Genomic DNA, 57671 nt, shown 5'->3' with positions numbered 1-57671 from the left:
TAATAACCTTTTATTAGGCGGTTTGATTAGTTTTTTGAATATTAATACAATGTAGATAATAGGAATATTTAAACTTATAGAGTACTTGCCTACAGCAAATACAAGGAGGAAGTAAAATGGGAAGAAAAGAAGAGTTAAGAATGAGACCAGGAAAATTAGAATATGGTTATAACTGCTATACGGAACAAGATGGAAAAAATAGTGATATGTTAATGGATTATGGTATTTTAAAGATGAAAAAAGGTGATGTAGAGGTTAGCAATGAAGATAAGGAGAGAGCTTACTTACTTATTTTCGGAGAAGTAACCTTTGAGTGGGAAGGAAATAAAGTAGAAGCTAAGCGTGGATCATGTTTTGATGAAGACCCATGGTGTTTACATGTACCAGCTGGAGTCGATGTAAAGATTACAGGAGATGGAGAGGCAGAAATATCTGTACAAAAGAAATATAATCCAAAGAAATTCCCATCAGTTTTCTATAAGCCTGGAGATGTTAGGGTAGAAACTAGAGGAACTGGTACTATGAATGAAACGAATACAAGAGTTGTAAAGACTATTATTGATAAATCTATTAATGAAGATTCTAATATTGTATTAGGGGAAATAATTTGCTACCCAGGAAAATGGGGTGGATTTACACCGCATTATCATGCACAACCAGAGATTTATTTTTATAAGTTTTTCCCTGAAAATGGATATGGCTTCTTAGAAGTTGGAGATGACGTAGTAAAAGTAAAACATAATGATGCAGTGAAATTAGCAGGTGGTACAACACATCCACACGTTACAGCTCCTGGATATGCCATGTATTGTATATGGACTATTCCACATCTTGAGGATAATCCTTATATTAAACCTATAACTATTCCAGAACATGAATGGTTATTAGATCCAAATGCAAAAATTTGGCCAGAAAAATAGAAAAAAATCATATGAAAACTACAGGAAAAAGTTAAAATCCTGTAGTTTTTTTATTATAGATTTGTCAGTTTAAACTTAGGTTTACACTGGTTAGCAGTATGCAGTTAGCTGTTAGCAGAAATTTAGTATAAAGGTTTATATGCTTGTTAACTGCTAACCGCTAACTTAAAAAATATGATTATTAATAAAAACATTAGTAGATACATCAAGTACTTAAGTTGATTATCTATAGGAAAGTATAGACAGGAGATGAGAGCATGTTAGATTATAGAAAAATGTTTAGTTTAGAGGGAGAAAGGGCTGTTATCACAGGGGGCGGTACTGGTATTGGTTTTGCAATGGCACAATGTTTTATTGCAGCAGGAGCAGATGTAATCATTGTGGGCCGGGACGAGGAAAAGTTAAAAGAGGCATGTGAAAGGCTTGGAGAAAAGGCACTATATCGACAATTTGATGTGACCTATACGGATAAGGCAAATGATTTTATAGGAGAAATTAGAGAGAACATTGGAGAAATTACAATATTAGTAAATAATGCAGGGGTACATGTGAAAAAGCCTATTGAAAATATAACAGATGAAGATTTTGAAAAGATCCTCAATGTACATGTTTTAGGAGCCTTTGCCCTAACTAGAGCTATAATACCTTCCATGAAAAAGATAGGAAAGGGAAATATTTTATTTACGGCTTCCATGGCATCTATTTTTGGAATACCTTATGTAATATCCTATGCAGCTGCTAAATCAGCATATTTAGGAATGGTACGTTCATTGGCAGCTGAAATTTCATGTGATGGGATTCGAGTAAATGCCATTGCTCCAGGTTGGATTGAAACGCCTATGTTACATAAAGCACTAGATGGAGATGATGGAAGAAAAGATAAGATTTTAGGACGTACACCTATGGGCAAATTTGGAGAGCCTGCAGATATTGGATGGGCAGCAGTATATCTTTGCTCTAAAGCTGGACAATTTGTAAATGGCGTAATACTACCTGTTGATGGTGGTGTAAGTATAGGATTTTAAAAGATAAGTGAATGAATCAGAAATTTGTATAATATGAAATAGAAATATAATGAAAATTTAAAAATAAAAAATAAATCAAAAAAATATAAAAAATATATTGCAAAAGAAAAAGAAAAACTATAAAATTAAAACGAAGAAATAAAAAATAATAATAAAAAAACGAAACTAAACAAAATAATAAATAAAGAATATTTCGTACATGAGAAAGATAAATATAAAAAGCAAAAGCTTATTTAGTAGGCTGAACGAGTTTGGATCATGTAGGGAATGGTAAAGGGAGGAGAACTGAATATGCAAACTGTTAGACTAACAATGGCACAAGCACTGGTTAAGTTTTTAAACAATCAATATGTATCTGTAGATGGAAAAGAAAACAAATTTGTTAAAGGGGTAACTGGAATATTTGGACACGGTAATGTAGTTGGATTAGGCCAAGCCCTTGACCAGTATAAAAATGAGATGGTTTTTTATCAAGGAAAAAATGAACAAGAGATTGCCCATGTAGCTATGGCTTATGCAAAACAAAAAAATAGAAAAGAAATTTTTGCATGTACTGCATCAATAGGACCTGGATCATTAAACATGGTAACTGCTGCAGGAACAGCAACAGTAAACCGTATTCCACTATTACTATTACCATCAGATTCATATGCTTGTAGACAGCCAGACCCAGTTCTACAACAGGTAGAAGATGCTACAGATTATAATGTGACAGCTAGTGATGCTTTCAAACCTGTTAGTAAGTATTGGGATAGAATTTCAAGACCGGAACAATTAATGACAGCAGCTATTAATGCCATGAGAGTCCTTACTGATCCAGCAGAAACAGGAACTGTTACATTATCACTACCACAGGATGTACAAGGAGAAAGCTATGACTATCCAGTAGAATTCTTTAAAAAGAGAGTACATTATATAGAGCGTAGAAGAATTACTGAAAATGCATTAAATAGAGCAGTAGAATTAATTACTAGTAAGAAAAAGCCTATGATGATCTGCGGTGGAGGGGTGCGCTACAGTGGAGCTGGTGAAGAATTAAAGGCTTTTGCAGAAAAGTTTAATATTCCATTTTCTGAAACACAAGCAGGAAAAGGAACAATTTCATGGGAGCATGAAATGAATTTAGGTGGCGGTGGTGTTTGTGGAACACTTGCTGCAAACTTAATTGCAAAGGACGCAGATTTGATTATAGCTGTTGGAACAAGGTTAAATGACTTTGTTACTTCTTCAAAATTTGCATATCAAAATAAAGACGTTCAGATTCTTTCTATAAATGTAAATGCAATGGATGCAACAAAAATGGAGTCCATGAGTGTTGTGGCAGATGCTAAGGATGCTTTAGCTACTATAAAGAAAGCATTAGAAGAAAAAGGATATGAATCTGCTTATACTACTGAAATCCAGGAAGCAAAAGAAGAGTGGAATAAGGAATGGGAAAGATTTGAAAATATTGAATTAGAAGAAGGTCTTTCACAAACAAGAGTATTAGCTGAGCTTAACAAATTATTAGATGAAGATGCAATCATTGTTTCTGCATCAGGAAGTTTACCTTCAGACTTAGAAAGGGTATGGAGACCAACTGTTGCTGATACTTATCATCTTGAATATGGTTTCTCTTGTATGGGTTATGAAGTTTCTGGTGCACTTGGTGCAAAAATTGCAGAACCAGAAAGAGAAGTATACACATTTGTAGGAGACGGTGGATTCATGATGGGTCACTCGGATCTACATACGAGTCTGCAAGAAGGTAAAAAGATCAATATATTATTATTTGATAATAATGGACATCAATGTATTCACAACTTACAAAGATCTCAGGGAATTAATACCTTTGGAACAGAGTTTAGATATAGAGAAGATAATACATTAAATGGGTCTTATATACCTGTAAGCTATGCAACTATTGCAGAGGGTTATGGTGCAAAAGCTTATAGAGTAAGCACGTTAGAAGAATTAAAAGAAGCAATCGAGGCTTCTAAGAAGGACACAATTTCTACATTGATAGAAATAAAAGTATTACCAGGAACTATGACTGGTGCCTATGAAACATTTTGGAGAGTTGGAACAGCACAAGTTGCTGAAGATAAGAGAGTAGAGATGGCTGCAGTAAATATGAAGGAAATGGTTACTAAGTGTAGACCATATTAATAAGGGGGAAAAAGAATATGTTTAATAAAGAAAAATTACATTTTGGATGTGCACCTATAAACTGGACAAATGATGATCTTCCTGAATTAGGTGGAGAATTAACTTATCAACAATGTTTAAGTGAAATGGCATTAGCAGGATTTACAGGAAGTGAGATTGGAAACAAGTATCCAAAGGATTTAGATACATTAAAAAAGGCATTAGATATTAGAGGAATGAGAATTTGTAATGCTTGGTTTAGCTGTGAGTTTACTACAAAACCAATGGAAGAAACAATAGAAAACTTTAAAAAGCATAGAGACTTTTTACATGCATTAGGTGCTAAAGTGATAGGTTTAGCAGAAGTGGGCGTAAGTATTCAAGGATATGAAGATGTACCTCTATTTAAAAAGGCTCCAATTTTAACTGATGAACAATTTGAAAAGATTGCAAGGGGTCTTGAAGAATTAGGAAGACTTGCAAAGGAAAAGGATATGGAAATTGCTTACCATTATCATATGGGTACAGGTATTCAATCTTTAGATGAATTAGATAGACTTATGGATATGACAGATCCACAATTAGTTCCACTTCTATTTGATACAGGTCATGCAACTTTTGCAGGGGAAGATTCAGTAGCACTACTTGAAAAATATGTTAAGAGAGTAAGACACGTACACTTTAAAGATGTTAGAAGTGAAGTATTAGAAAGAGTGAAAAAAGAAGATTTAAGTTTCTTACAAGGTGTAAAAGAAGGTATTTTCACAGTTCCTGGAGATGGAGACATGGTAGATTGGGACGGAGTATTTAAAATATTAGGTGAAAATAACTATGAGGGATGGATTGTTATTGAAGCAGAACAAGATCCAGCAAAGGCAGATCCACTAGAATATGCTATTAAAGCAAGAAAATTCATCCAAGAAAAAACTGGTATATAAAACATCAAGGTAAAAGTGCATAAAGAAATGAGATAAACAATATAAGTAAGGTTCTCAAAAATCCTAACAACTCTATGGTCCGTTATATGGAGATGATAGAAGAGATAATATCTTTTCTAGGGATTTTTCGAGAATCTTTCCATTAAGGGTAAGATTTAAAGGGGAGGCACAAAAAATGAATCATATAAAATTTCAATCAGATAGAGAACTTGACCTTATTGCTGTTGGAAGACTTGGAATTGATTTGAATCCAAATGAAATCAATCGTCCTTTAGAAGAGAGTATAACCTTTACAAGATATGTGGGAGGTTCTCCTGCTAATATAGCAGTTGCCACATCTAGATTAGATCTTAAAACAGGATTCATAGGAAGAGTTGCAGATGATCAATTTGGAACATATATTACAAACTATTTAAAAGAAAATAACATAGACACAAATGGTATTGTAGTAGATAAATCAGGAGCGAAGACTGGCCTTGCGTTTACAGAAGTGAAATCTCCATCTGAGTGTAGTTTAATCATGTATAGAAATAATGCAGTAGATTTAAAAATAGAACCAGAGGATATATCAGAAGAATATATAAAAAAATCAAAAGCCATATTAATTTCAGGAACAGCCCTTGCAGCAAGTCCTTCAAGGGAAGCTGTGTTTGTAGCTTTAGAATATGCAAGAAAGCATGGTGTAGTAGTATTTTTTGATATAGATTATCGTCCATATACATGGAAATCAGAAGCAGAAACTGCTGTCTATTATAGTTTAGCCGCTGAAAAAAGTGACGTCATAATAGGCACAAGGGAAGAGTTTGATACTATAGAACATTTAACAAGTCCTGAAACTAAGGATGATTTTGTGACGGCTAAACATTGGTTTGACTATAATGCAAAGATTGTAATCATCAAGCATGGAAAAGAAGGGTCCTATGCATATACAGATGAGGGCGATAAGGTTAAAGGGGTTGTATTCCCTGTTGTACCACTTAAAACTTTCGGAGCAGGAGATTCTTATGCAGGAGCACTTATTTATGGTTTAATAAATGATTTTAATATAGCTAAAGCCATGGAATTTGGAGCTGCTTCAGCTTCTATTGTTATTACTACAAATAGTTGTTCTGCATCAATGCCTACAGTAGGTCAAATTGAGGATTTTATTGCTACAGCAAAAAAAGAATAGGGGGATTGTCATATGTTAGTGAGTCTAAGAGAAATTACCCAACAAGCAGCTGATAAAAATTGTGCCGTTGCAGGATTTAATGTATTTGGATATGAGGACGCTTCAGCTGTTATTAGAGCGGCTGAAAAATTAAATGCACCAGTTATTCTTATGAGTAATAAGGATGCAGTAGATTATATGCCTTTAGAGTTTTATGCAGACTTATTTTGTAGGTTGGCAAGAAATGCAAAAGTTCCCGTATGCATACATCTTGATCATGCTAAAAGTTATGAATTAATCGCCCGCGCTATTAAAGCAGGATATACTTCTGTTATGTATGATGGTTCTCAGCTTCCCCTTGAAGAAAATATAAGAAATACTAAGGAAGTTGTAAAGTTAGCAAAGGCATTAGATATAAGTGTTGAAGCTGAAATTGGCTCTGTAGGATATAGTGATCCAAATATAAAAATAAAGGGAGTATATACAAAGCCAGAGGAAGCAGAAATATTTGCAAGGGAGACTGGTGTAGATATTTTAGCCGTATCTATTGGAAATGTTCATAGAATGGAAAAACAAGGGGCAACTATTCAGTATGATTTACTAAAAGAGATCCAAGAAGTTGTACCTGCACCAATTGTTGTCCATGGTTCTACAGGAATATTAGATGAAGACATGAAAAAACTCATTACCTATAGAATAGGTAAAGTAAATATTGGAACAGCTCTTAGAATGGCTTTTGGTAGTACTTTAAGAGAAGAAATGGAAAGAAAACCAAATGCCTTTGATCGACTTGAATTATTAAAGAGCACTATTGATGCAGTAGAAGAGGCCGCATATAATAAATTGAAGCTATTGGGATTTTAAAATAAATATTTGTTATAGACAAGGTCAATATAAAAACTTATTTATTAAGAATAAAGTAGAGGGTTGTTGATTATAATCAACAACCCTTTATATTTATATGGTAATAATAGATTTTTCATCTAAAGACTTTTGGCACGCATAAGCAATTTTAGTTGAAAGAACGCCATCGGAAACTTTTACAGATGGTCTTTCTTTATGGATTAAACAATTGATAAAGTAATTTACTTCATTGAAGTAAGCTTGTTCAAATCGCTCTAAAAAGCTAGAACAACATTCTTTAACTACACCATTTTCATTAAAAATAGATGTCATATTTTTATCAGGAGTTGTACCAATTCGTAAACTTCCTTTTGTTCCTATAATTTCTGTTTCTATATGATAACCATGGGCACAGGTTCTACCTGCATAAAACATGCCAATACTCCCATTGTCAAACTCTATAAGAGCTACACCATTATCAATGTCATTATATTGTGCAAACTCATCACGAACATAACATCCACCAAGGGCATAAGCTGTTTTTCCTTCAGATTGGAGATACCAACGAGCTAAATCAATATCGTGAATCATCATATCTAGATATAGACCACCACTTGTTTTTGCAAAGGGAATGGCAACATCTACTAGATCAATAGGATCTAGCCCATAACATCTTATCATAAATGGCTTACCAATAAGACCTTCATCAATCTTTTGTTTTGCATAGGCATAAGATTCATCAAATCTTCTCATGAATCCAAGCATAAAATAAAGATGTGGATATTCTTTAACTAATTTTTCGATTTTTTCACATTCCTCTAAGGTTAATGCTAAGGGCTTTTCGCAAAAAATATGTTTTCCATTCTTTAAAGCTAATTCAATATGCTCGTAATGATATTTTGAAGGAGATATGATTGCAATGGCATCAATTTCAGGGTTTTGAACCATTTTTTCATAATTAGTATATCCATATGTAATACCTAATTCTTTCTTAGCTTTTTCTATTTTTTCTTCTGTTGCACTACAAGCTGCTATTAATTCAGCATGGGGAATTTTATGAGCAATGTTTTCAGCATGCTTCCAACCAAGTTTTCCTAAGCCTACAATACCAATCTTTATTTTTTCCATAAAAAAGCCTCCTCTTTAATAAAATATATTTTTTAAAAGCCCAATGCAGATAACTTTTCCATGACAACTTTCTGAACTGCTTCCATTGGACCTTTGAATAAATCCTTTCGATTATAGAGATGATCCTCATTTAACACCTCTTCTTTTAAAGCATCACCAAAAGCAGTACGAAGAGCTGTACCAATATTGACTTTAGAAATTTTAGTTTTTGATAATTCTGACAAATCTTCATGGGAAATACCAGAAGAACCATGTAGTACTAGGGGTGTATTCGTTACTTTTTCAATTTCACTAAGTCGTTCATATTGTATGTGGGCACTTTGTTGTTGCTGCCTATGGACTGTTCCGATGGCAATGGCCAATGCATCTACTTTGGTTTCGTTCACAAATTGTTCAGCCTCTAAAGGACATGTGTATATGGAAGCATTGTCCTGATAGATATCCTCATAAGCTACAGAACCAATTTCAGCTTCAACACTCACATTAAAAGAATGGGCAAGCTGGATTACTTTTTTTGTATTTCTAATATTCTCTTCTAGTGGAAGTTGAGAACCATCATACATTACTGAGGTATAACCAAGTTCTATGGCCTCTTCTATTATTTGAAAGTCTTTTGCATGTTCTAATTGAAGACATACGGGAATACTAGCTTTCTCGGCCATTGCTTTAAAAAGAGGAGCTGTATATGATATGGGCATATATTTCCTTGCTGCTTTATGGGTTAATAATACAATAGGAGCATTCATCTTTTCTCCTGCTTTAATGACTGCACTAGCATCTTCATATCCAAAAACATTAAAACCAGGAATAATATAGTTGTTATTCATAGCATCCTTTAGGATTTCACGTAAATTTGTTAACATAATAGACCTCCTTAATATTAATAAAACAAAGAAGCCATTATTCTGTAATGACTTCTACACCCTTTTCTAAAAATGCATTTTTATAAATATCATCAATTTGGTTAGTAATAATTCGATCTGGAGTCTCTATAGTGCCTACTTGAAAAAGTGCTATTTTATTAAATTTCATATGATCTGCAAGTAGGGTCCAACATTTTGTAATATTAGGTACTTGCTTATAGACAAAGGTACTTAGGGTATGATCTACAGTAAGACCAGCCATTAGATCAATACCTGATATACTGGTAAATGCTTTATTCACATAAATGTCTTTAAAATAATCATCCACCTTCTCACTACTGGATGAAATCATATTTTCTCTATAAAGTAACTCTCCACCAATTAAAAATACTCTTTTTAAATGAGGGGTTAATTCATATAATGCACTAATATTATTTGTGATTATGGTTACATCTTTATGCTTTAATTTTTGTGCAAGCAAATAGCAGGTAGCACCAGAACCTAAAAAAATAGTATCTCCATCTTCTATGGTATTTGCAGCAATAGTAGCAATATAATCTTTCAAATCATAGTTGAGAATAGAAGAGGAGTGGGTGATTTCTTGAGTAGAAACTTCTGCTAGTGTGGCACCGCCCCTAGTCTTTATTAAAAAGCCTTGCTTTTCCAATTCAGCTAAATCTTTACGGATGGTAACGTCGCTCACATTAAGAATAGAGCGAAGTTTGTGAATATCTACAGTTCTTTCTATTAATAGTATTTCCTTTATTTTTTCCAATCTTTGGGTTGCTATCATTTAGGTACTTCCTTTCGTTAGGTTATACAACAAATAATTATTTCTATTATATCCATTATAAAATATTACTATAAGTTTATCAATTATTTTGAAAAATTAATATTTTTTATTATTTATTTACGAAAAATTGTGTTTCTATTGTATGGCCATCTGAACTATATATCTTTTGTTTCTTATGTACTAAAATATAGGATAAGAGTTATAATTAATATTAAGGGAAGTATTACATATTTCTTTACAAGAAATTACAGAGTTATAAATAGGAGGTCTAAGGCACATGAAAATTATTGTAGATAGAATAGAAGATAATATGGTCATAGGGGAAAGAGAAGATAGGGAAATGGTTAAAATAAATAAAAATCAAATAAATGAGCCCGTTAAAGAGGGGGATGTATTAGTTGTAAAGGACGGAAAATTTATTGTAGATGAAGAAGGAACTAATAGATTGAAAGAGGAAGTAAAAAATATGATGGAAGATTTATTTGAATAGGTATCTTCATGAAAAATTCAAAGAAAGTCATATATTTATCATTAGTTATATGTATTAGTATGTATATAATAGAACAAATTTTAAATGTGAACTATTTTGTGAAAAGTACATGTAAAATAGTATTATTCACACTTATTCCATATTTATATATTAAAATAGTAAAAAAGAAAAACATAAAGAATAGTTTGCACTTAGGTAAATTTCAGCTAAAGAGGTTAAAACTGGGCTTGATTCTAGGTTTCTGTTCATTTACTATTGTAATAATAGGATATATTATATTTGCTAAATATATAGATACACAAAATCTAGTAGACCAATTAAATAAAATAAAAGTAAATAAGAATAATTTCATATACATAGGACTATATATAATATTTGTAAATTCCTTTTTAGAAGAGTTTTTCTTTAGGGGATTTATATTTTTAAATATATATGAAGAAGGAAATAAGTATATGGCCTACATATACTCAAGTGCCTTATTTGCCCTTTATCATATGGGAATGATAAAGAGTTGGTTTAATATATACTTAATAATATTATGTATAATATCCTTAATGGTAATAGGTATAGTATTTAACTATTTAAATACTAAGAGTAAAAATTTCATAAACTCTTGGATAGTTCATATATTGGCAGATATAAGTATCATACTAATTGGATTTAAAATCCTATGGAATTAATAAATATAAACATATTAAAGGATGAGGAGAGATAAGATATGATAAAAGATAAGACTAGAAAAATAATAGCCATCACAGTGGTTTCTGTAATGGCCATGGGAGCATTATCTGGTATTATAGTTTCTTTTTATTAAATCAAGGAATGTATTTGCACTATGGGATAGGGGAATATTTTTATTATGAACTAGGGCAATACTTATTTGAGGAAGAGTTTCTTTTATGTCTAGCATAAAGATCTCTTCTTTTTTTTCCTTTAATATAGAGTCTTCTGACACTAAGCTTATGCCTAAGCCTATTTTACATAAATCTACAAGTAGGCCCATACTCTCTGACTCTAACTCTGGAGTTATATGTAGATTTGATTTTTCTAAATACTTATTAAAAACCTTTCTCGTAGTAGAATTTTTACTCAGCATTAATATGGGATATTTAATCAAATCTTCTAAGGACAAGGATATATCCTTTAAATGCTCAAATTTATGGGAAGCAATAAAAGTAAGTTTAGATTCTTTTATAATATGTATAGTTAGATCAATATAAGTTGATTCAGTTAAATTAACTATACTAAAATCACACTCACCTAACAGGGCCAATTCTATAGTTTTAGGAGAAGGCTTATTTATAATCTTTATTTTTATGTGAGGATATAAATTATTAAATGTTTTTAGACAATCTAGTAAATAATATCTACATAGAGTGTCACTTACTCCAATGGTTATTTGGCCAGATTCTAAGGTTTTAATGCTTTTTACTAAGTTTTCTCCACTTATTATGTTTTCTATGGCTGGCTTTATATACTCAAAGAGTTTTTCGCCTTCTTTTGTCAATGTGATCTTTCGTTTATGTCGAAGAAACAAGCTTATTCCCAATTTGTCTTCTAATGTTTTTATGGACTGACTAACGGCAGATTGAGAAATGTATAATTCATTGGCACTTTTAGAAAAGGATAGATTTTTAGCTACGTGATAGAAAATTTTATAATAATCATAGTTAATGTTCATATTAAACCTCCACTTTAACTTTAGTATTAGTGATACTTATATTACATATTAAAACTATTAATTTTATTTATATCACAAAACCATATAAAATAAAAGCATAAGAAAAGTAAAAATTTATTTTCATATATAACAGTGGGGTGAAGAGATGAAAGTACTTTATGTTGAAAAGAAAAAGGGATTTCAAGTAGCAGCTAAAGGTATATATAGGGATTTAAAAGAAAATTTAAACATGGAAGAAGTAGAGAATGTACGAGTTTTAAATAGATATGTTATAGAAAATATAAGTGAAGAAACCTATGAAAAAGCAAAATATACCATATTTGCAGAAGCACCTGTAGATTGTTTATATGAGGAAAAATTTTCTAAAGCTGAAGAGGATTTTGCATTTGGAATAGAATATTTACCAGGACAATATGATCAAAGAAAAGATTTTTCTATTCAATGTGTAAAACTTATAAAGGAAGAAAATATAAATGTACACACGGGAAGAGTAATAATAATTGAGGGTAAATTAAATGAAGATCAAAAAAATAAAATAAAAAATCATTTAATTAATGAAGTAGATTCCAGAGAGATGGATTTAAACACATATATAATGGAAGAAAATACTGTAAACGAAGATGAAGATATTATAGTAAAAGATTTTATAGATATGAATGAAGAAGAATTAAAATCCTATTATAATCAAATTGGATTTGCCATGAAGTTTCAGGATTTACTATTTTGTCAAAGGTATTTTAAAGATGAAGAAAAAAGAAATCCTACTATAGTAGAATTAAAAGTTATAGATACTTATTGGTCAGATCATTGTAGACATACTACTTTTTTAACAGAAATAAAGAAAATTCAAATAGATGAAGGACACTATAAAGAAGAAATAGAGACTACTTTAAAGGAATACCTTCAATCTAGAGATAGAATAAATAATAAAAAGCCAATAAGTCTTATGGATTTGGCTCAAATAAATATGAAAGAATTAAGATATGATGGAATGCTAAATGACTTAGAGGAAAGTTCTGAAATAAATGCAGCAAGTATAGAAGTAGATGTAAAAGTGGATGACAGGGTAGAAAAGTGGTTAGTAATGTTTAAAAATGAAACTCACAATCATCCAACAGAAATAGAACCCTTTGGTGGTGCATCCACTTGTTTAGGTGGAGCTATAAGAGACCCTCTATCAGGAAGAAGTTATGTGTATGGAGCTATGAGAATTACTGGTAGTGGAGATCCTACAGTAGATATAAAGGATACTTTAGAAGGAAAGTTACCACAAATAAAAATCACTACGGAAGCTGCCAATGGATATAGTTCCTATGGGAATCAAATAGGCGTACCTACAGGCTTTGTTGATGAAGTATATGATGAAGGATACTTAGCAAAGAGAATGGAAGTAGGAGCAGTAATTGCAGCTAATAAAAAGGAAAATGTAGTAAGATTAGAGCCTAAAGAGGGAGATGTGGTCCTTTTAGTAGGAGGAAGAACTGGTCGTGATGGTTGTGGTGGAGCTACAGGTTCATCAAAGGCTCATGACATACAATCCATAGAGTTATGTGGAGCAGAAGTACAAAAGGGAAATGCTCCAATGGAGAGAAAAATACAAAGACTTTTTAGAAATGAAAAGGCTAGTAGATTAATTAAAAAGTGTAATGACTTTGGAGCTGGTGGAGTAAGTGTTGCCATTGGCGAGTTAAGTGATAGTTTAGATATATATTTAGATAGAATACCTAAGAAGTATGAGGGACTAAATTCTCTAGAACTTGCCATATCAGAGTCTCAAGAGAGAATGGCCCTAGTATTAGATAAGGAAAATGTGGATGAATTTATTTCCTATAGTATAGAAGAAAATGTGGAAGCTACTATAGTAGCTCACATAACTGATACTGGTAGAATAAGAATGAAGAATAAGGATAGGGTAGTTCTAGATATGGCCCGTTCATTCTTAGATACTAATGGAGTAAGGGGAAATACTAATATATCAATTGAATCACCGGAAGTTTTTGAAAAGGTGGAAAATCCAGTTACTATAGATGGCATAGTGGATAAGCTTAAGAGTTTAAATGTGTGCTCAAAAAGAGGATTAATAGAAAAGTTTGATTCCACTGTAGGTGGAAATAGTATATTAATGCCACTTGGAGGAAAATATCAATTAACACCTCAAGAAGGTATGGCATTTAAAATTCCAGTATATGATGGAGAATGTGGTACTGCATCTATTATGTCCTATGGATATAATCCTAATATATGTAGACAAAGTCCATATCATGGTGGAATATACTCTGTAATAGAAGCCCTAACTAGAATTGTGGCACTAGGTGGAGATTATAAAAAAGTAAGACTTAGTATGCAAGAGTACTTCATGAAACTAGGTGAAGATCCCAAAAATTGGGGAAAACCATTTAGTTGTTTACTTGGAGCCTATAAAGCTCAAAAGGAATTTGGTATAGGTTCTATTGGTGGAAAGGATAGCATGTCAGGATCTTTTAATGAAATCCATGTACCACCTACTTTAATAACCTTTGCTGTAAATACTATGGACATAGAAAAAGTTGTTTCAGCGGAAATGAAAAAAATGGGTTCTACCCTTGTGGAGTTAAGAACTAATGTTAATGAGAATAATATTCCAGATTTTGACGAGCTAAAGAAAAACTTTGAAAAAATATCTGAATTAAATGAAGAAAAGAAAATATTATCTATGGCTAGTGTTAAAAATGGTGGAAGCATAATAAGTGCCCTTAAGATGTGTTTTGGAAATAAAATAGGTATCCAATTTAATGATGACGTACTGAAAGATGGATTTGAAGTAAGCTATGGAAACATCTTATTAGAAATAGATAAGGATTATAATGTAGGGGAGTTATTTGAGGGATATAATTACAAAATAATAGGAACGACTACAGAAGATGAAATGGTACATGTGAATGGTGAATCTGTAAGTGTAGATTCTCTTATTGAAACTTGGGAAAAACCACTGAGAAAAGTATTTCCTGTAGATGAAAAAGCAAATGGTGAGATGAAGAATATAGAATATGTATCTGATAAAAAGAAAAAATCTAGAATAAAAATTGCAAAGCCTAGGGTTTTAGTACCTGTATTCCCAGGAACAAATTGTGAATATGAGAGTATGAATGCATTTAAAAAGGCTGGAGCTCAAGTAGAATCCTTTGTATTTAATAATTTGAATCCAAATTATATAAAGGAATCTATAGACAAATTAGCTAATGAAATAGAGCAATCACAAATAATCATGATTCCAGGAGGATTTAGTGCAGGGGATGAGCCTGATGGTTCAGGTAAGTTTATAAGTACTGTATTTAGAAATCCTAAAATAAGCAATAGTTTAATGAATATGCTAAAAAATAAAGATGGTCTTATGTTAGGTATATGTAATGGTTTCCAAGCCCTAATAAAATTAGGATTACTTCCATATGGAGAAATTAGAACAATAGAGGAAGATGATGTGACATTAACCTACAATAATATAGGAAGACATATGTCTAAAATAGTAAAAACTAAAGTAGTATCTAATAAATCACCATGGTATAGCTCCTTTAATGTGGGAGATACACACAATATAGCCATATCCCATGGAGAAGGTAGATTCATAGGTAGTGAGAAACTAATAGAGAAATTAATTGAAAATGGCCAAGTTGCAACTCAATATGTGGATTTAGATCATAATCCTACTTATGATATAGAATATAATCCAAATGGATCCATGTATGCCATAGAAGGTATAACTAGTGCAGATGGTCGTATTCTTGGTAAAATGGCCCATAGTGAAAGAATGAGAAATAATACTGCTATAAATGTGGAAGAAGAACAATACGAAGATATATTCAAAAATGGAGTAGAATATTTCCTTTAAATTATAGCCATCCCATAAATTAAGATATAAATAAGCTAAAATAGTCCCCATATTATATGGGGCTATTTTAGTTATTAGAAATTTATAGGGTGAAATTTAGTTTGCATCTCTATATTTAGCATTATTAAACAATGAAATGATTTACGCAAAAAGTCTTTACTTTTTTACAATATTGCTATAATTTAGTATATAAATAAATATTTTACAGGATAAAGAGAAAGATTGTAGAATTATAATGGTGAGTTGATGAAATGAGGGGAATTTAATGTTCAAATGGAAAAAAGATAAAAAGAAATTAGAGAGTAAAGCTATTGAGCAGACAACTGCCAATGAAGTTGCGTGTAGTGGAAAGAAAATGGATGAAATAGGCCTTTTGAAAAACAATCAAAGGAGCATAGTAAATAGGATAAATGAAAAAATTGAAGACACTGCTTTTGCAGGTGAAAACCTAATAGGAATCATACATGATATTTCTAATAATGTAGAAGTACAAATGGAATCAATAGAAAATGTTGTAAGTGAAATTAGTAATTATACAGCATTAGCAGAAGAGGTTTTTTCAAGTACAGAAAATTCAAAGGTTATAGCTGAAGAAACTATGGGGATAGCCAAAGAAGGTAATATGGCGGTAGATAACTCCATAAAAGCTATGAGTGAGATTGAAATATCCGTACAAAATGCAAAAGAAGTCGTAAATGATTTGAGCTTAAAGTCAGCTCATATAAATGATATGCTTGCAATTATAAAGGATATAGCAAATCATACAAATTTATTATCATTAAACGCGTCCATTGAAGCAGCAAGGGCTGGAGAAGCTGGAAGAGGCTTTGCAGTAGTTGCTCAAGAGGTTAAGAAGCTAGCTCAAAGAAGTTCTGAATCAGCAGAGCAGATTTCAAATACTATTAATGAAATAAATGAAAGTATCGATGAGACCATTGATGTTATGAATAAAAGTATGAACAAAGTATTAGAGGGTAATGAAATTGCAAATAATATGAAAGGTGTATTTAATAATATTATAGGCGCTGTGGGAACCACTACAAGTGTGGCAGAAGAAATAAATATAGCCGTGTCAAAACAAACTGAAAGTCTTGAAAGCATTATATCTTCAACAGAAGAAATGAATAAAACATCAGAAAGTGTTATGGCTATGGTAGAATCCGCATCATTAAATACCCAGTATACAAAAACTTCTTTGAACATTCTTTCAGATGTTTCAAAAGATCTTCAAAGTATATCTACAAAGCTTCTAGATAATATTGAAGAAACAGAGAAAAATGAATCAGTCCTTAAAACCTATTTAAGTTCTAAACCACTAACTTATGATCCTCAATTAGCTTTCGATGCGCAAAGTGCTCAAATTTTATATAACGTTCACGGGGGATTATTATTGATTAGTTCTACGGGAGAAATTACTTCAGGTATTGCGAAGAGCTGGTATGTAGAGGAAGATAATTTGACATGGGTATTCAATTTAAGAAAAGGTGCTAAATTTCATAATGGTAGAGAAATAACGTCTAAAGATATAAAGTATTCCTATGAGAGACTCCTAAGTCCATCCTTGAAGTCGGCAAATGGATGGTTTTTAGAGCAAGTTGAAGGTGCAGTGGAATATTGTGGGGGAAAAGCAAAAGAAGTTATAGGAATAAAGATAATTGACACATATAGAATTTCCATTAAGCTAACAAAACCATACAGCGGTTTTTTACTTAATTTAGGTCAATATGTTTGTTCTATATTATGTAAAGAAGATGTTGAAAAAGGAAAGCTTACTGGTTGTGGACCATATATAATAGAAAGTAAAGAAGAAGGAAAGTGTATATTAACTGCATTTAAAGATTACTTTGGTGGTATTCCATATGTAGATAAAATCATTGTAAACTATGATGGCGAAAATTCAGTAAATAGTTTTACAAATAAAGAGTGTGATTTTATTACGATAGATAACAAACACCAAATAGAAGAATTATCTAATGATAAGATTTCAGATATACAATATAAGAGTATAATGGCAACTTATTATGCTGGATTTAACTTGAGGTCAAACTCCATTTTTGTGAAAGATAGTGAAATTAAAGAAGCCTTTAACTTGGCAGTTAATAAAAAGAAAATTATTGATGAAGTATTGGGTGGCCTTGGAGAAGAAGCTAAGGGACCTATGCCACCAAATATGATTGATAATGGGTATTTAGCGGGTCTGGGGTATAATCCTAGATTATCAAGAGAAATTTTAAATAAAAAAGGTGCCTCAATAAAAAATGCAAAGCTTAAAGTTTTAGTTAGAGATGAAAGTAGTGAAACCATCTTTAACAAAATAGCACAATTTATTATAGATGACTTAAAAGAAGTAGGCATTGAATGTATTGTAGAGAAAGTAAGTCCAGATAAGTATTTAAATCCTGAAATAATAAGTAGATGTGACTTATTTTTAAGTAGGTGGATTTCAGACACAGGAGATATGGATAATTTCCTCCAGCCAATGTTTAATCCATCTAATTTTACTGATTTTACTGGATATAATAATCCAGAAGTTACAGAAATGATGAACAAAGCTAAGGAGATTATAAATCCTAAAAAGAGAATTCAAATGTATAAGGATATACAAAAAATAATAGTAAGAGATACTCCATGGATATTTTTATATCACCCACAATATGGATATATTTCAAGGGAAGGTGTAATAGGTGTAAGAATTAGTCCACTTGGAATTGTCAGATATGAAGATATAATCATAGAAAAAATGCATAGCTCTATCAGTGAAATTCTGGACCATATTAAGATATATTCTTAATGTGGTCTTGTAATTATTAACACAAATGAATAATATGAGATCTGTACATATTTAGAGGCTGAATTCCCTTTTAGGCATGATTAAAAACATTTAAACGAATTATATAGCACGAAATAAGTTTGAAAGTTCGCATTAAAGCTAACTATAGAGAAGGAAGTTCATTAAAATATTCGAAAAAACTATTGACTATTGAGGACACCTTTGTTATTATAAGAGTGTATTAAAGATTGAAAAAATTAAATAAAGTCTCATATAAGCCTGGTAATAAGGTCTGGGCGTTTCTACCAAATCACCATAAATGATTTGCCTATGAGTGGAATAAACTTAGAATTATATTTTTTATTCTGAGAAGAATTCATGTTTTAACATGAATAACATACGGGTAGCCCCTATGGAGAATATTTCACTGATAGTGATGGTTTTCTATAGGGGCTTTAATTTTATCTTATTTTACATCTTATTTATTATCTTATTTTATATCTTAGGTTAGTGGGAGGATTATTATGGAACTTAGAAAACAAACATCAGAAAAAGGAATGTTAGATAGCATATTTAAGTTATCTGAAAACAACACAACTGTAAAAACTGAAATTATGGCTGGGATTACTACATTTATGACTATGGCATATATACTTATAGTTAATCCATCAATTTTAAGTGCAACAGGTATGGACACGGGAGCACTATTTACAGCTACAGCATTATCAGCAGCATTTGCAACTATAGTAATGGCATTTTTAGCTAATCTACCTTTTGCATTGGCGCCGGGGATGGGACTTAACGCCTTCTTTGCATTTAGTGTAGTTATAGGAATGGGATATAGTTGGCAGTTTGCTTTAACAGCAGTTTTAATAGAAGGAATTATATTTATTATTTTAACTTTAACTAATGTACGTGAGGCCATAGTAAATGGGATGCCTATGGCAGTGAAAAATGCAGTAAGTGTAGGAATTGGTCTTTTCATAGCATTCATAGGGTTTCAAAACGCAGGTATCATAGTAAATAACGATGCAACATTAGTTAGTCTTGGAAGTTTAAAGGATCCTGGAGTGTTATTAGCACTAGGTGGAATTTTAATTACTGGATATTTATTAATAAAAGGTGTAAAGGGAGCCCTATTAATGGGTATGGTTATAATAACTATAGGAGGAGCATTCATAGGAAAAACTGTTATGCCAGAGGCTATAGTAAGTATGCCTCCAACAATTAAGCCAATTTTATTTAAGTTTGTATCTATGGATCAGGTATTTTCTTTTGAAATGTTTGCAGTAGTATTCACATTCTTATTTGTAGATTTATTCGATACTATAGGAACATTAGTAGGTGTATCTACTAAAGCTAATATGATTGATGAAAATGGAAAATTACCTAAGGCGAAGGAAGCATTATTTGCAGATGCCATAGGAACTACAGTGGGATCAATGCTTGGAACTAGTACAGTTACTACTTTTGTTGAAAGTGCATCAGGAGTAGCTGAAGGAGGAAGAACAGGTCTTACAGCATTAACTACAGGAATACTTTTTCTAGTATCATTAGTGTTATCACCAATTTTATTAGCAGTACCAACACAAGCTACAGCAGCAGTACTAATATTAGTAGGACTTTTCATGATGAGTCCTGTTACTAAAATAAATTTTGATGACTTTACAGAATCTATACCAGCTTTCTTAACAATTATTCTTATGCCACTTACTTATAGTATTTCAGAAGGAGTTGCCTTTGGAATTATCTCTTTCGTAGTACTAAAAGTATTAGCTAAGAAAAGTAAGGAAATACATCCTATGATGTATGTGGTTGCTGTAATGTTCATAGCTAAATATATGTTCCATAGCTAAGTATATGTTCTAAAGAGAAGATATTTTAGGACAGTTAACCAGTGTGATTTAATGAATAATTTTATGCTTAAATTAAGATGATATTTTTAAGAGATAAACTTATTTAAATTGGTTAACTGTCTTTTTGTTACCTAAAATTAAAATGGAGGAGAGGCTAAAATGAAGGTTGCAATTTTAATGGGAAGTAAGTCAGATTATGAAGTAGTAAAGAAGTGTGAAGATTTACTAAAAAATTTTGGTGTGGAGGTTACTACTAGAGTAATGTCAGCCCATAGAACTCCAGATATAGCAGCAGAGTTTGTTAAAGGAGCAAAGGAAAATGGATATGATGTAATAATAGGAGCAGCAGGAAAGGCAGCTCACTTACCGGGAGTAATAGCATCATTCACAACACTACCTGTAATAGGATTACCAATAAAATCATCTACAATGGATGGGTTAGATTCACTTTTATCTATAGTACAAATGCCAAGTGGAATTCCTGTTGCTACAGTGGCAATTAATGGAGCTGAAAATGCAGGTCTTCTAGCTTTAGAAATGATGAGTTTAAAATATAAAAACCTAGGGGATGCCTTAGAAAATTATAGAGAAGAAATGAGAAAGAAAGTAATTGCAGATGATGCAAGCTTAGGGGGATGTTAATATGCAAAAGTTAGAAATGCTTTATGAAGGAAAGGCTAAGCAAGTATTTAAGACAGAAGAACCTGATAAATATATAATTCACTACAAAGATGATGCTACAGCTTTTAATGGTGAAAAAAAAGGGCAAATTGCAGATAAAGGTGTTATAAATAACAAAATATCAGCAGTTTTATTTAACATCTTAAAAGAACAAGGTATCCCAACTCACTTTGAAAAACTATTATCAGATAGAGACTCTTTGGTAAAAGCTGTAGATATAGTACTACTAGAGGTTATAGTTAGAAATACAGCAGCTGGTTCTATTTGTAAGAGATTAGGATTTGTAGAGGGAACAAAACTTGAAACTCCTATTTTAGAATTCTGCTATAAAGCTGATGAATACGGTGATCCTGTTATAAATGAAGATCATATTCAAGCTTTAAAATTAGCTACGAAAGAACAAGTAGAAACTATTAAAAACTATACTAGAAAAATTAATACTATTTTAATAGATTTCTTTAAGGAAAAAGGATTAAACTTAATAGATTTCAAATTAGAGTTTGGAATCTACAAGGGTGAAATAGTTTTAGCTGATGAAATATCTCCTGACACTTGCAGACTTTGGGATGTGAATACTAACGAAAAAATGGACAAAGATAGGTTTAGAAGAGATTTAGGAAGTATAGAAGAAGCTTATAAAGAAGTATTAAGTAGGATGGAATAGACAGCAGGAATAAGAGGTTACTGAAAAAGTAGGGTTTTATATTATTACTATAATAGTATAGTACATTAAATTAAGTATGCCTATCTTTTTGGTAACCTTATTAATTCATGGGGGTGAAGGTTATGTTTTTAGATAAGTTAAATGAAGAATGTGGTGTTGTAGGTATATATAGTAATGATGAAACTATTACAGCTGAAAATATATACTTTGGACTGCACTCTATTCAGCATAGGGGACAGGAAAGTGCTGGTATATTAGTAAACAAAGATGGTGCCATAAAGTGTTATAAAGAAATGGGATTAGTACAAGATGTTTTTAATGAAAGTATAATTAAAGAATTACGTGGTAACATTGGTATAGGACATGTAAGATATTCTACTACGGGAGAAAGTTTAGCTAGTAACGCTCAACCCCTAGATGTGGATTATACAAAAGGAACATTTGGATTTGCCCATAATGGAAACCTAGTAAATACAGATGAATTGAAAGACCAATTAGTGAAAGAAGGCTATGAATTTAAAACTACTAATGATAGTGAAGTAATAGGAGTTTTAATAAAAAAGTATACTAAAGATAATATTGTAGACGGTATAAAGAAAACTATGGAAACAATCAAAGGTGCTTATGCTGTAGTCCTAACATGTGAAGACAAATTAATAGGCATGAGAGACCCGCATGGTCTTAGACCATTAGTTCTTGGAAAAAATAAAAATGGATATATATTAGGATCTGAAAGTTGTGTACTAAATGTATTAGAGGGACAGATCATTAGAAATATAGAACCAGGAGAAATTGTAGTTATTAATGGCGATGTGGTAGAAAGTTACAAAACAACTCCTAAAAAGTCTGCACTATGTTCCTTTGAATTCGTTTATTTTGCAAGACCAGATTCAGAAATAGATAATCAAAGTGTTTATATGAGTAGGTTAAAAGCTGGAAAAATACTTGCAAGGGAAAATAAGATAGATGCAGATTTAGTGGTGGATGTGCCTGATTCAGGAAGAATAGCAGCCATGGGATATTCACAAGAGTCGGGAATTCCTTTTGCAGAAGGCTTAATAAAAAATAGATATGTAGGGAGAACCTTTATAGAACCTACTCAAGAAAGACGTGAAATGAAAGTTAAACTTAAACTAAGCCCTCTAAAAAGTACTATAGAAGGGAAGAAAATCATATTAGTAGATGATTCTATAGTTCGAGGCACTACTATGAAAAATATAGTAACTCTACTGAAACAAGCAGGAGTAAAAGAAGTTCATATAAGAATAAGTTCTCCTAGTGTAACAAATCCTTGTTACTTTGGTATAGATACTCCAGATAAAAAGAACCTAATTGGAGCAAACAATTCTGTAGAAAGTATAAGACAAGTAATAGGTGCAGATTCTCTATCTTTCTTAAGTCTAGAGGGGTTAAATGAATCATGTAGTGACGCTAATCTAAGCTTATGTACGGCATGTTTTAGTGGAAAGTATCCAATGGAAATAGGAAACTAGGAGGAGTTATTATGAAAACTACTTATAAAGACGCAGGTGTAGATGTATTAGAAGGTCAAAGAGCCGTTAACATGATGAAAAAACATATTAACAAAACTTTGTCTAGCAGTGTTTTAACAGGAATTGGTGGATTTAGTGGATTATTTGAATTAGATTTAGAAGGTATAAAAAAGCCTGTATTAGTATCTGGTACTGACGGAGTTGGAACTAAATTAAAACTAGCTTTTATGATGGATAAACATGACACTATAGGAATAGACTGTGTGGCCATGTGTGTAAATGACATTCTTTGCCAAGGAGCAAAACCTCTATTTTTCTTAGATTATGTTGCAACTGGAAATCTAAAGGCTGAAAAAGTAGAACAAATAGTAAAGGGAATAGCTGATGGATGTGTACAGGCAGGGACCTCTTTAGTAGGTGGAGAAACGGCAGAAATGCCTGATTTTTATGCAGATGAAGAATATGATTTAGCAGGATTTACTGTAGGTGTTGTAGATAAAGATAAAATCATAACTGGAGAAAGAATAGAAGATGGAGACGTATTAGTGGCTATCCCATCTAGTGGTATTCATAGTAATGGATACTCTTTAGTTAGAAAAGTATTTTTTAAAGACAATAACTACGATTTAAATGATCATATGGATGAATTAGGAACTACTTTAGGAGAAGCATTGCTAACTCCTACAAGAATATATGCAAAGGAATGCGCACAAATATTCCCTAAATACGATGTTAAGGGCGTGTGCCATGTAACTGGTGGAGGATTTTATGAAAATATTCCAAGAATTATTCCTGAAAGGTTTGGAGTAAAGATAAATAAAGGTTCATGGAATGTACCTGCCATATTTAATGTAATAATGAATGTAGGAAACATAAGTGAAGAAGAAATGTATGGTACATTTAACATGGGAGTAGGCTTAATCTTGGTAGTAAGTAAAGAAGATAGTGAAAAAATAGCTAATGAATTAGAATGTCATGTAATTGGAGAAGTAGTTAAGGGAATAAACGGGGTGGATATATGCTAAATATAGCTGTATTCATATCTGGTTCTGGTTCTAATTTACAAGCTATTATAGACAATGTACATGAGAAAAATATAGATGGTGAGATAAAGCTAATATTGTCAGACAATAAAAACGCTAAGGGCATTGAAAGAGGAAAAAAACATAATATAAAGACCCATGTAATAGAAAAAGCCATGGGCCGTGAACATAATACAGATGAAATAGTTAGAATATTAGAAGACTGCAAAATAGATTTAATAGTTTTAGCAGGATTTTTGAGTATATTAGATGAAAAAATAACAAGACTGTACCCAAAGAAAATAATAAATATTCATCCATCTCTTATTCCAAAATATTGTGGTCGTGGTTTTTATGGACAAAAAGTTCACAAAGCCGTTATAGAAAACAAAGAGAAGATTACAGGCGCTACAGTGCACTTTGTGGATGAAGGGGTAGATACAGGACCTATCATAAAACAAAAAACATGTGACGTATATGAATATGATACAGTGGAGACAGTACAAAAGCGAGTTCTTGAAATAGAACATGAAATATTAGTAGACGTAATAAAGGAATTTTGTAGATAGGAGGAATAGATTTGAGAGCTTTAATTAGTGTATCTGATAAAAGTGGAGTAGTAGAATTTGCAAAAAAATTATCAAAATTAGGTGTAGAAATCATATCTACAGGAGGTACTTACAACTTATTAAAAGAATCTGGTATAGATGTATTGAAAGTATCTAATGTAACAGAGCACCCAGAAATATTAGGAGGGCGAGTAAAAACTCTACATCCTAAAGTACACGGTGGTATTTTAGCTAAAAGAACACAAGAACACCTAAGTGAATTAAATGAGCATAATATAACGCCTATAGATTTAGTAGTAGTAAATTTATATCCTTTTAAAGAAACCATATTAAGAACTGACGATTTAGACGAAGCTATAGAAAATATAGATATTGGTGGGCCTACTATGATAAGGGCGGCTGCTAAAAACTTTAAAGACGTTATGATAGTATGTGATCCAAGTGACTATACAAAGGTTATAGAAACTCTAGAAAATGAAGAAGCTAATATGGATTTTAGATATGACTTAGCACTAAAAGCATTTAGTCATACGGCTAACTATGATGCTTTAATTAGTGAATATTTAAGAAAGAGAGCTAACAAAGGTCTAGGAGATACATATACCAAGACTTTTGAAAAGGTAGATGAACTTCGCTATGGAGAAAATCCTCATCAAAGAGCTTTTGTGTATAAAAGTGTTTTAGATGAAAATACTAGTATACTAAAAGGTGAGCAATTACACGGAAAGCAATTGTCATATAACAATATAAATGATGCTAACGGAGCTATAGAGCTAATGTGTGAATTTAGTGAGCCTACTGCAGTAAATGTAAAACATGCAAATCCTTGTGGAGTTGCTACGGCAAGTAATGTAAAAGAAGCATATTTAAAAGCCTATGAAGCAGACCCTGTATCTGTATTTGGTGGAATAGTATGCTTAAACAGAACTGTTGAATCTGACTTGGCGAAAGAGTTAAACAAAATATTTATAGAAATAGTAATAGCACCAGACTATACAGATGAAGCTCTAGAAATATTGAAGAGCAAGAAAAATATTAGAATTATAAAGATGGAAATAAAAGAAAGAAGTAAGACATGGACTACAAAAAACATATCTGGAGGTATATTAGTTCAAGATTCTAATGAAGAATTATGGAATAAAGATACTCTAAAAGTAGTAACAGAGAAACAACCAAATGATAGTGAAATGGAAGATATGGAATTTGCTCTAAAAGTTGTAAAGCATATTACTTCTAATGGTATTGTAGTAGTAAAAAACAAGCAAACTATAGGCATTGGAAATGGTCAAGTAAGTAGAATATGGGCCATGGAAAATGCTTTATCTAGAAGTAATGTGGACTTAAAAGGAAGTGTAATTGCATCAGACGCATTTTTCCCATTTGATGATTGTGTACAAATGGCAGGAGAAAAGGGGATATGTGCTGTTGTTCAACCAGGAGGATCTATGAGAGACGAAGATTCTGTTAAAATGGCTGATAAATATGGTATGAGTATGGTACTTACGGGAATAAGACATTTTAAGCATTAATTTAACGTTCTTGAACCTATTTCGTTCCAATAAGTTTAAAATTTTTTCAAAGGAAGTCACTATCAGGATAGATAGTGTGAATCTTATAAGGTCGGTAGAAGATTCACAATTGTTTACAGCGTGAGATATTCTGATGTTCCACCTTTTCAAAAATTGTTAAACTTATTTCAACTCGTAGGTGCGGAAGTTTTATAGTGAAAGAGACAGGTTAAGGGTTAAGTGTTGAGGGTTAATAACTCTAAACTCTTAACCCTTAACTCTAAACAAAAAAATTAATCGTTAATAAAGGGGAGGTAAGAATATGAAAGTATTAGTAGTTGGAAGTGGATCAAGAGAGAGTGTTATTGGGTGGAAGTTAAGCCAAAGTCCGCAGGTAGATAAAATATATTTTGCACCAGGAAATGGTGGAACTAAAGATATTGGGGAAAATGTAAATATAGATGTAACGGAAATAGAAAAATTAAAAGATTTTGTTAAGGATAATAATATAGATTTAACAGTAGTAGGTCCAGAAGTGCCACTAGTTATGGGAATTGTTGATGAGTTTGAAAAGGATAATTTACGAATATTTGGTCCTAATAAAAAATGTTCACAATTAGAAGGAAGTAAAGCATTTACTAAAGAGTTTTTAGTTGAAAATAATATACCTACTGCTAAATATGTGAGAGTAAATAATGCTGAAGATGCTATGAAGAATTTAGAACAATTTGGATACCCTGTAGTTTTAAAAGCTGATGGGCTAGCTGCAGGAAAGGGTGTAATAATAGCTCAGGATTTTAATGAAGCTAAAGAGGCCATAGATACTATAATGGTTGCGAAAAAATTTGGCCAATCGGGAAATGAAGTAGTTATAGAGGAGTTTTTAGAAGGAATAGAATGTTCTCTACTATGTTTCGTAGATGGAAATTATATAGTTCCTATGGAAAGTGCTAAAGATTATAAGGCCGTATATGACGGTGATAAAGGACCTAATACAGGAGGTATGGGAACTTTTTCTCCTAATGAATTATACGACAGAGAATATAAGGACATGGTAGAAAAAGAAATACTAAAACCGATGGCAGAAGGATTTGAAAAGTCTAACTTAGACTATAAGGGCATATTATTTATAGGTCTTATGATGACAAAATCTGGAGCAAAGGTAATAGAAATAAATGTTAGATTTGGAGATCCTGAAACTCAAGTAATACTTACAAGATTAGAAAGTGATTTATATGAAATTATGAATAGTATTATAGATGGTAATCTAAAAGATATGGACATAAAGTGGAAGACTGAATCTAGTGTATGTGTAGTATTAGCTTCTGGAGGATATCCTAATGAGTATGAAAAGAATAAGGAAATAAAAATAGAAGAAAATGATTTGAAAATATTCCATGGAGGTACAAAATCTACAGGAGATAAAATTGTCACCAATGGTGGTAGAGTATTATCACTAGTTACTTTAGGTAAAAATATAGAAGAAGCTAGAAATAAAGTATATGATTCTATTTCTAAGGTGGATTTTGAAAACATGTATTATAGAAAAGATATAGGGAAAATTTAAATATATAAATAAATTGAATAATTTAATATAGAGGGAAACTATCACGTTTATCATTCATATAATTAACAGATAATAAGATTAAGGAGTGATTAAAGTGATAGTTGTAAATACTGACTTCATAAATGATACTAAATTAAAAACTCTAGGAATAGTAAAGGGAAGCACTGTTCAATCTAAGCATGTGGGAAAAGACATTTTAAGTGGATTAAAAACCCTAGTAGGCGGCGAAATTACTGCTTATGCGGAGATGATGGAAGAAGCTAGGGGTTTAGCTACTAAAAGGATGATGGAAGAAGCCCAAAGTTTAGGAGCAGATGGCATTATAAATGTTAGATATGCTACTAATGCAGTAATGCAAGGAGCGGCAGAGGTAATGGCCTATGGAACGGCAGTAAAATTTTTATAGACAAATTATTAAAGGACGGCTTTCTATAGCAGTCCTTTAAATTTGTCTAATTTATTTTTTGTTTATACGAACCTTTAAAGGTAAAAATAATGAAATGATAGTAGATAGCGCAAAAGCACAAGTGGCAAAGATTATGGAATAATAATATGAGCCGTTTAGGTCATACAAATAGGCTCCCATGAAACTGCCTAATGCAGGCCCAATTCCCATTACTATTAAAGTGGCCGCACCCCAAATCCTACCTAATGTTTTTCCACCATATATGGCACCTATATATCCAGCCACTCCACCTGGTTCTATGGCCCAGTACACAGAAAATAGTATACAAGATATTATGCTATAGATAATGGACATTTTTGTTAATAGTAAAAGTATGCAGGCAACAACACCAACGGCCGGTGCAAATATAAGCATAATTTTCCTTCCCATGGATTCAGAAGGCTTACTTGAAACAACCTTATCAGCCACTTTACCCATAAAAGGCATACTTATAAGTCCAGCAAAACCAATTACCACATAAAGGTTTGTTGAGGTGGCAAGGGTTAATCCCATATCTTTAGTCCAATACATTACTATTTGAGTCCAAATTAGAAATTCTGCTATTATACTTGTAATGAAGGCTAAAATGGCACCCCATATAGGAAATGTAGAATAGGCTTCCTTTAAACTCCAAACATACTCATTATTTACCTCCTGGCTTGTAACTCCAAAGGGAGATAATCCATAGTCAGAAGGGTTTTTACGACTAAAATATGATGCCATTAGTAATAATACGAAAACTATTAAAGCCAATATTTTCATGGCAAGTCGCCATCCTAAAGTTAATAATAACTTTTTCACACCGAGGCTTAATACTATCTGGGCAGCAGGAGCACCCATAAAGGCTATTCCCCACATGGTGGCATAGGATTTTCCCACATACCATTTACGAACGGATATGGTAGAGGATACCCAGAGCATACCTGTACCAATGCCTGCAAATATCACATAAGGAAGTACATAGCTAATATATGAGTTCGCATTACTAGTCAAATAAAAACCAAGAGCTCCTCCGACAGAAGCTATAAGATAGGCAGGTCTAGTACCCCACTTATCTATTAGGATTCCACTAAAAAAGGCAGTTATTGCATAAACGCTCATCATAAGAGAATAAGCTAATGATAACTTTGAAATACTCCATCCAAGGTCCTTAGACATGGGGCCTAATAATATGGAAAATGTAGACCTATATCCAAAGAGACAAAATACTGCTAGCCAAGAAGCGCATATGACACTGTGACCTAGTTTTTTTCTATTTGCGTTTTTCATAGTATCCCTCCTAGTATTTTTGAGAAAAAACATTATTCTATTTCTTATGTTGAGACTTAATGTAACCACTATAATTATTAGATACTAACTTTTCATAATTCCTCCTTGAAATTTTATTTACTTGTCCTTATGAAAGTATTTTCTTTTTTTATAGGACAAATTCCTTCTAAAAATAAAATATTAAGAATAACATAAATGGCATTTGACAAGAATATAAAAAGTCACATGATATAAAAAGCATATGCTAATTACATGGAGGGGTTAAAAATGAGCATAGGAAAAATAGTAGGAATAATGAGTGGTAAGGGGGGCGTAGGTAAATCTTCAATAACATCACTAATGGCTGTATCCTTAAGTAATAACGGTAAGAGGGTAGGTATATTGGATGCAGATATTACAGGGCCTTCTATTCCAAAGGTATTTGGGATAAATAATAAAAGGATCATGTCTGTAGATAATAAGATACGACCCGTTAAAACTGTAAGCGGAATTAAAGTAACATCTATAAACTTAATGCTAGATAATGAAGATGACCCAGTAGTTTGGAGAGGTCCATTGGTAGGAAATATGGTTAAGCAATTTTACGAAGACGTGGACTGGGGAGAGTTAGATTACTTATTAATTGATTTACCACCAGGAACTGGAGACGTACCACTGACTATTATGCAATCTGTTTCATTAGATGGAGTAGTAGTGGTTACATCACCTCAAGACTTAGTAAATTTAATAGTTAAAAAGTCTATTAAGATGGCCAACTTAATGGGAACTAATATTTATGGTGTGGTAGAAAATATGAGTTACTTTGTTTGTGATGAATGTGATAAGAAACATTATATATTTGGTAAAGGGGGTATGGAACCTAAACTTAATGAATTAGGAGTAGATCTATTATATAGTTTTCCAATTAACCCTGATTTTACTGAGTTATGTGATGAAGGAAGAATTGAAGTCTTTGGAAAAATCAATTTTGACTTATGTGAAAAGTTTTCACATGTGGTAGAAAATAAGATAGGAGCAATTAAAGTTGAAAATTGCTGTATATAAGGAAAGTTATAACCTGTGTAAACATTTTAGTTATTGTGAATAAGTTATAAAAGGCAATTTTACGAAATTGCCTTTTATTTATATTAACCTTATAATAAAATATATAGGGAATATCAGTATTAAATAAAGCATAATAAAAAGCTAACTATGCAATAAAATATTTATAATAAGCATAAAATTAAAAAAAGGGCATTAATTAAGGAGGTTGTGCAATGCCGAGGCCTAAGAAATTAAGAAAGATTTCTTTTATGCCAGAGGACAGGTATTTTGTACCGGATAAAGCAGAGAAGGAAGATATAGAAGATATAGTATTAAAGTTTGAAGAATTAGAAGCTATGAGATTAAAGGATATTGAGAAATTATCACAAGAGGAATGTGCTGAAATGATGCATGTATCTAGACAGACATTTCAACTAATAATAGATAAGGCTAGAAATAAGGTGGCCATGGCCTTGACACAGGGGAAGGCCATAAGGATACATGGGGGAAATTATACCTTTAATATATGCAAATATACCTGTAAAAAATGTGGCAAAGATTTTGAAGAAGCCTATGAGTCACAAGAAAATGAATGTCCAAAATGTGGATCGGACACAATTAAATGTAGGGTAAAAAAGAGATGTTGCATGAAAAATAAAAATGTACAGTGCAATGGGGAATAATTATGGGAATTATAACTAAATTAGAAACTAGCAATAGTAAGGGACGAATAAACATATACATAGATGAAAAGTTTTCTATGAGTGTAAAAGATGAAATAATATATAGCCTTTATATAAGAAAAGGACAAACTATTAATGAAGATAGATTAAAAGAAATAGTAGAAGAAGAAAGTTATATTAAGGCTAAAAGTAAGGCCCTTAATATACTAAAATTTTCTTCTAAAAGTGAAAAAGAGATTGTAGATAAACTTAAGAAAAATGACTTTGAAGATAAAACTATAAATAGGGTTTTAGAGTTTTTGAAAAAATATGATTTTATAAATGATAATAGATTAGCTAAAAACATGATAAAAAGTAAGGTGAATAGTAAGAAATTAGGGAAAAACCGAGTTAAGAGGGATTTATATAAAAAGGGAGTATCTGATAGTATAATAGAAGAGGAAATAGACGAAAACCTAGATGAAGAAATAGAATTTGAAAATGCCTTAGAACTAGCTTATAAGAAAAAGAGTAATTTAAAAGATACTGATAAAAGAAAATTATATGAAAAGATTGGAAGGTTCCTAGTATATAGGGGATACGATTTTGAACTGGTAAAAAGAGTATTAAATAGAGTATTAAAAAATGAGGAGTATTAAACTCCTCATTTTTTATTGTTGTGCCCAGTTTTCATTAAACTCCTTTACTAATAATATTTTGTTTAGATATATAGCAACTATATGATATACTAAAACCATTATTTGGAAAATGAAGTGTTGCTATAATAAAGTATATTTTCTATAATGAACAGTGCTTTGTATGAATTTTATGCTAGGTATGTATAACTATATAGTGGATTATTATTAAATTAGTTAGATATAGATGGGGGAAGATAGATGAAAATATTAGGTAAAATAAAAACTATAATAGATATGGCAGCTATAATAATTTTTATGGTAGTAATATTTTTTTACAGGGATAACCCTGTGGCTTATAAAATAGAGTGCATATGTATTTTGTATATACTCATAAAAAAGGTTGCTAATATAGTAAAAAATCCACTGCCAAAGGGGATTTATTATATAAAAAGAATATCTGTACTAAGAATTTGTATAGGTATTGTTGCATTATTATATTTTTCTATAGTTATAAAATCTTTTATAGAGAATGATGTTAGTGAATTTGTATTAACTTCTATAATGAATGTTCCTTTGATGATATATCTATTTTTAGATCAAACATATTATAGATATTTTTATAAGGATGGATTAGTTATAGATAGAAATATATATGAGTTTAGAAAAATGAAATCATTTAATTGGAAAAAACAAGATATTTGCTATATGGAAATTGAATATGAAGACAATGAAATTCAGATGTATGTTCCATGGAAAAAGAGAGTAGAGGTGGAGAGTATACTCAAGGATAATATAGGTGGAATTGTAAATGACAGAGAAAATTAAATATATTATAAATATGGTGGCTCCATTAGTAATGTTAATAATATATTTTTTCTATAGAGAAAATATTATGGCTGTAGGTATAGGATTAGGACTGTTATGGTGTGCAGTTATTATAAGAATAATAGATAAAAGAAAGAAGGCTTTACCAAAACCTAATTATTATATTGAAAATCCTGTAGTATACAGATATTTTAGATGGGCTATGGTGATTATAATAAGTATTTGTTTTATTATAAGTATTTATTTATATCTTTTTCAAGGAGAGGAATTTAATTTGACTGTTGCAATATTTTTTCCCCTTGTAATAATCAATACCTTAGACTTTGAAAGAAGAATATATTTATATGAAGGTGGAATCGTGTGGTGTGGAGAAATTTTAGAATTTAATCATATAAAAGCTTTTATATGGAAAGAAGAAAGAGCTCCCTGGGAGGATGATCATAGTAATAATTTATTACTATCTTATAAAGATAAGGAATATACTATAGTTGTGCCACAAATTAAAAGATCCTATATAGATAAAATTTTAAAGTTTTATATAAAAAACCGCCCTTAATCCTGTTAAAAGAGACAAAACATTGATGAAGATAGATTGGAATAAATTACAAATATTTACAAAAAACAAATCTTATATATGCTATAATACTGAATGAATTTTCATGATTAACAATTTGTATTGATTAAAGGCCTAAAAGGAGGGCATATAAAATGAAAAGAATTATATTAATAATTATATTTAGTATTGTATTTTCTCAACAAAGTATATTTATTTATGGAGAAGGTAGTAAGAGTGACACAGTTACAAATAAAGTTTATAATAGTGAATCAAAGGATAAAATCTATTTTGTCGATGAAGATTTAAAAAAAGCTTTTATAAATGCTGGTGTAGATAAAAATAAAGATGGAGATATATCAATAGATGAGGCAAAAAACATAATTTCTATAGATTTGTATAACAAAAGAATTTCAAATATAAGTGGATTACAGTATTTTACTAATTTAAAGCATATAGATCTTAGAGAAAATGGTATAAAGGATATAAGCCCCTTAAGTGAATTGATAAATCTTGAAATATTAAAATTAAGTGGAAATCATATAGGTGAAATAAATAGTTTAAGTAAGTTAAAGAAGATAGAATACTTAGATCTAGAAGATAATCATATAATAGAAATTGATGTGGTATGTGAACTAGATAAATTAACATACTTAAATTTAAATAAAAATGAAATTAAGAATGTTGATTATTTAAGTGACTTAACGAAATTGACCTATTTAAATCTTGGAAATAATCATATAAAAAACATAAATAGTATAGAACCATTAAAAAATTTAACTTATTTAAATTTAAGTTATAATGAATTAGAATCTATAAAAAGCATAAGTAAATTAAATAAATTACAGGATTTAGATATAGACTCTAATAAAGTAAAGAATCTAAAGTATTTAAAAAACTTAATAAATCTAGAAACATTATATTTACAAAATAATAAAATCGAGGATATAAGCAGTATTAGAGATTTATTAAAATTAGAAACCCTAGATGCAAGGAATAATGAAATAAGTGATATAAGTTCCTTAGATAAACTTATAAAACTAAAAAGATTATATTTGAAAGATAATGAAATAAAAGATATTAGTAGTATAGGTGAGTTTGTAAAATTAAAGAAATCATATTTAGAAGATGATAAAACAAAATATATCAGTAACTTAGGAAAAATAGAGAAATTACAATACTTTAATATAGATAATAATCATCTAAATAGTAAAAATACACCAGGGACAATTCATAAGAAAGAATTAGATTTTTCTGTTGAAGGAAGAATATATGAAGTTTGGGTTACTAACTCTAAAGATAATAAGATAAACATATATTTAGAAATAGGAAAGAATGAAATTCTAGTAAATAATAAAAGTAAGAACAACCATGTGGCACCACAAATTATAAACAATAGAACTATGGTACCTATAAGATTTATAGCGGAAAATCTGGGAGCAACAGTAGGATGGAACGAAGAAACAAGAAAAGTAATAATAGAATTAGATGGACAAAAAATAAGCATGACAATAGATAAAAAGATAGAAGGTTTTAATATTGCACCAACCATAATAGAAGGAAGAACTCTAGTACCATTAAGATATGTATCAGAAAAATTAGGGGCTGACGTAATGTGGTTCCCAGAAGATAAAAAAGTCCATATAGTTAAGTAAAGATAAAGGTACAGTTAGATGATTAACTGTACCTTTTAAAATTAATATTCTATAGGTTATACAATTCAACAGCTATTTTAGAACCAACGCGAGCATTATTAAATACTAACTCAATGTTAGATTCTAAACTCTTACCCTTAGTAATTTCTTTAACCTTTCCAAGTAAAAATGGAGTAGATTCCTTACCTGAAATTCCTTTTTCATCAGCTTCAACTAAAGCATCTTCAATAGCCTTAGTTATGGCATCATAATCCATTTGATGTTCTTCAGGAATTGGGTTTGCTATAACCATTCCACCCTTTAATCCTAAATCCCACTTAGCCTTTAAGGCCTTAGCCACATCTAGTTCACTATCAGCCTTGTAATCTACTGAGAATCCACTCTTTCTAGTGTAGAAAGCTGGTAATTCTTCTGTTTTAAATCCTACCACTGGAACTCCATGAGTTTCTAAATACTCTAGAGTTAAACCAATATCAAGAATTGACTTAGCACCAGCACAAATTACAGCCACATTAGTATTAGCTAGTTCCTGTAAATCAGCAGATACATCAAATGTAGTCTCAGCTCCCCTGTGAACTCCACCAATACCACCTGTTACAAATACTTTAATTCCAGCTAGTGCTGCCACTATCATAGTAGAAGCCACTGTAGTAGCACCATTTAATTTTTTAGCCACTATAAAAGGTAAGTCACGTCTACTTGCCTTTAAAATATCATCACCTTGACCTAAGTATTCTAAATCTTCATCAGTTAAACCTACCTTAAGACGTCCATTTAAAATGGCAATAGTGGCAGGGACTGCACCATTTTCTCTAACTATTTCTTCTACTTTTCTAGCTGTTTCCACATTTTGAGGGTATGGCATTCCGTGAGATATGATAGTAGACTCTAAAGCTATCACAGGTTTATTTTCATCAAGGGCCTTTTGGACTTCTGGATGAATATCTAAATATTGTTTATACATTATAAGTTCAGCTCCTTTAATTTTTTAGTTATATTATTTATAGATAAATTTGGGTTAATAGTATTTTCATGAGATAAAGCAAGGGATGCAGCAGCACTACCTATTAGGGCTTGCTTTTTCATTTCATATCCTTCCATATAAGAATGAATTACTCCAGCCATGAAAGCATCTCCAGCACCAGTAACATTTACCACATTAGTGTCTAGTGGAGGAAGTAAGCCTTTAGTGTTCATATCAGCATAATAAACGCCCTTGCTACCTAAACTTATAAATATTTGAGATACACCCTTTTCTAAGAAATAATCACAAACCCTTATTAAATCATCATTGCTGTTAATTTCTATTCCAGATAAGGTTTCAGCTTCAATTTTATTTGGCTTAATAGTATGGAATAGGCCAATAAAATCCTTTATTTTTAGGGCTTTAGCCGTTGAAACTGGATCAACAAATATGGGTACATCTTTAAAATTAGATGCAATATAATAAAGGGTATCTGCAGGAATATTAGTATCTACAACTAATATTCTTGAATTTTTAATTATATGTTGCTTTTCACGAATAAAATCTATAGACATTTTATCTAATATATCCATGGAAGCTATGGCGCCTAACATATCTCCATTTTCATTTAATATGGACAAATAAGTGGAAGAAGGGTGGTCTCTAAGAAATAAACAATGACTCATGTCTATACCAGACATTTTGCATTCCTCCATTATTTTAAGTCCGTAAATATCATCGCCTATGGGAGACACTAACTTAGTTTCTATACCTAATTTACAAAGATTTTCAGCAATATTACGACCAACTCCACCTAGAGACAGTTTGATATTCCCTGGATTAGAGTCATTTAATATGAAGGTATTATGTGGGAATCCACTAATATCCATATTGCTACCACCAATAGCAGTTACATATTTTTCATTTCTTATGATATAACCTTTCCCCTTAATGTAACCCTTTTTCATTAAATTAGTTATATGGACGGCTACAGAGGAACGTGCAATTCCTAGTCTATCAGCTAAATCTTGCTGAGAGATAAGGGGATTCTTACTTATTAGGGTTAGAATTTCTCTTTCTCTTTCAGTCATCTAATCACCAACTTGTGTTTATTTATTAATCTTTTGCTTATATTATAAAGTAAAGTTTATAAAAAAACAATAGTTTATATGAAATTTAAATTATATGGTTTCATAAACCTATTAATTTAGTTTCACCAAAAAATAAAAGGATATGATAAATCATATCCTTTTATATCTTTAAAATGCTGGTACAACAGCACCATTGTACTTTTCTTCTATGAACTTTTTTACTTTTTCACTTTGAATTACCTTAATTAACTTTTGGATTTTTTCATCGCCCTTGTTATCATTTCTTGTTACTATAATATTTGCATAAGGAGAGTTGCTGCCTTCTAATAAAATGGCATCCTTAGTAGGATTTAAATTAGCTTCTAGGGCAAAGTTTGTATTTATAACGCTTCCATCAACATCCTCTAATGTCCTAGGTAATTGAGGCGCTTCTATTGGTTTGAATACTAAATTTTTAGGGTTATGAGCAATATCAAATTCTGTGGCCTCAAGACCAGCATCATCCTTTAACTTTATAATACCTGCATTATCTAGAAGTATTAAAGCACGACCTTCATTGGTAGGGTCATTAGGAATTGAGATAGTTGCTCCGTCCTTTATATCTTCTAAAGATTCAAACTTTTTAGAATATAATCCAAGGGGCTCTACGTGAACTTTTGCTACACTTACTAAATCTAAATTTCTTTCAGTTACAAAAGAATCTAAATAGGGTACATGTTGAAAGAAGTTAGCATCTAGTTCTTTATCTGATAATAATACGTTAGGTTGAACATAATCTGTAAATTCTATTATTTCTAACTCTACACCTTCTTGAGCTAAATCTTCCTTAATAAAGTTCAATATTTCCACATGGGGAACTGGCGTTGCTCCTATTTTAAGTACATTAGAAGTTTCATTGGATGTTTCTTGTGATACTTCCTTTTTTGTACCACAAGCACTTAATGTTAAGACTAATGCTAATAATAAAGATAATGTTTTCAATATTTTTTTCATTTTTAATTCCTCCTATTATTTTTTATTGATTAATGAAGCTAATTTATTTCCAGTAGACTGAATGATTTGCACTAATAATATTAAAACTATAATAGTTGACCACATTATATCTACTCTAAATCGTTGATAACCATATCTAATGGCTAAGTCACCGAGACCACCACCACCAATGGCCCCTGCCATGGCTGAATAACCCACAATATTAATTAAAGTAATGGTAATACCTAAAACTAGGGATGGGGTAGCTTCTGGAATTAGTACTTGTGTTATAATTTTCATTGGTGTAGCGCCCATGGCTAGGGAGGCTTCTATAACTCCCCATTGGATTTCCCTTATGGAGCTTTCAACTACTCTAGCATAAAAGGGTGTGGCAGCTATTACTAGGGGAACTATGGCAGCCTTAGTACCTAGAGTTGTTCCTACTACAAACCTTGTAAATGGAATTATAAATACCATTAATATGATAAAGGGTAGGGAGCGGGTAATGTTAATAATCCATGAAAGGATTCTATTAACACTTTTGTTAGGTAATATATGATTTTCATCAGTTACTACTAGGGTAATTCCCAGGGGTAAACCTAATAGGATGGTCAGGAGTGTGGATAATCCTACCATAAATAGGGTTTCATTTAAGGATGGTATTATTAAGGACAATATATTATTCACTTTTCATCACCTCTGTCTTTATATGATTTGATTCTAAATATTCAATTATCTTTTCTAATAAAGTTTTTGCCACATCTAATCCAATTGTAAGCTTTCCTATAGGTGTGTTTTGTACATATTCTATCTTTCCACTAATAATATTCACATCTATGTTAAACTCTCTAGATATTCTAGATATTATAGGTTCACTTACACTCTTTTCTGTATAGGATAAACTAATAATATTACCATGGAGCATATTTTCAGGAATCACTTGATTATCTTCCACAAAGTGCTTTGTAGACTTGTTACCAGGTTTAGAGAAAATATCTATGGTATTACCTTCTTCGATAACTCTTCCTCCTTCTAATATGGCCACCTTATTACATATTTCTTTTATTACTTCCATCTCATGGGTTATTATGACTATGGTAATGCCTAGTTTTTTATTAATGTCCTTTAGTAGAGACAATATTTGATGAGTTGTTTTAGGATCAAGGGCCGATGTGGCTTCATCACATAATAATACATCTGGATCATTAGCTAAAGCCCTGGCAATACCAACCCTTTGTTTTTGCCCACCACTTAATTGACTAGGATAGGAATTGGATTTATCAGATAGTTCTACTAAGTCTAGAAGTTCTTTTACTTTTTTGTTTATTTTATCTTCAGGTGTTTTAATTAATCTAAGGGGAAAGGCCACATTTTCAAATACAGTTTTACTACTTAGTAAATTAAAGTTTTGAAATATCATGCCTATTTTTTTTCTCATTTCCCTAAGTTCTTTGTTAGCCAGAGACACAATATCTGTATTATTAATAATCACACTACCACTAGTAGGTTCCTCAAGGCGGTTTATACATCTAACTAAAGAGGATTTTCCAGCACCACTTAATCCTATAATTCCGTATATGTCTCTATTGCATATTTGCAAATTTATATTTTTAAGGGCATCTACTTTCACATTACCCTTTACGTAAGTTTTAGATAATTCTTTTATTATGATCATGAAGTTCACTCCTAGAAATTATTTGGTTAACTGTATAAAATTCCATTAAAAAGTCATACTACGTATGATTCGTTATGGAACCCTACGGTTCCCTTCGACGATTACTATCGTAATCTGAACACCCTCCTTTAAAGAGGTAGGGGAATTCTTCCCCCATACCCCTTACTTTTTTAGTTACTTATAACTTTGAAAAGTTATAGGTAACTAAAAAAGCCTCTTTCATTAAATGAAAGAGGCTACAGCATACAAGACTGACGCATCTCTCATCTTCCTATATCACTAGATATAGTAGGAATTGGCACCGTTGCTCTTGCGAGCCGGTTGCCGGGCGTCATAGGGCCAGTCCCTCAGCCACTCTTGATAAGAGTAAAATGTATTAATTTTTCTGAATTGATTTAAAATAAAGTATAATGGGTAAATTAATAATTGTCAACAAAAAGTTTTTAAAAAATTATTCTATAAATAAAGGAAAAGGGCACTAAGTATAGAAGTATAAATATATCTAGCAGTTTTAATTTTTCTAGGACATGAGGTAGCTTAAAAGGGCGAAAATTTACAAAATAGGATTTGCTAGTTGCCCTCAAAAAAAATTAAATTGAGGTGATAATGGAATGACATATGATTCAAAATTAAAAAGCGAATTTATAGATGAATTATTTGATGCATTTATGTTACTTGAAAGCAAGGAAGAATATTATAGGTTTTTTGAAGATATATGTACTATAAAAGAAATTCAATCTCTTGCTCAAAGGCTTAAGGTGGCGAAGCTTTTAAGAGAGAAGAAAACTTATAATGAAATTGAAGAAATAACTGGAACGAGTACGGCTACTATAAGCAGAATAAATAGATGCTTAAGCTATGGGGCAGACGGATATAATTTAGTATTAGATAGATTAGAAAAAAAAGAAGGCTAAGCCTTCTTTTTTAGTTGCTACTTATTTTTTTAATTACCACTCATTTTTTTAGATTTGTTCATACAAGCTAACATGCCTTCTATGACGCTTGATCTAAAGCCTTCTTTTTCTAAGGTTGATACGGCTTCTATAGTAGTACCTCCAGGGGAACATACCATATCTTTTAATCTACCTGGGTGCATACCCGTTTCTAAGACCATTTTAGCTGAACCTAAAACACTTTGTGCTGCAAATTTGTATGCATTATCCCTGCTCATACCACCTAAAACGGCAGCATCAGCCATGGCTTCAATGAACATGAATACATAGGCAGGAGAAGAACCGCTAACACCTATAACTGCATCTATTAGATTTTCTTTAACTACTTCAGCCTTACCAAAGCTTTCAAAGATGGCTTTTATCATATCTAATTCTTCCTGTGATATGTTTTTATTAGGACATAGGGCACTCATACCTTCGCTTACTAGGGCCGGCGTATTTGGCATAGTACGAACTATTTTATAATCATGACCAAGTAGGCTTTCCATATGATTTAAGCTCACACCAGCAGCTATGGTGACTAATAGTTTATCCTTAGTTAAACTATTCTTAATCCCTTTAATTACTAAATCATAAATATTAGGTTTTACAGCTAATACAATTATATCTGAATTATTTACTAATTCTACAGAATCAGTAGTTATGTTAATGCCTAAAGCTGTTTTTATACTCTCTAATTTCTTTTCATCTAAATCAGATACCATAATATTTTCAGCCTTAATTAAGCCAGATTTTATTATTCCGCCAATCATGGCTCCACCCATATTACCACAACCGATAAATCCTATTTTTTTATTCATAAGTATCTCCTCCTTAGAAAGATTGTTCAGTTCTTCCTATGATTTCATCTTGTAACTCTTTACTTAAATTATGGAAATGATCTGAATATCCTGCTACTCTCACTATTAAATCCTTATAGTCATCAGGATTTTTTTGTGCATCAATCAGGATTTTTTTATCCATTACATTAAATTGTATATGATGTCCGTCCATTTTAAAATAACTTCTTACTAATGCAGACATATTTTCAAGACCTTCATCATCCTTAACTACAGATGGAGTGAACTTTTGGTTAAGTAAAGTTCCACCAGTTCTTAGGTGATCCATCTTAGAAGCAGATTTTATAACGGCAGTAGGTCCTAATCTATCAGCACCCTTAGCTGGAGAAATACCCTCAGATACAGGTTTATTAGCAAGTCTTCCATTAGGAGATGCCATCATTACAGAACCAAAATAAACATGACAAGTGGTAGGTAGCATATCTATTCTATATTTTCCACCCTTCATATTAGGCCTATCTGTTACTTCATCATAAAAGGCATTAAAGGCTTTTAACATTAATGAATCTGCATAATCATCATCATTTCCGTACTTTGGAGTTTTATTAATAACCATATTCCTAATGTGCTCATATCCTTGGAAATTATTTTTTATAGCCTCTAATAATTCATCCATATTAAACTTATTTTCGTCAAATACATTATATTTAATTGCAGATAAGCAGTCTGTAATAGTACCTATACCAACTCCCTGAATGTAGTTAGTATTATATCTAGCACCACCTGCATTATAATCTTTTCCATTAGAAATACAGTCACTAATTACAGTAGAGATGAATGGGGCAGGCATAAACTCTGCATATAAGTTTTCTATTATATTATTACCCTTTACCTTAATATCTACAAAATGCTTTAATTGAATTTTAAAAGCTTCAAACAATTCATCAAAGGACTTAAAGGAAGATGCCTCACCAGTTGTAGGTCCTAGTTGTTTTCCAGATACATGATCATAACCGTTAAATAGGGTGATTTCGAAAATTTTAGGTATATTTAAATATCCTGTTAATATATAAGCTTCCTTACCATAGGCTCCCGTTTCAACGCAACCACTAGTTCCACCTTCACGAGCATCTTCTATGGATTTTCCAGAATTTAACAACTCTTGTATAATGGCTTCCGTATTGTAAAAGGCAGGTTGACCCCATCCTCGTCTAGAAATTTCGCAAGCTCTCTTTAAGAACTTATGGGGAGTTTTTTTACTAATTTGGACGTTAGAACTAGGTTGTAATAATCTCATTTCATCCATAGTATCTAATATTAAATAACTTACATCATTTACTCCATCAAAGCCATCCTTAGTTATTCCACCTGTATTTATGTTGGCAAAATCTGTATAAGTGGCACTTTCTTTTAATGTTATCCCCACTTTTGGTGGAGCTGGTTGATTGTTAAATTTAACCCATAAACATTCTAATAATTCGCGAGCAGAATCACTGTCCAATATGCCATTTTCCACATCATTTTCATAGAAAGGGTTAAGATGTTGATCTAGTCTACCAGGACTAAAGGCATCCCAAATATTTAATTCTGTAGTTATTCCCACATGGACAAACCAGTACATTTGAATGGCTTGATGATAAGTCTCTGGTTTATGGGCCGGAACCACTTCACAATTTTTAGCTATAGTTAAAAGTTCATCTCTTCTTTTTTCATCTGTCTCTTTACTTGCTAACTCTTTAGCATATTCACTATAACGTTTACCGTAAATCATAATGGCATCACAACAGATTTTCATAGCTTCTAACTGATGGGATTTAGATAAAGCTTCCTTGTCATTCATAAAATCTAATTTGCTTATGGACTCATCTATATCCTTTTTAAAATCTATAAAACCTCTTTCATAAATTTTACCGTCCCCAACCGTATGACCAGGGGCACGTTGCTCCATGAATTCTGTAAAAATACCACTAGTGTAACAATCTATCCACTCAGGGAATATGTTTTCAAATATTTTATGTCTAATAGATCTCTTTTCCCAGAAAGGGATTATTTCTTCCTCTTGTATCTTTTTAGTATCTTCATCTACTTTAAATGAAATATGTTTTCTAGAATCCATAACGTGAAAATCTTCTAATGTATGGCAGCAAAGCTCTGGAAATGTGGGAGTACCTTGTAATGAAGGTCCCTTTTCTCCTACTATTAACTCTCCTTCATGGATACATAAAGTCCTATTCTCCATGAAATATTTAAAAGACAAGGCCCTTAATATGGGTGTAGACACAGTTCCCTCATATTTTTTATAAGCCTCTGTATAAAGTTTTGCTCTTTCAATAGATATAAAAGGGGATGTGGAAGTACTTTCCTTTCTCAAGCTTTTTACCCTTTCATTTATTCCTCTTTCCATAAAATTAACCTCCTATCTTCACATTAAAATCATTTTTTTCAAATATACTTTTTATATAATTTAAATCTTCTTCACTAGGAGCTTTTAAATTTTTTTCGTAGTCCATTTTTAATCTTTCATATTTATGATTTCCCGTATTATGGTAGGGAAGAAGATTTACTTTCTTTAGATTAAGCCTTTTTAATAGGTGTATAATTTTTTCAATATTATCTGTATCTGTGTTTATATCTTCTATAAGGGGAATTCTAATATTGATATTAGCCTTATCATTTGCTAATTTTTCTAAATTGGATAATACTAAGTTATTATCCACTAGAGTATGTTTTTGGTGTATAAGAGGGTCCATGATTTTTATATCGTATAAAAATAAATCCACATAATCTAGGATTTTTTCAAAGGACTCATAATTTACATGGCCACAAGTATCAATGGCTACGGATATACCCTTGGATTTACATCTTTTAACTAAATCTGTCACAAAATCTACTTGGGTCATAACTTCACCACCAGATAAGGTAACACCACCACCAGATTCATCATAAAAGATTTTGTCCTTTTCTATTTCTTTCATTAGTTCAGATACTGTATACTGGGTACCAATTATTTCTCTAGTGTTATTAATACAATAATCTATGCATTTACCACATAAACTACATAAATGAGAATCCAGGTGAATAAATTCATCCTTTAAGGTTAGAGCATTTTTGGAACAGGCTTTTACACATGATCCACATAAATTACATTTTTCACTATTGTACATCATTTCAGGTATATAACTTTGTGTCTCTGGATTGTGACACCAACTACATTTCATAGAACAGCCCTTGAAAAATATGGTAGTTCGTATACCTGGGCCATCGTGAATAGAGCATTTTTGAATATTAGTAATTAATCCTCTTTTCATAATAAAATTACTCCTTAAAATTAAAATATTAAATAAAATATATTGGTTAAAAAAGTTTACGGTTGTAAAAAAATGTTGATGGAAGTAAAACGATGAAATTCTACAAAAATTACTATATAAGTTACTAAATACAAACTTTGCACTTCTTGTTATAAATATAACATATCTATATGCTAAAAATCTATATAAATTTATAATTATAAAAAAAATTTACAATGGTGAATAAAATGTGTAAAAATGCCATCTTGATTTATAGTAGAATTTTATTTATAATAAAAGTCAAAGAAAGTCAAAAAACTAGAATAAATATATATAAATAGAAAAAAATAATATGTAGATAGAGAATTCAATTATTCAAAAGGGGAGATTAGATTGGAATATAAAGATTATTATAAAATATTAGGAGTGGATAAGGGATCATCTCAGAGTGATATAAAAAGTGCCTATAGAAAATTAGCAAAAAAATATCATCCCGATGCAAATCCAGATAATAAAAAAGCAGAAGAAAAATTTAAATCCATAAATGAAGCCTACGAAGTATTAGGTGATGAAGAAAAGAGGAAAAAATATGACCAATTTGGAAGTGGGTATAATTTCCAAAATGGTATGAATTTTGACCCTTCTCAGTTTGGATTTGGGGGATTTGGACATTCTGGTGGTGGAGCTAATGGTGATTTTAGTGATTTCTTCAATATGGTATTTGGCAACGATGGATTTGATTTAGGATCCATGTTTGGTAGAGGGGGTACTCGTAGAGGTCCAGCTAAAGGTCAAGATATAGAAGCAGAAATAAGTGTCTCCATTAAAGAAGCCTATGAAGGAGCAAAAAAGACTATTAACTTGAAAACTCAACAGGGAAATAAAAGTCTTTCTATAAAAATACCAAAGGGCATATTGCCAGGAAAGAAAATAAAATTAAAGGGACAAGGACATGGAGGCATGGGTGGCCCTAATGGAGATTTATATTTAAAAATCAACTTTGAAAAGAATTCTTCATTAGAATTAGACGGGCTAAATATATATACAAGGGTGGATTTAACCCCATGGGAAGCAGCTCTTGGATGTGAAACCATAGTAGAGACATTAGATGGGAAAATTAAAGTAAAAATTCCACCTAGTATTCAGCCAGATGGAAAAATTAAAATACCTAAAAAGGGATATAAGGACAGAACTGGAAATGCGGGAGACTTATATATAAAAACTAGAATTGTTAACCCTAAAAACCTTACGGAAGAAGAAAAAAATCTATATGAAAAACTAAAGGATATATCTAAATTTAATCCGAGAAGTTAGGAGGTATATGTATGGATTTTGAAAAATTTACACAAAAGGCACAAGGTGCTATATCGAGGATGCAACAAATTGCTACTAAAAATAATCAACAACAAATAGATGCAGCTCATCTTCACTTTAGTTTAATAACTGATGAAGATGGCCTTATACCTAAATTAGTAGATTTTATGGGGGAGAATAAAGACTTCTTAATTAAGGACGTAAGTGAATTAGTAGATAAAATTCCTGCGGTTCATGGAAATGGAGCTAATTCTTCTTATTTAACTAGAGAACTAAATAAGGTACTTATTGAATCTCAAAATATAGCTAAGAAATTCAAGGATGAATATGTAGGTGTGGAACACATGTATTTGGCCTTAATGAACAATAAGAATATACCATCTAAAAATATATTTAAAAAATACAATATAAATAGAGAGAGATTTTTAGAGGCTTTAAACAAAGTAAGGGGAAATCAAAGAATCACATCCCAAAATCCTGAAGATACCTATAATGTATTAGAAAAATACGGTAGAGATTTAGTGGAACTAGCAAGAAAGGGAAAGATAGATCCAGTAATAGGTAGGGACAGTGAGATAAGGCATGTGGTAAGAATATTAGCTAGAAGGACTAAAAATAATCCCGTATTAATTGGAGAACCAGGAGTAGGAAAAACTGCCATAGCAGAGGGATTAGCCCAGAGGATTGTAAATAAGGACGTGCCAGAAGGTCTAAGGAATAAATCTATATTTGCCCTAGATATGGGTGCTTTAATTGCAGGGGCCAAGTTTAGGGGAGAATTTGAAGAAAGATTAAAAGCCGTATTAAACGAAATACAAAAGTCTGAAGGAAGGATAATTCTATTTATAGATGAAATCCACAACATTGTGGGAGCCGGAAAGACAGAAGGTGCCATGGATGCGGGTAATTTACTAAAACCTATGCTTGCTCGTGGAGAATTACATTGTATAGGGGCTACTACCCTAGACGAATATAGAAAATATATTGAAAAGGATGCTGCGCTAGAAAGACGTTTCCAAAAGGTAATGGTAAATCCTCCTAATGTGGAAGATACTATTTCCATACTAAGGGGTATTAAGGAGAAGTTTGAGATTCATCATGGTGTAAGAATTACTGATAATGCCATAATAGGGGCAGCAACCTTATCAGATAGATATATAACAGATAGATTCCTACCAGATAAGGCCATTGATTTAATGGATGAGGCAGCTGCCATGATAAGAACTGAAATAGACAGTATGCCTGCAGAATTAGATGAGATAAGTAGAAGAATAATGCAATTGGAAATTGAGAAGGAAGCCTTAAAAAGGGAAAATGATAAGTTATCCCAAAAGAGATTAGAAACATTAAAAGAGGAATTGGCAAATTTAAATGACAGGGCTAATTCTATGAAAGTCCAGTGGGAACTAGAAAAAAGTAGTATTGAAAATATAAACAAAATTAAGCAAGAAATAGATGAAACAAAATATGAAATAGAAAGGGCAGAAAGAAATTATGACTTAAATACTTTGGCCATGTTAAAGCATGGAAGACTTCCTGAATTAATGAAAAAACTAGAGGAAGAAAAGACAAGACAGGAAAATAAAGAAAAGAACCTACTGAGAGAAGAAGTTACAGAGGAACAAATAGCAGAAGTAGTTTCAAAATGGACGGGAATTCCCATTTCAAAGCTAGTAGAAAGTGAGAAGCAAAAACTACTGAAACTAGAAAGTATTCTCCATAAGAGAGTAATTGGTCAAGATGAGGCTGTAGAGGCTGTAAGTGACGCTGTAATAAGGGCTAGAGCTGGCCTTAAGGATTTAAATAAGCCCATAGGATCTTTCATATTCTTAGGACCTACTGGAGTGGGGAAAACTGAGCTTGCTAAAACCCTATGCCAAGCCTTATTTGATAGTGACAACAATATGATTAGAATAGATATGTCTGAGTATATGGAAAAACATGCTGTATCAAGGCTTGTAGGTGCACCTCCAGGATATGTGGGATATGAAGAAGGTGGCCAGTTAACAGAAGCTGTTAGGAGAAAACCCTATTCTGTAATTCTCTTTGATGAAATAGAAAAGGCCCATCCAGATGTATTTAATATATTGTTACAATTATTGGATGATGGAAGACTTACTGATTCTCAAGGTAGAACAGTAGACTTTAAAAATACAGTTATAATAATGACTTCTAATATAGGAAGTAATTTCATATTAGAAGGAATAGAAAATGGAGAAATAAGTGACTCTGCCAAAGAACAAATGGATATGGCAATGAAGAGAGATTTCCGTCCAGAGTTTTTAAATCGTGTAGATGAAATAGTAACATTCAAACCCCTAAGCTTAGAAGAAGTAATTAAGATAATAGAGCTGAGTCTTGAAGATATTCAAAGGAGATTAGATGATAGAAATATTAAATTAGCTCTAACGGATGAAGGAAAGAAGCATATAGGTGAAAATGCTTACTCACCTATATATGGTGCAAGACCTGTTAAACGATATTTACAAAAATATGTGGAAACAGAATTAGGCAAGAAAATTATTAAGGGTGACATAAAGGAAGAAGATGAAGTTATAATTCATGCTAAAGATAATAACCTAATTATAAAAGCCAAAGAGTAAAATCTTTGGCTTTTATAATTTATTCTTTAGGCACATAAAAATATTGTGCAAACCACAAAACTATAATAAAGCCAAAAATATTGAGCACGTAAGAGTTTAGTCCATTCCACTTATGATGGTGGAAATAGTTAAGGTGAATCATTAGGAATTCTATAATAAGGAAAATTAGTGAGGCTAATAGTATATATGGGGATTGCCATCTTTTTCGTAAGGGTAAAAAATATACAAGAAATACACCTCCTGCAAAACCACTAAGTAAATAAAGGGTAGGTAATCCTCCCAATATTGGGTTTGGAAAACTATATGAAAATGCTCCAAGTCTAATTAGGGTACTATCTATTAAATAGAGTATAACCATTGAAATTAATCCAATAGGTAATAAATATTTAAATTTATTTAAAGGAATTAAAAATAATACAATAGCATAAGCTATAGCGCAAAAAACAAACCATCCCAAGAATAGCCCTCCCATATAAGTATTTAGTTATACAGTATTATTCCAATAAAATAGGTTAAATATTAATGGATTTCCTTTAATATCCGTATAGCATTTACAAAAATAGCAAAAAATTAAGTAGGAAGTGAAAAAGTATAGACTGCACAGAAAGGATGGATTATAATATGTTATATTTAGACATGTTAAAGGACGATCCCTATCTATTAGATAATAAATATACTGTAGTTAAAAAAACTATTAAATTAAGAGCCTTTAAGACAAATGAAGAAATTAAGATACTTACTATTGAAGGGAATTTGATGGTGCCTAAAGGGCATTATGTTGTGGTAGGCATATTTGGAGAACTTTATCCTTCAGCTCCTGAGCATTTTGAAAGAAAGCATGATTTAGTAGATGATAAGGTTTCTGATATAGATAGTGTAATAGGAACTTATAAATATGAACATGAAAAGGATGCTGATTGTGTAGACTTTTCTAAGGAAGACATATTAAACTGGAATGTATATAGGGTTAAATACATGGAATTAATAGGAGTAGAGGCCCAAGAAGACGTTCTTATAGATTGCTATATGGGCAAGCAATATGGTAAGAAAGGCGACTTTATAATAATTAATAATAAAGATTATTTTTATATTTGCAATAGGCATGTATTTGATCATACATATGATATTCTTAAAAGAGTAGAAAAATTAAACTAAAAATAAGTACATGTAAAATTTTCAGTTCATGAACATATAAAAGCTCCTGGATCATCAGGAGTTTTTATATTTGAAATTTAAATAGTATTTCTCCATATTTTAAAATAAAATCCAAATAAAGGATTAGTCACAAAAAAGAGGGAAATTCCAAAAAATGTAGAATTTTTAAATCTAAGGACAGAAAAAGCTATTTTAAGGGGAGACAAGGAATCTATGGAGAAGAAAACCTTAAAAAAATCGATGAAAATATTAATTGGAATTTTATTTGGATTAATTTTAGTAACAAATTTTATATGTATTAAAAGTAATTTAGAAGTGGATAGCCATGACTTCATAATAGAAGGGACATTTTTTATTGTTAGTGTAATTTGTTTTCTTATTTCTTTAGAATCTAAAATAACATATTTAAGTATAGGATGGGCCCTTTTTGCCATTTCAACATTAAATGATGCCCTTGATGAACTTAAATTTATTTCATTTCCAGAATGGCAAGATATTATATTTGAGGAAATTTTCCTAGGATTAGGAATAATATTTATTGCATATGGGTTTTCAAAGGCCATTGAAGAAAAGACAAAACTTTTAGAAAAGTTAAAATATGTTGCCTTTCATGACTGCTTAACAGATCTACCAAATAGGAGATTTGTGAAAGAACATTTAACATTAGTTGTTGAAGAAGCCCTTAGAAAAAACAGTAAAATGGGAATATTATTTATTGATTTAGATAAATTCAAATTAATAAATGACACACTAGGCCACTATTGGGGCGATGATCTTTTAAAGAGTGTTGCTGGTACGCTAAAAGAAATTATTAAAAAAGAGGATACCATTGGCCGATTAGGTGGAGATGAGTTTATAATAATTGTGCAGAATATTGAGGAAATAGAATCTATTGCTAAAGATATTATAAATATTTTTAAAGGTCCATTTATAGTAAGAGAAAGGGAAATACATGTTACTTGTAGTATTGGGATTTCAATACTTTCTCATGATGCAGGTGATGGAGAAGTATTATTCAAAAATGCAGACATTGCAATGTATAAAGCAAAAGAAATGGGACGAAATAATTATAAAATATATAATAGTACAATGGATGAAGAAATAAGGAAAAAGATTAAAATTGAAGGAGAGATTAGGAAGGCACTGAAGGATAGAGAGTTTTTTCTTCACTACCAACCTAAGGTTAACGTTAGAACGGGAAAAATTACGGGATTAGAGGCATTGGTAAGATGGAATCACCCTAAACTTGGACTAATTTATCCAAATTATTTCATACCAATAGCTGAAGAAACGGGTCTTATTAAAGAAATAGATGAGCATGTATTAGAATTGGCTTGTTTACAAATTAGAAAGTGGATAGATATGGATTTAGAGCCAATAAGTATTGCTGTAAATATTTCTGCCGAATCATTTAATGAAAGTAAGTTTATGGATAAATTAGAGTTCATATTAATGAATACAGCCATTGATCCATCATTTATAAACATAGAAATTACTGAAACTGCAGCTATGGAAAATATAGAATATGCCCATAATATTATGGAAGAATTAAAGAAAAAGAAAATATCCTTGTCCATGGACGACTTTGGTAAAGGATATTCATCCTTAAGTTATTTGAAAATATTCCCAATAGATGTATTAAAGATTGACAAATTGTTTGTCGATGGTATAGGTGTAGATAAAAGGGATGAATCTTTAATTAAAGCAGTTGTAACAATGGCAAAAGAATTGGGGATAAAAATTGTATCTGAAGGAGTTGAAACTGTAGAACAGTTAGAATTTTTAAATAAAATTGGCTGCCATGAATATCAAGGCTATTTATTTAGTAAGCCAGTTACTATTGAAGAAATTGAACATATGATGTGTGAATCAGGTGACTTTAGGATTAAAAGTAAATCAGTTTAAATAATTATGGAGTTTAGGTCATGAAATTATAAAATAATAAAGTGGCCTAAACCCTATGCAGAGCTACTATTAATAATAAGTAATATGAAATGTAAAAAAATATAAAAAATATATTGACTATTTTGAAACATAGTGTTAAGATAGTTAACAATAAATTGAAAATTCGTAAAAGTAATGCGGAAGAGAAAAATACGATAACTTTAATTACAGAGAGCTAATGAGAGCTGAGAGTTAGCATTAAAGGCGTATATAATAATCACTTCCAAACTGCCAAACTGAAATGAAAAGAGTAAGTGAGGCCGGAATTCTATTTGTGTAGGAGTGCCACCGTTATATGGCTAGGGTTAATTTTGACCTGATGAGGTAAGTTATGTGAATAACTTATGAAATAGGGTGGTATCATGAGAAGTCTCTCATCCCTAAGATACAAGTGTATTGTGTCTTGGGGATGAGAGATTTTTTTAAAATTTCTTAAAATAAGAATGGTTTACTAAAATAGCCATTCTTAAAACAAATAATAAGAATATTCGAAAGATTTTGAAAAGGGGACGATTCGTATGGCAAAAATGTATTATGAAAAAGATGGAAATTTAGAAATGTTTAAGGGGAAAAAGGTTGCTATTATAGGATTTGGAAGTCAAGGTCATGCCCATGCCCTAAACTTAAAAGAAAGTGGAGTAGATGTGGTAGTAGGCCTTTATGAAGGAAGTAAATCATGGAAGGTAGCAGAAGAAGCTGGACTTGAGGTAATGGATACAAAGGATGCTGCTGGAGTTGCTAATGTGGTTATGATTTTAGTTCCAGATGAAAAGCAAAAGGCTTTATATGAAGAAAGCATAAAACCTTACTTAAATGAAGGAGATGCCCTTGCATTTGCCCATGGATTCAATATTCACTTTACTCAAATTGTACCTCCTGCTAATGTGGATGTATTCATGGTTGCACCAAAGGGACCTGGACATTTAGTAAGAAGGGTTTATGAAGAAGGTAAAGGAGTTCCTGCATTATTTGCTGTATATCAAGATTACACAGGAAATGCTCGGGAAGTGGCATTAGCTTATGCTAAAGGTGTAGGAGCAGCAAGAGCAGGAGTACTAGAGACTACTTTTAAAGAGGAAACTGAAACAGATTTATTTGGAGAACAGGCAGTTCTTTGTGGCGGTGCTACGGAACTTGTTAAGGCGGGATTTGATACTTTAGTAGAAGCTGGATACCAACCAGAAATTGCATACTTTGAATGCTTACATGAACTTAAACTTATAGTTGATTTATTATACGAAGGTGGATTTGAAAAAATGCGCTACAGTGTAAGTGATACTGCTGAGTATGGAGATTACATGATTGGAAGAAGAATTGTTACAGAAGAAACTAGAAAAGAAATGAAGAAGGTTTTATCAGAAATCCAAAGGGGTGAATTTGCTAAGAATTGGATTACTGAAAATATGGCTAATAGACCAGTATTCAATGCTGTTAAGAGACAAGAATTAGAACACCCTATTGTAGAAGTAGGAAAAGAGTTAAGAAGTATGATGTCTTGGTTAAAAAAATAGAATTTTACTTATTAAGGACGGTTATTAACTAACCGTCCTTATCTATATAGATAAACCATGTCCAATCTAAATGTATATGAACTTACTTCGGTCATGTGGATAAAAAATATTTTATAAGGTAAGTCACTATCAGACTATATAGTGTAAATCTTATAATTACTATAGAAAGTTCATAATTGTTTACAGTAAAGTGTATACTGATGTTCCACCTTCTAAAAATTTTTCATCCACAATCCCTTGTAAGTAGCTAGACTTTATTGAACTGAAATAAGTTTACACACCTTTAGTTCGGTTATAATTTATCTAAGTACATATATAGAAGAGAATATTAGTAACGAAATTGAACCTATGAAAATATAATGATAATTATACTAGAAAAAGTGTTATAAATATTGACAAATTGGGGAAATTAAAATAATATTAATAGTATCATGAATTTATAAAAATTAAAAAATTATCTATGATGAGGAATAGTAGAAATTAAATCTTTTTACAGAGAGGAAACGATTGGTGTGAAGTTTCTAAAAGAAGGTTTTGAACCAGCCTCGGAGATCTGTGCCGGAATAAGGCCACAGCGGAGAAAACCGTTATCTCATAAAAGTGGATTTAGCCTATTTTCTAGCTAAATCAAACAGGGTGGTACCGCCAGTTGAATCTTGGTCCCTTTTGGGGATGCAGGGTTTTTTTTATATTAAAAAACAAATCATGAATTACATATATAAATGAAAGGAAGGGATATTCATGTCAAAGGATAAAAAGTTTGTAGAAGCCATTACTGATATGGACGTAGATTTTCCAAGATGGTATACGGATGTAGTTAAGAAGGCAGAATTAGTTGATTATTCTAGTGTAAGAGGATGTATGGTTATAAGACCTTATGGTTATGCAATATGGGAGAACATTCAAAGTAACCTAGATAAAATGTTTAAAGAAACAGGTCACGAAAATGTATATATGCCTATGTTTATTCCAGAGAGCTTATTACAAAAGGAAGCTGATCATATAGAAGGATTTGCACCAGAAGTTGCTTGGGTAACTCACGGAGGAAGTGAAGAACTAGGAGAAAGATTATGTGTTAGACCAACATCTGAGACTTTATTTGCTGAGCACTACTCAAAGATCGTAAACTCATATAAGGACCTACCAAAGTTATACAATCAATGGTGTTCTGTTGTAAGATGGGAAAAGACTACTAGACCTTTCTTAAGAACATTAGAGTTCTTATGGCAAGAAGGCCATACTGCCCATAGAACTGCAGAAGATGCTCAAGAAGAGACTCTAAGAATGCTTGACGTTTATGGAAGACTATGTGAAGAATACTTAGCTATTCCTGTTATAAAGGGAAGAAAAACTGAAAAAGAAAAGTTCGCAGGTGCTGAAGCTACTTATACTATCGAAAGTTTAATGCATGATGGAAAGGCACTTCAATGTGGTACTTCTCACTACTTTGGAGATGGATTTGCAAAGGCATTTGATATTCAATTTACTGATAGTGATGGTAAAATGAAGCATGTACACCAAACTTCTTGGGGAGTTACTACAAGATTAATAGGAGCTATCATAATGGTTCATGGAGACAATAGTGGACTTATGTTGCCACCAAAGATTGCACCTAAGCAATTAGTAATCATTCCAGTAGCACAACATAAAGAAGGTGTACTTGAAAAAGCTAATGAACTAAAGGAAAGACTATCTAAGGAATTCAGAGTACAATTAGACGATAGTGATAAGAAACCTGGTTGGAAGTATAGTGAATACGAAATGAAGGGTGTTCCACTAAGAGTTGAAATTGGACCTAAAGATATAGAGAAGAATCAAGCTGTATTAGTTAGAAGAGACACTAGAGAGAAGGTATTCGTATCTTTAGATGAATTAGAAGCTAAGATTACAGAGACACTAGATTCTATTCAAAATGACATGTTAGAGGCAGCAAGAACTAGACAAACAGAAAAAACTAGTGTAGCTACTGACTATGATACATTCAAGGAAACTGTAGCTAATAGGCCAGGATTTATTAAGGCTATGTGGTGTGAAGATAGAGCTTGTGAAGAGAAAATTAAAGAAGATACAGGAGCATCTTCTAGATGTATGCCATTCCACGATCAAGAACCAATTGCAGATACTTGTATATGCTGTGAAAAGCCAGCTAAGAAATTAGTTTACTGGGGAAGAGCATATTAATTTTAAATATGAAATCTCACTTATGTAAAATCATAAGTGAGATTTTTTTTGTAAATAATATAATTTAATGATATTATGAAATTAAGATTATTCTTAAGGGTAAGGGATTAGAATTTAATATATGAACCTAATGAAGAAGTAATATTTCTAGTTGAAATCCTAGTATAAGGGGTGGGTTTCGTGGGAGTGACAAATTTGTTTTTTGACATAAGAAAAATAATGAACAAAAATTTCTTAAAGGTCAATTACAATTGCACTATTAAGAGCGTTTTTGGATTAATGGTAGAGATGGATGTGGAAGAAGCATTTATGATAGATGAGAAAAGTAATTTAATAGGTATAATAACTACTAAAGATGTGGAAAAACTAATAAGAAGAAAAGTAGATTTAAACGAAAGAATATATAAGTACGCAAAGAAGAAGGTATACTCTATTAAAGGAAATCTATCTGTTAAGGATGCTAGAAATTTTATGATGACAAAAGGAATAGGAAGAGTACCAGTGATTGAGAATAATAAAATAACAGGTGTTTTAACTAACAATAACATAAGAGATAATTTTTATCTTGAGCTAGAAAAAATGTTTGAACTTAATAACAAAATAATAGATAACCTACACGAGGCCGTATGTATATGTGATGATGCAGGAACCGTGAAAGTGTGGAATAAAAGTGCTGAAAAGTTATATGGAGTAACAAAGGATGAGATAGTAGGTAGGTACTTAGGCGATATATTCCCTAATGCTCTAATATTCCATGCAATAAAAGAAAAAAAGCCATTAGAGAATAGAATACATTCTCCAAAGGAAGGGAAAACAGTTATATTAAGTGCCATTCCAATTTATAACAATGGTAAATTAATTGCAGTGGCATCTTCTGACAGGGATATAACAGAGGTAACGGCCCTTTCAGAAGAATTGAAAAAGACTAAGGAAAAGATGAAACTGTTACAAAAGGAATATGAAAGGGAGATTGCATCCAATTATAGTTTTTCTACTATTATTGGATCAAATCAAAAGATAATAGAATGTATACAGTTGGCTCAAAAGGTGTCTCAAACTTCTGCAAGTGTATTAATAACAGGGGAAAGTGGAACGGGAAAGGAAGTCTTTGCTAAGGCCATCCATAAGGCTAGTGGAAGAAGTGGACATTTTGTGGCTATCAATTGTAGTGCCATACCTGCTCACTTACTAGAAAGTGAATTGTTTGGATATGATAAGGGTGCCTTTACTGGAGCTGTGAATACGGGGAAGATTGGTAAATTTGAATTTGCAAATAATGGAACCCTATTTTTAGATGAAATAGGTGATATGCCTCTAGAAATGCAAGTGAAGATTCTTAGGGTTTTACAAGACGGTATAGTATATAGACTAGGAAGTTCAAAAGGCATAGTTACCAATACTAGGATAATAGCAGCTACAAATAAGGATCTTAAAAAATTAATATTAGAAGATAAATTTAGAGAAGATCTATATTATAGATTAGCCGTAGTTCAATTAGAATTACCATCCCTAAGGGAAAGGAAAGAAGACATAGTACCTTTAGCTAACTATTTTATAAAACAGATAGTGGAAAAAGAAGAAATAGAACTAAAAGAAATAGAAGATGAGGTTTATAGTATATTAAAGGGTTATGAATGGAAGGGTAACATTAGAGAACTGAAAAATGTTATTGAACGAATGATAATTCTTTGCGATAAGGGATACATAACTAAGGAATTCATTCCAAAATATATTGTGGAAGCTTCCGTAATGGCAGAAGAAGAAAATGAGTATGATTTAGAAAAGGCAGTAAGAAATATGGAGGAGCGAATAATTCGTGACGTAATGCACATGTCAGGGGGAAATAAATTAAAGGCTGCTAAGATTTTAAATATTAAAAGAAGCACCCTTTATTATAAGCTAAAGCTCTATAATATAAAATAATCAGACTTTTATAACAACGTCGAATTTCCGACAGTTGTGTCAAGAAATTGACACAACTGTTTTTTTTTATGGTTAATCACTGTAATCACAAGTCTTATTAAAACATACCTAAGAATAGTGTTAAAAATAAAAGTGTCAAAAAACTGACATTTTTTATTTTCATATATAGTGGTAATTGCCCTAAAGAAAGTTAATAAATAAACAAAATACCATAATTTTTTTATGGAATAAATGGCTTGTTTATGGGAATTATGATTATGTAATAAAAAATGTTTGTTATAAATTTATTTAAATTT

46 protein-coding genes, 2 riboswitches and 1 other annotated feature are annotated in these 57671 nt (G+C 31.5%); of the genes, 33 read left to right on the top strand and 13 right to left on the bottom strand.

Annotation, left to right across the window (positions count from 1 at the left end):
- Window positions 1–116 precede the first annotated feature (116 nt).
- The 6 genes from CCE28_RS10510 (at window position 117) to CCE28_RS10485 (ending at window position 7024) form a co-directional block, all read left to right on the top strand.
- A complete protein-coding gene (locus CCE28_RS10510; RefSeq protein ID WP_242972961.1) occupies window positions 117–920 on the top strand; it encodes a 5-deoxy-glucuronate isomerase in 804 nt (267 codons plus the stop codon).
- A 257-nt stretch (window positions 921–1177) separates the two neighbouring features.
- Window positions 1178–1945 carry an SDR family NAD(P)-dependent oxidoreductase gene (locus CCE28_RS10505; RefSeq protein WP_095133667.1) on the top strand — a complete coding sequence of 256 codons (768 nt, stop codon included), beginning with the start codon at window positions 1178–1180 and terminating at the stop codon, window positions 1943–1945.
- A gap of 291 nt (window positions 1946–2236) precedes the next feature.
- A complete protein-coding gene (gene iolD, locus CCE28_RS10500) occupies window positions 2237–4093 on the top strand; it encodes a 3D-(3,5/4)-trihydroxycyclohexane-1,2-dione acylhydrolase (decyclizing) (RefSeq protein ID WP_095133666.1) in 1857 nt (618 codons plus the stop codon).
- 17 nt (window positions 4094–4110) lie between these two features.
- Window positions 4111–5010: a myo-inosose-2 dehydratase gene (gene iolE / locus CCE28_RS10495; protein ID WP_095133665.1), complete on the top strand. Its 900-nt coding sequence runs from the start codon at window positions 4111–4113 to the stop codon at window positions 5008–5010.
- A 175-nt stretch (window positions 5011–5185) separates the two neighbouring features.
- Window positions 5186–6181, top strand: coding sequence for a 5-dehydro-2-deoxygluconokinase (gene iolC, locus CCE28_RS10490; RefSeq protein WP_095133664.1), 996 nt, complete (start codon window positions 5186–5188; stop codon window positions 6179–6181).
- Between the two features lie 12 nt (window positions 6182–6193).
- Window positions 6194–7024 (top strand): class II fructose-bisphosphate aldolase, encoded by an 831-nt coding sequence (locus CCE28_RS10485; RefSeq protein WP_095133663.1) that lies wholly within the window; start codon window positions 6194–6196, stop codon window positions 7022–7024.
- Between the two features lie 93 nt (window positions 7025–7117).
- Here the strand turns inward: CCE28_RS10485 and CCE28_RS10480 are convergent, their stop codons facing one another.
- The 3 genes from CCE28_RS10480 to CCE28_RS10470 are packed head-to-tail and all read right to left on the bottom strand — an operon-like array spanning window position 7118 to window position 9787.
- Window positions 7118–8131 (bottom strand): Gfo/Idh/MocA family oxidoreductase, encoded by a 1014-nt coding sequence (locus tag CCE28_RS10480; RefSeq protein WP_095133662.1) that lies wholly within the window; start codon window positions 8129–8131, stop codon window positions 7118–7120.
- 32 nt (window positions 8132–8163) lie between these two features.
- Entirely contained in the window at window positions 8164–8994 is an 831-nt protein-coding gene (locus tag CCE28_RS10475; RefSeq protein ID WP_095133661.1) for a class II fructose-bisphosphate aldolase, read from the bottom strand.
- A 37-nt stretch (window positions 8995–9031) separates the two neighbouring features.
- Window positions 9032–9787, bottom strand: a complete 756-nt coding sequence (locus tag CCE28_RS10470; RefSeq protein ID WP_095133660.1) for a DeoR/GlpR family DNA-binding transcription regulator — start codon at window positions 9785–9787, stop codon at window positions 9032–9034.
- Between the two features lie 277 nt (window positions 9788–10064).
- Here CCE28_RS10470 and CCE28_RS10465 point away from each other — a divergent pair, with 277 nt between their 5' ends.
- Both CCE28_RS10465 and CCE28_RS10460 read left to right on the top strand, forming a co-directional pair.
- Window positions 10065–10277, top strand: a complete 213-nt coding sequence (locus tag CCE28_RS10465; protein ID WP_095133659.1) for a DUF3006 domain-containing protein — start codon at window positions 10065–10067, stop codon at window positions 10275–10277.
- 8 nt (window positions 10278–10285) lie between these two features.
- Window positions 10286–10957, top strand: coding sequence for a CPBP family intramembrane glutamic endopeptidase (locus CCE28_RS10460; protein ID WP_095133658.1), 672 nt, complete (start codon window positions 10286–10288; stop codon window positions 10955–10957).
- Window positions 10958–11061: 104 nt separating this feature from the next.
- On the opposite strand, the gene CCE28_RS10455 is transcribed toward CCE28_RS10460, so the two are convergent.
- Window positions 11062–11958 carry a LysR family transcriptional regulator gene (locus tag CCE28_RS10455; RefSeq protein ID WP_095133657.1) on the bottom strand — a complete coding sequence of 299 codons (897 nt, stop codon included), beginning with the start codon at window positions 11956–11958 and terminating at the stop codon, window positions 11062–11064.
- Between the two features lie 145 nt (window positions 11959–12103).
- Between CCE28_RS10455 and CCE28_RS10450 the strand changes: the two genes are divergently transcribed.
- From CCE28_RS10450 to CCE28_RS10400, 11 genes are all read left to right on the top strand, one after another.
- A complete protein-coding gene (locus CCE28_RS10450) occupies window positions 12104–15823 on the top strand; it encodes a phosphoribosylformylglycinamidine synthase (RefSeq protein WP_095133656.1) in 3720 nt (1239 codons plus the stop codon).
- Between the two features lie 265 nt (window positions 15824–16088).
- The gene (locus tag CCE28_RS10445; protein WP_095133655.1) at window positions 16089–18614 is read left to right on the top strand and encodes an ABC transporter substrate-binding protein; all 2526 of its coding nucleotides are present in this window, start codon (window positions 16089–16091) and stop codon (window positions 18612–18614) included.
- Between the two features lie 228 nt (window positions 18615–18842).
- A riboswitch (purine riboswitch) is annotated at window positions 18843–18944 on the top strand.
- A gap of 173 nt (window positions 18945–19117) precedes the next feature.
- Complete coding sequence (locus tag CCE28_RS10440) at window positions 19118–20449, top strand: NCS2 family permease (protein ID WP_207652884.1); 1332 nt, start codon at window positions 19118–19120, stop codon at window positions 20447–20449.
- Window positions 20450–20608: 159 nt separating this feature from the next.
- Window positions 20609–21091: a 5-(carboxyamino)imidazole ribonucleotide mutase gene (gene purE, locus CCE28_RS10435; protein ID WP_095133654.1), complete on the top strand. Its 483-nt coding sequence runs from the start codon at window positions 20609–20611 to the stop codon at window positions 21089–21091.
- Window position 21092: 1 nt separating this feature from the next.
- The gene (gene purC, locus CCE28_RS10430; protein WP_095133653.1) at window positions 21093–21794 is read left to right on the top strand and encodes a phosphoribosylaminoimidazolesuccinocarboxamide synthase; all 702 of its coding nucleotides are present in this window, start codon (window positions 21093–21095) and stop codon (window positions 21792–21794) included.
- 122 nt (window positions 21795–21916) lie between these two features.
- Window positions 21917–23287: an amidophosphoribosyltransferase gene (gene purF, locus CCE28_RS10425; RefSeq protein ID WP_095133652.1), complete on the top strand. Its 1371-nt coding sequence runs from the start codon at window positions 21917–21919 to the stop codon at window positions 23285–23287.
- 11 nt (window positions 23288–23298) lie between these two features.
- Complete coding sequence (purM, locus tag CCE28_RS10420) at window positions 23299–24312, top strand: phosphoribosylformylglycinamidine cyclo-ligase (RefSeq protein WP_095133651.1); 1014 nt, start codon at window positions 23299–23301, stop codon at window positions 24310–24312.
- Window positions 24306–24878: a phosphoribosylglycinamide formyltransferase gene (gene purN, locus CCE28_RS10415; protein WP_095133650.1), complete on the top strand. Its 573-nt coding sequence runs from the start codon at window positions 24306–24308 to the stop codon at window positions 24876–24878. Before purM ends, purN begins: the two co-directional genes overlap by 7 nt.
- A gap of 5 nt (window positions 24879–24883) precedes the next feature.
- The gene (gene purH, locus CCE28_RS10410) at window positions 24884–26407 is read left to right on the top strand and encodes a bifunctional phosphoribosylaminoimidazolecarboxamide formyltransferase/IMP cyclohydrolase (RefSeq protein ID WP_095133649.1); all 1524 of its coding nucleotides are present in this window, start codon (window positions 24884–24886) and stop codon (window positions 26405–26407) included.
- 301 nt (window positions 26408–26708) lie between these two features.
- Window positions 26709–27953, top strand: coding sequence for a phosphoribosylamine--glycine ligase (gene purD / locus CCE28_RS10405; protein ID WP_095133648.1), 1245 nt, complete (start codon window positions 26709–26711; stop codon window positions 27951–27953).
- A 94-nt stretch (window positions 27954–28047) separates the two neighbouring features.
- Window positions 28048–28359, top strand: a complete 312-nt coding sequence (locus tag CCE28_RS10400) for a YbjQ family protein (protein WP_095133647.1) — start codon at window positions 28048–28050, stop codon at window positions 28357–28359.
- A 51-nt stretch (window positions 28360–28410) separates the two neighbouring features.
- On the opposite strand, the gene CCE28_RS10395 is transcribed toward CCE28_RS10400, so the two are convergent.
- The gene (locus CCE28_RS10395) at window positions 28411–29667 is read right to left on the bottom strand and encodes an MFS transporter (protein WP_095133646.1); all 1257 of its coding nucleotides are present in this window, start codon (window positions 29665–29667) and stop codon (window positions 28411–28413) included.
- 267 nt (window positions 29668–29934) lie between these two features.
- On the opposite strand from CCE28_RS10395, the gene CCE28_RS10390 reads away from it, so the two are divergent.
- The 6 genes from CCE28_RS10390 to CCE28_RS10365 all read left to right on the top strand — a co-directional run bounded on the left by CCE28_RS10390 (window position 29935) and on the right by CCE28_RS10365 (window position 35023).
- Window positions 29935–30711: an Mrp/NBP35 family ATP-binding protein gene (locus tag CCE28_RS10390; protein WP_176461767.1), complete on the top strand. Its 777-nt coding sequence runs from the start codon at window positions 29935–29937 to the stop codon at window positions 30709–30711.
- 212 nt (window positions 30712–30923) lie between these two features.
- Entirely contained in the window at window positions 30924–31373 is a 450-nt protein-coding gene (locus CCE28_RS10385; RefSeq protein WP_095133644.1) for a DUF134 domain-containing protein, read from the top strand.
- A gap of 2 nt (window positions 31374–31375) precedes the next feature.
- Window positions 31376–32011 carry a recombination regulator RecX gene (recX, locus tag CCE28_RS10380; RefSeq protein WP_095133643.1) on the top strand — a complete coding sequence of 212 codons (636 nt, stop codon included), beginning with the start codon at window positions 31376–31378 and terminating at the stop codon, window positions 32009–32011.
- Between the two features lie 237 nt (window positions 32012–32248).
- Window positions 32249–32815, top strand: a complete 567-nt coding sequence (locus CCE28_RS10375) for a hypothetical protein (RefSeq protein ID WP_095133642.1) — start codon at window positions 32249–32251, stop codon at window positions 32813–32815.
- Window positions 32799–33371, top strand: a complete 573-nt coding sequence (locus tag CCE28_RS10370) for a hypothetical protein (protein ID WP_095133641.1) — start codon at window positions 32799–32801, stop codon at window positions 33369–33371. The genes CCE28_RS10375 and CCE28_RS10370 overlap by 17 nt, the downstream gene beginning before the upstream one ends.
- A 152-nt stretch (window positions 33372–33523) precedes the next feature.
- On the top strand, window positions 33524–35023 hold the full coding sequence (locus CCE28_RS10365) for a leucine-rich repeat domain-containing protein (protein WP_095133640.1): 1500 nt from the start codon (window positions 33524–33526) through the stop codon (window positions 35021–35023).
- Between the two features lie 49 nt (window positions 35024–35072).
- Here the strand turns inward: CCE28_RS10365 and CCE28_RS10360 are convergent, their stop codons facing one another.
- From CCE28_RS10360 to CCE28_RS10340, 5 genes are all read right to left on the bottom strand, one after another.
- The gene (locus tag CCE28_RS10360; protein WP_095133639.1) at window positions 35073–35987 is read right to left on the bottom strand and encodes a pseudouridine-5'-phosphate glycosidase; all 915 of its coding nucleotides are present in this window, start codon (window positions 35985–35987) and stop codon (window positions 35073–35075) included.
- Window positions 35987–37078, bottom strand: a complete 1092-nt coding sequence (locus tag CCE28_RS10355) for a PfkB family carbohydrate kinase (RefSeq protein ID WP_095133638.1) — start codon at window positions 37076–37078, stop codon at window positions 35987–35989. The genes CCE28_RS10360 and CCE28_RS10355 overlap by 1 nt, the downstream gene beginning before the upstream one ends.
- 168 nt (window positions 37079–37246) lie before the next feature.
- The gene (locus tag CCE28_RS10350; RefSeq protein ID WP_095133637.1) at window positions 37247–38071 is read right to left on the bottom strand and encodes a MetQ/NlpA family ABC transporter substrate-binding protein; all 825 of its coding nucleotides are present in this window, start codon (window positions 38069–38071) and stop codon (window positions 37247–37249) included.
- 15 nt (window positions 38072–38086) lie between these two features.
- Window positions 38087–38737 (bottom strand): methionine ABC transporter permease, encoded by a 651-nt coding sequence (locus CCE28_RS10345; protein ID WP_095133636.1) that lies wholly within the window; start codon window positions 38735–38737, stop codon window positions 38087–38089.
- Window positions 38730–39725, bottom strand: coding sequence for a methionine ABC transporter ATP-binding protein (locus CCE28_RS10340; RefSeq protein WP_095133635.1), 996 nt, complete (start codon window positions 39723–39725; stop codon window positions 38730–38732). Before CCE28_RS10340 ends, CCE28_RS10345 begins: the two co-directional genes overlap by 8 nt.
- A 260-nt stretch (window positions 39726–39985) precedes the next feature.
- A riboswitch (SAM riboswitch) is annotated at window positions 39986–40092 on the bottom strand.
- 244 nt (window positions 40093–40336) lie between these two features.
- Between CCE28_RS10340 and CCE28_RS10335 the strand changes: the two genes are divergently transcribed.
- Window positions 40337–40639 (top strand): YerC/YecD family TrpR-related protein, encoded by a 303-nt coding sequence (locus CCE28_RS10335; RefSeq protein ID WP_095133634.1) that lies wholly within the window; start codon window positions 40337–40339, stop codon window positions 40637–40639.
- A 29-nt stretch (window positions 40640–40668) separates the two neighbouring features.
- Here CCE28_RS10335 and proC read toward each other — a convergent pair whose 3' ends face one another.
- Genes proC through CCE28_RS10320 form a run of 3 tightly spaced genes read right to left on the bottom strand, consistent with a single transcriptional unit; the run spans window position 40669 to window position 44765 of the window.
- Window positions 40669–41478, bottom strand: a complete 810-nt coding sequence (gene proC, locus CCE28_RS10330) for a pyrroline-5-carboxylate reductase (protein WP_095133633.1) — start codon at window positions 41476–41478, stop codon at window positions 40669–40671.
- 13 nt (window positions 41479–41491) lie between these two features.
- Window positions 41492–43861 (bottom strand): trans-4-hydroxy-L-proline dehydratase, encoded by a 2370-nt coding sequence (gene hypD / locus CCE28_RS10325; RefSeq protein WP_095133632.1) that lies wholly within the window; start codon window positions 43859–43861, stop codon window positions 41492–41494.
- Between the two features lie 4 nt (window positions 43862–43865).
- The gene (locus tag CCE28_RS10320) at window positions 43866–44765 is read right to left on the bottom strand and encodes a trans-4-hydroxy-L-proline dehydratase activase (protein ID WP_095133631.1); all 900 of its coding nucleotides are present in this window, start codon (window positions 44763–44765) and stop codon (window positions 43866–43868) included.
- 372 nt (window positions 44766–45137) lie between these two features.
- On the opposite strand from CCE28_RS10320, the gene CCE28_RS10315 reads away from it, so the two are divergent.
- The 7 genes from CCE28_RS10315 to prdR all read left to right on the top strand — a co-directional run bounded on the left by CCE28_RS10315 (window position 45138) and on the right by prdR (window position 57375).
- Window positions 45138–46058, top strand: coding sequence for a DnaJ C-terminal domain-containing protein (locus CCE28_RS10315; protein ID WP_095133629.1), 921 nt, complete (start codon window positions 45138–45140; stop codon window positions 46056–46058).
- Between the two features lie 11 nt (window positions 46059–46069).
- Window positions 46070–48661, top strand: a complete 2592-nt coding sequence (gene clpB / locus CCE28_RS10310; protein ID WP_095133627.1) for an ATP-dependent chaperone ClpB — start codon at window positions 46070–46072, stop codon at window positions 48659–48661.
- Window positions 48662–49282: 621 nt separating this feature from the next.
- Window positions 49283–49816 (top strand): hypothetical protein, encoded by a 534-nt coding sequence (locus tag CCE28_RS10300; protein ID WP_095133625.1) that lies wholly within the window; start codon window positions 49283–49285, stop codon window positions 49814–49816.
- Window positions 49817–50029: 213 nt separating this feature from the next.
- Entirely contained in the window at window positions 50030–51721 is a 1692-nt protein-coding gene (locus tag CCE28_RS10295) for a putative bifunctional diguanylate cyclase/phosphodiesterase (RefSeq protein WP_095133624.1), read from the top strand.
- A 557-nt stretch (window positions 51722–52278) separates the two neighbouring features.
- Window positions 52279–53271 (top strand): ketol-acid reductoisomerase, encoded by a 993-nt coding sequence (gene ilvC / locus CCE28_RS10290; RefSeq protein WP_095133622.1) that lies wholly within the window; start codon window positions 52279–52281, stop codon window positions 53269–53271.
- A 451-nt stretch (window positions 53272–53722) separates the two neighbouring features.
- Window positions 53723–53939: a binding site (T-box leader), on the top strand.
- A 73-nt stretch (window positions 53940–54012) separates the two neighbouring features.
- Window positions 54013–55452, top strand: a complete 1440-nt coding sequence (gene proS / locus CCE28_RS10285; RefSeq protein ID WP_095133620.1) for a proline--tRNA ligase — start codon at window positions 54013–54015, stop codon at window positions 55450–55452.
- Window positions 55453–55632: 180 nt separating this feature from the next.
- Window positions 55633–57375, top strand: a complete 1743-nt coding sequence (prdR, locus tag CCE28_RS10280) for a sigma-54 dependent transcriptional regulator PrdR (RefSeq protein ID WP_242972960.1) — start codon at window positions 55633–55635, stop codon at window positions 57373–57375.
- Window positions 57376–57671 lie beyond the last annotated feature (296 nt).

Source organism: Anaeromicrobium sediminis (genome assembly GCF_002270055.1).
In the GTDB taxonomy this organism is placed as follows: Bacteria; Bacillota; Clostridia; order Peptostreptococcales; family Thermotaleaceae; genus Anaeromicrobium; species Anaeromicrobium sediminis.
The sequence above is the reverse complement of the archived record's forward strand: the minus strand, read 5'-3'. Positions and strand labels throughout refer to the sequence as shown.

Coding starts and splice junctions, on each gene's coding strand:
- purE (WP_095133654.1), top strand. CDS start 20,609: ATGAAGGTTGCAATTTTAATGGGAAGTAAGTCAGATTATGAAGTAGTA.
- purM (WP_095133651.1), top strand. CDS start 23,299: ATGAAAACTACTTATAAAGACGCAGGTGTAGATGTATTAGAAGGTCAA.
- clpB (WP_095133627.1), top strand. CDS start 46,070: ATGGATTTTGAAAAATTTACACAAAAGGCACAAGGTGCTATATCGAGG.
- CCE28_RS10460 (WP_095133658.1), top strand. CDS start 10,286: ATGAAAAATTCAAAGAAAGTCATATATTTATCATTAGTTATATGTATT.
- CCE28_RS10475 (WP_095133661.1), bottom strand. CDS start 8,994: ATGTTAACAAATTTACGTGAAATCCTAAAGGATGCTATGAATAACAAC.
- CCE28_RS10480 (WP_095133662.1), bottom strand. CDS start 8,131: ATGGAAAAAATAAAGATTGGTATTGTAGGCTTAGGAAAACTTGGTTGG.
- CCE28_RS10335 (WP_095133634.1), top strand. CDS start 40,337: ATGACATATGATTCAAAATTAAAAAGCGAATTTATAGATGAATTATTT.
- CCE28_RS10365 (WP_095133640.1), top strand. CDS start 33,524: ATGAAAAGAATTATATTAATAATTATATTTAGTATTGTATTTTCTCAA.
- iolC (WP_095133664.1), top strand. CDS start 5,186: ATGAATCATATAAAATTTCAATCAGATAGAGAACTTGACCTTATTGCT.
- purF (WP_095133652.1), top strand. CDS start 21,917: ATGTTTTTAGATAAGTTAAATGAAGAATGTGGTGTTGTAGGTATATAT.
- CCE28_RS10375 (WP_095133642.1), top strand. CDS start 32,249: ATGAAAATATTAGGTAAAATAAAAACTATAATAGATATGGCAGCTATA.
- ilvC (WP_095133622.1), top strand. CDS start 52,279: ATGGCAAAAATGTATTATGAAAAAGATGGAAATTTAGAAATGTTTAAG.
- purD (WP_095133648.1), top strand. CDS start 26,709: ATGAAAGTATTAGTAGTTGGAAGTGGATCAAGAGAGAGTGTTATTGGG.
- purN (WP_095133650.1), top strand. CDS start 24,306: ATGCTAAATATAGCTGTATTCATATCTGGTTCTGGTTCTAATTTACAA.
- CCE28_RS10390 (WP_176461767.1), top strand. CDS start 29,935: ATGAGCATAGGAAAAATAGTAGGAATAATGAGTGGTAAGGGGGGCGTA.
- CCE28_RS10445 (WP_095133655.1), top strand. CDS start 16,089: ATGTTCAAATGGAAAAAAGATAAAAAGAAATTAGAGAGTAAAGCTATT.
- CCE28_RS10440 (WP_207652884.1), top strand. CDS start 19,118: ATGGAACTTAGAAAACAAACATCAGAAAAAGGAATGTTAGATAGCATA.
- proS (WP_095133620.1), top strand. CDS start 54,013: ATGTCAAAGGATAAAAAGTTTGTAGAAGCCATTACTGATATGGACGTA.
- recX (WP_095133643.1), top strand. CDS start 31,376: ATGGGAATTATAACTAAATTAGAAACTAGCAATAGTAAGGGACGAATA.
- CCE28_RS10465 (WP_095133659.1), top strand. CDS start 10,065: ATGAAAATTATTGTAGATAGAATAGAAGATAATATGGTCATAGGGGAA.
- CCE28_RS10450 (WP_095133656.1), top strand. CDS start 12,104: ATGAAAGTACTTTATGTTGAAAAGAAAAAGGGATTTCAAGTAGCAGCT.
- CCE28_RS10295 (WP_095133624.1), top strand. CDS start 50,030: ATGGAGAAGAAAACCTTAAAAAAATCGATGAAAATATTAATTGGAATT.
- purC (WP_095133653.1), top strand. CDS start 21,093: ATGCAAAAGTTAGAAATGCTTTATGAAGGAAAGGCTAAGCAAGTATTT.
- CCE28_RS10510 (WP_242972961.1), top strand. CDS start 117: ATGGGAAGAAAAGAAGAGTTAAGAATGAGACCAGGAAAATTAGAATAT.
- CCE28_RS10370 (WP_095133641.1), top strand. CDS start 32,799: ATGACAGAGAAAATTAAATATATTATAAATATGGTGGCTCCATTAGTA.
- proC (WP_095133633.1), bottom strand. CDS start 41,478: ATGAATAAAAAAATAGGATTTATCGGTTGTGGTAATATGGGTGGAGCC.
- CCE28_RS10385 (WP_095133644.1), top strand. CDS start 30,924: ATGCCGAGGCCTAAGAAATTAAGAAAGATTTCTTTTATGCCAGAGGAC.
- CCE28_RS10360 (WP_095133639.1), bottom strand. CDS start 35,987: ATGTATAAACAATATTTAGATATTCATCCAGAAGTCCAAAAGGCCCTT.
- CCE28_RS10300 (WP_095133625.1), top strand. CDS start 49,283: ATGTTATATTTAGACATGTTAAAGGACGATCCCTATCTATTAGATAAT.
- hypD (WP_095133632.1), bottom strand. CDS start 43,861: ATGGAAAGAGGAATAAATGAAAGGGTAAAAAGCTTGAGAAAGGAAAGT.
- CCE28_RS10505 (WP_095133667.1), top strand. CDS start 1,178: ATGTTAGATTATAGAAAAATGTTTAGTTTAGAGGGAGAAAGGGCTGTT.
- CCE28_RS10355 (WP_095133638.1), bottom strand. CDS start 37,078: ATGACTGAAAGAGAAAGAGAAATTCTAACCCTAATAAGTAAGAATCCC.
- iolD (WP_095133666.1), top strand. CDS start 2,237: ATGCAAACTGTTAGACTAACAATGGCACAAGCACTGGTTAAGTTTTTA.
- CCE28_RS10395 (WP_095133646.1), bottom strand. CDS start 29,667: ATGAAAAACGCAAATAGAAAAAAACTAGGTCACAGTGTCATATGCGCT.
- CCE28_RS10485 (WP_095133663.1), top strand. CDS start 6,194: ATGTTAGTGAGTCTAAGAGAAATTACCCAACAAGCAGCTGATAAAAAT.
- CCE28_RS10320 (WP_095133631.1), bottom strand. CDS start 44,765: ATGAAAAGAGGATTAATTACTAATATTCAAAAATGCTCTATTCACGAT.
- iolE (WP_095133665.1), top strand. CDS start 4,111: ATGTTTAATAAAGAAAAATTACATTTTGGATGTGCACCTATAAACTGG.
- CCE28_RS10455 (WP_095133657.1), bottom strand. CDS start 11,958: ATGAACATTAACTATGATTATTATAAAATTTTCTATCACGTAGCTAAA.
- CCE28_RS10350 (WP_095133637.1), bottom strand. CDS start 38,071: ATGAAAAAAATATTGAAAACATTATCTTTATTATTAGCATTAGTCTTA.
- CCE28_RS10470 (WP_095133660.1), bottom strand. CDS start 9,787: ATGATAGCAACCCAAAGATTGGAAAAAATAAAGGAAATACTATTAATA.
- CCE28_RS10340 (WP_095133635.1), bottom strand. CDS start 39,725: ATGATCATAATAAAAGAATTATCTAAAACTTACGTAAAGGGTAATGTG.